Raw genomic sequence first — 57,671 nt, forward strand, 5'->3', positions numbered from 1 at the left:
TTTTCAAGGAGCCTCGTCAGTAAAATCTGTGGGCAGTTTCCGGTACCGGTAACTGCCCAAGCGCATGATATAGGGCGATTTCCAGACATCTGTAGGTCCTGAAACCGTAGGATTTTCTGGCTGTCACTTTTGCTTTGTTGTTCAGACCCTCGACAACGCCGTTGGAGATGGCCTTCTTGGCCTTGAACCAGTTCAGAATCAACTCCCGATTCTGGCGGATATTCCTGGCCACTTTCTTCATCGGCTCTATCTTCGAGCGCATGGCCCGCGTGGTCCAGCGATCCAGGAACTTGCCCGCCCATGTTGGTGACACATATTCCCACAGGCCATTGAAGTCCTCCCGCAGCAGGTAGGCGCGGATACTCCTCAAGTTGTACTTCAGCAACTCTGAGAGTTTCGCCTCCTGGTTCTCCGTTAAGTTCTCCCTGCGTTTCAACAAGCTCCAGCGGCTTTTGGTCAACACCGGTTCATAGCCGCCCTCCTTTAGCTGCCTGTGCTCTTCCGCCCGCACGCTGTCGATGGCCTTGTTGAACATCGACATGATGTGGAACCGATCCAGGATATGCAGTGCCTGCAAGGCCCGCTCCTTGATCACCTTGAGATAGGCCTGCCACATGTCAGAGCATACCTACTTCAAATGCTGGCTTCGTTCCGGGCCCAAGAGATCGAAGAACCTCTCCAGGGTCTTGCTGGTGCGCTCCTTGCCCACCCACAGCAGCCGTGTGTGGCCCTGGTCGATCTGGTACACCAGAGTGACATAGTCGTGTCCCCTGCGCCGGGCTATCTCGTCGACGCCAATGGCCGTAATACCCGATAAATCCCGGTGCTTCAGCCCCCAATCCACTATGTATTCCACGGCAGAGAACACTTTCTCCCAACTGGTGCGGAAGTGGTCGGCCACTTCTTTCCAAGACAGTTTCTCAGCCCATTGGGCCAGGTACTGCATGTAGGTAGTGGTCAGCTCTCGCTTCCCTTGTCCCCATGGCACCTGTTCGATCTTGACGCTACAGCGGCGGCAGTTGACCCGCCGCATCTGGTACACAAAGAATACGGCGAATCCCCAGATGGGGATAAACTCAAAACGCCTTACCCCTTGGTGGTCATAAACCGATCCCGGCCTCTGGCAGCCGGAGCAGACGGGCCTGGCGTTCTTGCGAGGCACGATATCAACCTCGATCTCTGCAGGTTTCGCGTCGCCTCCCATGAAGCGCACACTGCGGTATACAAAGGACTTGTGCTTGAGGCACCGATTCAAGATAGTCTTCAACTGCATCTGTTGGGTTGGTGTTTTGGCGATCTTTTTTGATGAAACAGATCTTATTCAAAACACACCAACAGATGCACCTTCCTGATTTCTGTCTGGATAGGTGGTCAAGGAAGAACGCGGACGCTTGCGTCGAGTAGTCCTTGACTGCCTATACCGGATAATACTCCCTTGCCTCCCGGTGAGGGCGGGGCAAGCCATAGGAGGCGGAGCCCCTATTCAGCGGGTTTCAGACCCACAGATTTCGCTGAGGACCCTAAAATTTATCTGGCCCGGTTACGATTTGCGCCGCACCCCATCGGACAAGCAAAGCTACGGTCTTTTACCGGAAAAATTATCCGTTCCATTCTCGAAAGCATTCTACCAGCTCCTATCACATCCCTACATTGAGAAGCTGGTTAGGTCTGTCCGCCGAGAACTACTCTGTCGTACATTCTTCTGGAATCGCTACGACCTCGAAAACAAACTTGCCGATTTTCAATAAGCATCGTACTCATGCGGGCATTAATGTTCAAATTCCATACCATTTTAATGACAACACCAAAGCAACATAGATAGCAATTCGCCACCAACAAGTGAGGGATTTTATATTTAACCAGCTCTACTCATACCATTCATTTTTCTTAGTCTAGTACACAACCATGCCGATAAAGTTTTTACATGAGGTGGCTTTAAGACGCTTACATGATTTCCTGGCCCTTTCCATACAGTAAGCTTAGGTGCCCAGCGCTGCCATTGGTTGGTATTTGCTGTAAAAAGTTCGCGATTGCTCTCTTCCGATAGCATTGGCTCGTCCACAAGAATCAAATTCATCGGCGCTATATAAGCACGACTGGGTTGATAAACCGTTCGCACAGAAGCTTCAAAAGTGAGGACCGATCCAAGAATATCCTGATACCCGGAGTTAATCGGCATAATATTAGTGCGAACCAGATGTTTGTGAATTAATCGCAACTGCCCTTCCCCATCCAGTGAGTCGAGATCCGCTTGCTTGATTTGCATCGAACAGCCTGAGTTTTGCTCATAGAGTTCGATCATTTTGAGTAAAATGCTGGTGCGCGTATATTGGTGAATGGAATCAGTATTATTACCAGGTACGTCGCTATCAATCAGTGTTAAGGAAGCCACTACTCTGCCACTGGCATTCAATCGCTGAGCCATTTGAAAGGCTACCCAGCCGCCAAAAGAATGACCCAACAAATGCACGGGACCTGTGGGGAAAAACGTTTGTAGTGTTTTACAGTAGTCTTCAGCCGCATCGTCTACATCTTTATAAGGGAGCTGTTGGCCATCGAGACCGCGGGGCTGAAAGGCATGCACTGGTCGGGCACTTCCAAGTTCAGTCGCCAGTGCTGCAAACGCGACCACGTTATCACCGGCTCCTGGAATACAAAACAGGGGAGCCATTTCTCTTGTTCCCGTTTGTATTGTAACTAGAGGACAATATGGGTCGCTTACCTGCCCAGAGATTTTTAAGCGCTCACTGATTGGGAAAAACGACGCAGGTTTATCTGAACTCTCCATATCTGAATCCCCTATGGTCATACCCGTTGACGCTTGCATCATGATAGCGAGGTCAAGCAATACAGGGTGAGTGAACACATCTGACACTGATATTTCAATCTCTAACTCATCTCGTAAACGAGAAATCAGACGAACGACTAATAAAGAATTGCCACCTAAATAAAAGAAGTTATCTTTGCGTCCAATCTGCTCTACTCCAAGTAATCCAGACCAGATTGTTGCCAAAGCGATTTCAGGGTGACTTGTGGGCGCTTCATACACTTCCTGGTAATAATCTTTTTCTTTAGGTATAGGCAATGCTCTACTGTCGGTTTTACCATTGACAGTCAGTGGTATACTCTTTAACGGTATATAGGCCGATGGTACCATTGCGTCGAGTAAAATTGAGGATAGTGCTTCACGAAGTTTGGGAATATCCAGACTCTCTACATCTATCACACAGTAAGCGACCAAATGGGTATTCCCCCCACGTTGATGGGCCACGACGACAGCATCCTGAATAGTGTCACATTGGCGAAGTGCTGTTTCAATTTCCGTCATCTCAACTCGAATGCCACGAATTTTTATCTGCTTATCATTGCGACCGATAAATTCGATATTTCCGCTCTCTGTCCAACGTGTCAAATCACCTGTTTTATAGATAAACTTATTTTCCTCACCACTAAATGGATCAGGTACAAAACGCTCCTGGTTTAATAGAGGTCTATTTAGATAACCCCGCGCAAGTCCCATGCCACCCACAACGAGTTCTCCCACAACACCTACGGGCACTGGAAGCCCCTTTTTATCGAGGATATAGCAAGGTGTATTGGCCAGGGGTTTGCCAATGGGAATTGCATCACCCTCACGACAATCACTGGCGTTGAATGTTGTCACCACATGAGTTTCTGCGGGACCGTAGTGATTGATTAATTGACAGGAGGGGTGACGATTCAAAAATTGTCGCATTTCCCCTGTCATTAACAAGGCTTCACCTGCAGAAATAATTTCCTTCATACTCGGCAAAGACAGTTGATGTTGCTCAATGGTTTTCAATAACAATGCCAGCACCGATGGCACCCCAAAGAGACGCTGAATGTTTTGCTTATTGATAATATCCACAAGCCGACGACTGTCGAGACGCAGATCATCTTGATATAAATACAATGGACTGCCTGTATACCAGGCAGTGACAATTTCCTGTGTGGCAACGTCGAAAGCAATATTGCTTAACTGCAATGTCTTTAATGGCGTATTTAAACCCTCTCTGGTTTGCTGTTGTACCAGATTCACCAGGGTTTGATGACATTGCTGAATGCCCTTGGGCTCTCCAGTCGAACCCGACGTATAAATTATATAAGCCAAATGAGCAGTATTGAGATGTCGATGATCAGGGTTATCCGTTGAGCAATCCGACCACAAAGCATTATCGCCAACAACATTAATGCTTTTCACAGAGTGACTCAAATGCTGGGATATCGCTAGCTTATCATCACGCAATAACAAAATGGGATCGCTATCCTCTAATATCAGTCGTAAGCGTTCGGGGGGATACGCCGCATCCAGGGGAACATAGGCACCACCGGCTTTTAAAATAGCTAATATACCTACCACCATCCACGGGCCGCGTTCAACACAGATAGCAACCCGACTATCGGGTTGTACACCCTGCTCGCGCAAATAATGCGCCAGTTGGTTGGCCCGCTGATTGAGTGTTTGGAAAGTCAGGGTTTCCTTGTCATTGACCAGGGCAATGGCCTCGGGGTTTTTCTCAGACTGTATTTCAAGTGTTTGGTGAATACATTTTATCCGCGGGTTAAGAGAGCCTGTGGTATTCCAAGCTTCCAGTATATGTTGTTTTTTCTGTGCATTGAGTAATTCAAATTGAGAACAGTGGGTTTGTCGCTGATTTTCCAGTGCCTCAACCAAAGTGCTTAATACCTGCACCATATAATCATTGATGTCCTCGGCACCCAGTGGCCGAACACTTTGTGTTGTCAGTAGAAAACCGTTATCTAAGTCATCAATTGACAGGGTCAAGGGGTAATTGGTGCGTTCCTCAATGCCTAACATCTCAATGCCTCCAATAGGATTTTTCCCATCAGTACCATTGGTCCCATTGGTCTTATCGCGACTGCTGTGCCGATAGTTCATTAAGGCTGTAAACAACGGCAATTGTGATCGGATTCCGCTACAGCTCTGCGCTAATACTAATGAAGCCTGTTCATGATATAACAAATCAACCAAGGAGCTGTTTACTTCCTCCACGCTGCATGCAGCTTTTTTATCGTTGACGTTTAGTCGTATAGGCAGGGTATTAATAAACATGCCAAGCGCCCGATCTATCTCTTTTCCACCTTGCAACCTGCCCAACAACACCGTCCCAAACACAACATCATCCCGCCCGGATAACACTGATAAAACACGAGCAAAGGCAACGTGAAATAGGCTGGCGACACTGACACTTACCATTTTTGCACTGGCGCGCAGCCGCTGTGCCAGGGACAACTCCAGTGTCCAGCAACATTCTTCAATCCCGCTGCCGTCACCATTGTTGTTTAGCACTCCCAAAGGTGCTGTCGGCTCATCGATATCTGCCAACATTTTTTGAAAAAAAGCCTGGTGCTCTTCGGACTTTATTTTCAGGTGAGCCCGGGCAACAAATTGGCGAAAAGGAATGGGGGGTGGCAATTGATCCTGCTTGCCTTGAAGATGCATTATCACTTCATTTGCCAGTAGTCTGACTGAGGTGTGGTCGTCAATCAGATGATGCTGTAGCAACATGAGCAGCCAACGATGCTTCATTGCATCAAACGCCACTACAGCACGCAATAGAGGTGCTTGCCCCACATTTAAACGACAGTTACCGGAAACAAAATAGGCTTGCAACTGCTCAGTGCCATCGCTGTCATTCAATAGGGCTTTTTCTTCGACCATTAACGGGGCGTCCCGACATACAACCTGCACAGGATTTGACAGACCCTGCCATAAAAATGCAGTTCGCATAATATCGTGACGGTCAATGACCTGCTGTAATGCCGACAGGAATTGATCAATATGCTCACGTGTGTCAAAGGCAAAAAAGCTCGACTTTAAATAAGCATCGCCCCTGGTGCCAGCCAAGTGATGAAATAATACACCTTCCTGCAATGACATCAGTGGGTATATATCCTGAATATTCCCCAAACCGCCTGGTATCGAATCAACGATATTATCAATCTCCATCTGATTTAAATCGATCAGTGTCAGCATCTCCGGTGTAATGGAGATAGCATCCAGTGGAATCTTATTGGGTGGAATTGTTAGCTCATCCAACGCCTCGATCGTTTGTGCCAGTTCAGCCAGAGTGGGCGAATTGAATAGTAAACGAATGTCCAGTTGCCAACCCTTTTTGTGTAGTTGCGTCATTAACTTCACAGCCAACAGAGAATGGCCGCCCAGGGCAAAAAAATTATCCCAACGACTGATAGATTCTACTGCCAGCATTTCGGTCCATAACTGGGCCAGAATACTTTCTCTTTCACCTTTCGGCGCCTCATACTGGCGACGAATAGGAGATGCCGCCCCCGGTGCAGGCAGTGCTTTTCTATCCAGTTTACCATTGGCTGTCAACGGAAATGCTGACAATGCCACATACACAGAAGGCACCATATAATCTGGTAAACACGCCAGCAGTTGTGTTCTCAATGCGTCATGGTTTTGTTCCATTTCACTGACATAATAGGCAACTAAACGGGTATCATCCGCTAATTGATTGGCAAGTACTAGAGCGTCATCGATACCTGTACATTCACGCAGTTTAGATTCAATCTCACCCAGTTCAATGCGAAAACCGCGAATCTTCACCTGAAAATCATTGCGACCTAAAAATTCAATGGCACCATCTTCACGCCAACAAGCCAAATCATCAGTTTTATACATTCGCACTTCAGTGACATGACAAAAGGGGTTCATCAAAAAGCGTTCTTCGGTTAATTGGGGTCGATTCCAATAACCACGGGCGACACCTGCACCACCAATATAAAGCTCACCCGCGATACCTGGAGGGACAGGTCGACCATGGTTATCTAAAATATAAATCTGCACATTACTAATTGGCCGACCAATAGATACTGTGTCAAAGTCGCGCTCACAATGCCACGCCGTTGCATCAATTGCCGCCTCGGTTGGGCCGTATAAATTGTTCAACTGACATTCGGGTAAACAAGCCAAGCAACGTTGCATTACGTGTAAGGGCAAAGCTTCCCCACTACAAAACATTTGCCGCAGGCTTGGACAGCTTTTAGCAGGCAATTGATCCAAAAAAACCGCCAACATGGATGGCACAAAATGCACAATGGAGACCTGTTCACTTTCAATCAAGGATTTAAGATAGAGCGGCTCCTGATGGCCCTGAGGTTTTGCTATTACCAAGCGTGCGCCCGCTATCAAAGGCCAAAAGAACTCCCAGGCCGATACGTCAAAACCAAAAGGGGTTTTTTGCAATACGGCATCTGCGGAACTCAGTGAATAAGTGTGCTGCCGCCAACGCAAATAATTGAGCACACCACGGTGTTCATTCATCACGCCTTTAGGTTGTCCGGTTGAACCCGAGGTGTAAATAACATAGACCAGGTGAGAGGGTTTTAAATTTACAATCACTGGATTACTGTCGGGATAGCTCAATAACAGAGATCGATTTAAAGTCAAATCAAATACAGGAATGGTCAGTTCATTGATATCGAATATATTTTTTGCAGCAGCATCACTGAGCAGTAACACGGGTTCACTGTCGGTCAATATAAATTGCAGGCGCGCTCTCGGGTAAGAGGGTTCCAACGGCACATAGGCGCCACCGGCTTTTAGAATTGCCAGCAGAGCAACAACCATCTCTAGACTGCGTTCGGCACATAGGGCCACCCGACTATCAGGTTTAACTCCTCGATCAATCAGATAATGTGCCAATTGATTAGCTCGACTATTCAGTTGACAATAACTCAGCGACTGGTGTTCATAAACCAAGGCTATGGCCTCAGGTGTTTGCTCAACTTGAGATTCAAAGAGCTGGTGTAGACAAACTTCTGAGCCGAAGTCTCTTTGAGTATGATTCCAGTCTGACAACTGCTGATACTCAAACTCGTTCAGCATGTGCAACTGTGAACACAGGGTCTGTGGCGCAGTGTCCAGCGCATCCACCAAAGCACCTAGCAATTGCGATAAATAGTGATTAATCGGTGTAGCCTTCGCTGCCTTCACCACTTGAGTTTTCAGCAAAAAGTCCTCGCCCATATCATCAACTGACAACGTGAGAGGATAATTAGTACGTTCCCGCGAACTCAATATGTCTCTATCTGGAGTATAGGTGTTTTCATTGCTCCGAGTGTCGGCCGCTCCGGCACTATGACGGTAGTTCATTAATGCCGTGAATAAGGGCAATGGACTTTGCACCTGGCTACAGCTCTGGGCGAGTGCCAGGGAGGCGTGTTCGTGATAAAGTAATTCAACTAATAAATCGTGAGTATCCTTTAGATTTGCTGCAACCGTTTTTTTATGGGCATCAATTAATATTGGCAGAGTGTTGATAAACAATCCCAGGCCGCGCTCAGAAGTCTGGGCGGTCCGCGTACGCCCCAATAAAACCGTACCGAAAACTACCTCATCCCGCCCCGTCAAGCGACCCAGCAACTGAGCAAAAGTCATATGAAAAAGACTCGCAACACTGACACCGAATGTACTTGCAACACGCCGAATACGCGTGGCCAGTGCGCTATCTAGCCTTGTGCGGAACTCTTCGGTATCACTACCATCACTCAATACATTTAGCAGATCAAAGGGGGCCGTTGGTTCATCCACACCACCGAGCATCTTGCGAAAGAAATCCTGATGTTCTTCACGGCTAGCACCCAACTTGGTTTGGGCAACAAATTGCCGAAACGGCACTGGGCTGGGCAATGGCATGTGTGGATTAGCCCTATAGGCCGATAACTCTGCAATCAGTGTTTCTAAACCTGTGTGATCGATAATCAAGTGATGGTTCAGAATCAGTAACATCCAGCGATTTGTCACTGTGTCAAAAGCACTGACCAACTTCAACAAAGGCGCGCAACGAATATCCATCCGGTAGTCATAGTTCTCAATATAAGATTGCAATTCGTCAACGGCCTCACTATCACCACTGAATTCCAACTCATCGACAACGAATTCTATCTTGCGACAGACCACTTGTAAGGGTTCCGGTAAGCCCTGCCAAAGAATCGCCGTGCGCAGGATATCGTAACGGTCCACCGCCCATTGCAAGGCATTGAGAAATTGATCCAGACTTTCTCTCTCGCTAAAGCTCAATAAATTGGAGAGCAAATAAGGATCCCTTTGATCATGCAGGAGATAGTGGAATAGAATACCTTCTTGTAGTGGTGCTAATGGGTAGATATCCTGGATATTAGCTGCACCACCGGGAACCCAGGGAATGATGCGTTCGATATCCTCCTGTTGCAGGTCAATCAGCGTCAGCATCTGCGGTTTGATCTGATTGCAAGCTTCTGGAATGTGGTTATCTGGAATTGAAGGTGTTTCAGCCGTTTTCACCTCTTCAGCCAAATCCGCCAAGGTTGAGTTTTTGAACAAGGTGCGGATATCCAGATCCCAACCTGCCTCGCGCAAGTTGGCCATCAATTTCACGACCAACAGTGAATGTCCGCCGAGTGTAAAGAAATTATCCCGGCGACTAATGCGTTCTATGCCCAGCAGATCCGACCAAATCTGAGCGAGAACCTGCTCTACTTCACCCAGCGGCGCTTCGTATTCGCTGTGAATGTAAGCGTCGTCATCAGGCAAGGGTAAAGCCTTGCGATTCACTTTGCCATTAGTGGTTAGGGGAAGCGATGACATTGCCACATAGGCGGAAGGCACCATGTAGTCCGGCAATTGCCGCAGCAATTGTGCTTGCAATTGCTCACCCTCTGGCGATAGTTCATCATGGGTGTAATAGGCAATCAGACGGGTCTCTGCGCTGCTTTTGTCAGCGATGACAATCACATCCTGCACGCCCACACACTCCCGCAGGCGGGCTTGGATTTCACCCAACTCGATACGAAAGCCGCGGATCTTAACTTGATCGTCATCGCGCCCGGCAAATTCAATGATGCCATCGTCATGCCAACGACCCAAGTCACCGGTTTTGTACATCCGCCCGTTGTCCTGGCTACGACTATAAGGGTCGTGTAAAAACCGCTCGGCAGTGAGTGCCGGCCGGTTGAGATAACCCAGCGCTACACCGTCGCCACCGATATAGATTTCACCCTTAACACCCACTGGGACTGGCGCACCCTGTTTATCCAATATATAGATTTGGGTATTGGAGATAGGTCTACCCAATGGGATATTCTGCGCCCCTGATTCAAGCTGTTTAACCTCGTGGGTAATGGCAAAGGTAGTGGTTTCAGTGGGGCCATAACAGTGAATCAGGTGCTTGGGTTTTCCTTGGGAAAATACTCGTTGAAAAGCCTCGGGGTCACTGTTTTCCCCGCCAGTCAACAGATAGCGCAAACCGCAAAACATAGTCGGCACTGCCCGACTGTAATGATTGAACAATGCCGTAGTAATAAACAACACGCTAATCTTTTGTTGTTGTAATAGCGCAGCAAAACTATCCGGTGACAATAGCACTTCCTGCTCAACGATCACCGTACAGCCACCCATGAGCAATGGGCCCCACACCTCCATCGTCGCGGCATCAAAGGCGGGATGAGAGGCAAAGGCTACCCGATCCCTGGGGCTAAAGTCGGCATAGCCATTATTGATGATGAGTCGAGCAATCGCCCTGTGGGGAATCACCACGCCCTTGGGTTGTCCGGTGGAACCGGAGGTGTACATCACATAGGCTGCTGTTTCGCTATTTACGACATTCTCGAGATTATGAGCTGGACACTCTCCCAGCAGCAGCACCGCACTCACATCGATACGATTAACCGAGCCTGGCTTGTCAAGCTCCTCCCTCTCTCCCCCTTCCATCTCAGTGATCAATAGACACTGACTGCCACAGTCAGCCATCATCATATCCTGGCGCCCCTGGGGATAGGACGGGTCGATGGGCACATAGGCCGCACCACATTTCATAATGGCGAGTTCAGCGACAATCAATTCCATGGAGCGCGATAGTCGTAATGCTACCCGATGCCCGGATTGCACGCCTTGTCTTTGCAGGTAGTGTGCGAGCTGATTCGCTTTACGATTGATTTCACGATAACTAAAGGTGTCCTTCCCTTGCACAATCACCGTTGCATCAGGTGTCTTATCGGCCTGACATTCAAATAAAGTGTGAATACATTGGTCACGGGGATAATCTGCGGCGGTGTCATTCCACTTTTCCAGTACTTGATGACTTTCATTCTCGTCAAGTAGTGACATCCAATGGATATTATTCTTCACACATTCTCGCTAATAGACTTTTCCAAAATCCCATATAACGGGCAATAGTTTTTTCTTCAAACAAGGCATTGGCATAAATTAGGCTGCCTGTAATTTCGTCGCCCACCTCGCCCAGTGACAAGGACAAATCATACTTCGCAATAGTGGATTGATTATCGAGTGGCGCGATCTGCAAACCGGCCAGATCGAATTCGCCTTGCGGGGCATTTTGCCAGCCAAAAATCACCTGGAATAAAGGGGTATAGGATAGACTGCGCTCAATACCCAATTGCTCGACCACCTGCTCAAAGGGCAGGTCTTGATGATGTTGTGCCGCGATACTTTGGGCCTTGACGCGATTTAACAATTCACTGATCTCTGGCGAACCGGAAACATCAATCCGCAAAGCTAGGGTATTCACAAAGAAGCCGATCAAGCCTTCAACTTCCCCCTGTTGTCGATTGGCTATCGGCGTACCAATCACCACTTCATCCTGAGCTGACAGTTGTGCCAACAACACCGCCCAGGCCGTTAGCAATACCATGTGCAGGGTGACACCCTCCCGTTCACTCAGGTGTTTGAGGCGCTGACTGAGTTCTGCATCCAGCAATACTCTGTATTGGGTGCCGCGATAATCCTGTTCAATTGGACGAGGATAGTCAGTGGGCAGGTTTAACAAGGCAGGGGCATGGGCCAAGGTCTGCTGCCAGTAATGGCGCTGCTGTTCAAATACCTCTATGGACAAGTGCTTACGCTGCCATACAGCGTAGTCGGCATACTGGATGGCTAAGGGTTTGAGAGGGGAGTCTTTTTTCTCACAATAAGCCTTATACAATACACTCAATTCATTGAGTAATACGCCCAGTGACCAGCCATCTGAAATGATGTGGTGCATAGTGATCAGGAGCACATGCCTCTCATCGCTCATCTGTAAGAGGCACCCGCGTATCAATGGCCCCCGTTCGAGACTGAAGGGAGTTTGACTATCCACATATTGGTATTGTTGCCATCTCCGGTGCTGATCCTCTTCACTGCGAAGATCCTGGAAAATCAACACATCGTGGGTTTTTGGCGGTAGAATCCGCTGTTGTGGTTCCCCGTCAAGCTCGATAAAAACGGTTCTCAGGGTCTCGTGGCGGGAAACCATCGCCTCGAAAGCCTTGCCCATCGCCTGTCTGTCCAAAGGCCCTAGCAAAGTGACTCCACCCGCGATGTGATAGGCCAAGCTTGCCCGCTCATCCAGTTGCGCCAAAAACCATAAACGCTGTTGGGCATAAGACAGGGGAATAGGCTGATTGCGATCCACCACTTCAATTTTCTGATAAGCGGTACGACTTAATGTCCCCAAACTTGCAGCAAAGTCCGCTAGCAGTGGTTTAGCGAATACATCCGCCAATGAGGGGTCAAGAGATAGCGTCTGACGAATACGAGTGATCAGTTGCACGACCAGTAAAGAGTGCCCACCCAAAGCAAAGAAATGATCCCAGCGACCCACTCGCTCTACACCCAACAACTCTGACCAGATAGCGGCCAGGCTTTCCTCTAGTTCTCCAATGGGCGCCTCGTATTCCCCTCGACTGTAGGCCTCTCCATCCGGCAGCGGTAAAGCCTTGCGGTCCAGCTTGCCATTGACCGTTAACGGAAAACTATCCAAACGAATATATACCGAGGGCACCATATATACTGGAAGACACTGCAATAAATGGCTGCGCAACAGCTCCGTATCCCAACGGGCTTTATCACTCACACAATAAGCCAATAAACGCTTTTCATCCAAAGACGAGTCAAGGATCACCACGGCACTGTCAAGAGACTCAATCTCACGCAAGCGCGCTTCAATTTCTCCGAGCTCTATCCGAAAGCCCCGCACCTTTACCTGACTGTCATTGCGACCGATAAACTCAATACTGCCATCCCTATGCCAACAGACAAGATCACCTGTTTTATACAAACGGGCATTCGGATCTTCACTAAAGGGGTCGGCAATAAAACGGGCTTTGGTCAATTCCGCTCGCTTCAAATAGCCACGAGCCACACCTGCCCCACCAATATACAGTTCCCCGATAACCCCTACGGGCACGGGTTGATGGTGCCGGTCGAGGATATAGCTTGTCAGATCGGGCAGTCGCTGGCCGATGGGACTAGCCGATTGTTCAGTGTCCTCGATGCTCAGCGGACGATAGCTGGCATGTACGGTGGTTTCCGTAACCCCATACATATTCACCAGTTGGGTCTGTTCTCCATTGTGGGCATACCAGGGTTTCAGGCTCTGGACATCTAAGGCTTCTCCACCCAGGATAATGATGCGCAGTTGATGCTTGTCGTGACTGTGTTGTTGGGCCTGTTGCAGTTGCTGAAAGGCGCTGGGGGTTTGATTCAGCACCGTCACCCTCTGCTCACACAGCAGGCGATAAAAATCCTCAGCACAACGGGCAAGGGACTGGGGAACCACCACTAGACGCCCCCCATGGAGCAAGGCCCCCCAGAGTTCCCACACGGAGAAGTCAAAGGCACAGGAATGGAACAGCGTCCACACGTCTTGATCAGTAAAGCCAAACCAGTCATTGGTGGCCGCAAACAAGCGCCCTACCTGGCGGTGTTCCACCATCACCCCTTTGGGCTCGCCAGTGGAGCCTGAGGTGTAAATCACATAGGCCAGGTGATCCGGGCGCAAATCTGCCACCACTGGATTGGCTGTGGGGTAATCTGACCAACGCTCAGCCTCGGTGATATCAATCTGTGGAATATCGCCGCTGATGGGGCGGTCACTGATTAACAAACGCGGTGTGCTATCAGCCAGCATAAATTGCAAGCGCGATTCAGGGGTGGCCGGATCGAGGGGGACATAAGCGCCTCCGGCTTTAAGAATGGCCAGTAAGGCCACCACCATCTCAATGCTGCGCTCAACACATAAGCCCACTAACACATCGGGGCCCACCCCCTGCTCTATCAGGTAGTGGCTCAGTTGGTTGGCCTGGTGATTAAGGCGCTGATAGCTGAGCCTCTGGTCTTCAAAGACCAGGGCGGTATGCCTGGGGGTCTCGGACACCTGGACTTCAAATATTTGATGGAGACAATCGCCAACCGCAAACTCTCTGGTCTCACTACAAGTCTTGAGAAGGTGATCGCGCTCGCTCTCTGGCAATACAGCCAATTGATAACAAGGGGTTTGTGGCTGGGTTTCCAAGGTAAAAACCAGTGCTTCCAATCCTTGCTCCAGGTAGGCAATCATCTGTTTGGCATCCAGTGCATCGATCACTTGGGCCGTCAGCTTAAAACCCTCACCCAGATCGTCCACCGATAAAGTCAATGGATAATTGCTGTGCTCTCTAGTGCTGAGCACTTTTATTTCGGGCAGCAGTGACTGAGTAGCACTAGCTGTGCCAGTACCACTGTAACGATAGTTAAGTAGCGCAGTAAACAAAGGTAAAGGCGCTTCAACGCTACTACAGCGTTGGGCCAATGCCAATGATGCGTGCTCGTGATAGAGCAAATCTGTCAGTAGACAATGACTTGCCTGCAGACTTGATTCAACAGCCACCTCTCCCACATCAATGCGTATTGGCAGGGTATTAATAAACATACCCAAGGTTCGCTCCGCTGCAAGCCCAGACTGCATACGGCCAAATAGCACCGTGCCAAAGACAACATCATCCCGACCCGATAAACTTCCCAGAACACGGGCAAACGCCAGATGGAACAAGCTCGCTGCACTCACACCAAACACTGTCGCACAGCAGCGCAGGCGCTGACTTAAATGATCATCAAGCCGACATTGTGCTTCTTTGATCACAGCACTTGCGCCTTGCACATTCAAAATATTCAAGGGCGCTGTGGGTTCTTCGATATCGGCCAACAAGTCCTTAAAAAAGTCCTCGTGTTGTCGCTGACTCACCGCCAAACGTGCCTGTCCGACAAATTGCCGGAATGGCACTGGCAAAGGCAGTTGACTGGTTGAATCGCACAGATAGGTGGTCAATTCTTTTGTTAAGATTTCAAGCCCAGTGTGATCCATCACCAGATGGTGATTGAGAATTAATAATAACCAGCGGTCAAACTCTGCATCGAAGGCGACAGCAAGCCTTACTAAGGGGGCTTCGCGAATATCCAGCCGGTAATGGCCTGGATCAAAACGAGATTGCAGTTCAAGCAGTGCATTGTGCTGATCATCTATCTGCACTTGTTCGACAATCAATGAGACCTGTCGACTGACGACCTGTACAGGTTGTGATAAATCTTCCCAGAGAATGGCAGTACGCAGAATATCGTGGCGATCTATTGCCCACTGCAAGCCATCAATAAATCGATCCAGAAACTTGCGCTGATCAAAGGACAACACATTAGAGAGCAGATAAGTATCCCCTCGCTTATCCAATAAGTGGTGAAATAAAATCCCCTCTTGTAATGGGGCTAGAGCATAGATATCTTGAATATTACCTGCGCCACCGTGGACCTGATCAGTGATGCGATCAATATCTTGCTGATTCAGCATAGCCAATGTGACCATATCGGCGGTAATCCTTTGACAGCCAGCGGGAATACCATTGATGGGGACCGTCACCGCCTCGCCGCGCACGGCCTGGAGGGCGACTTCCGCTAGGGTCGAGGTATTAAACAAGGCGCGAACATCCAGTTGCCAGCCCGCCTCTGCCAGACGCGACATCAATTGTACCGCCAGCAATGAGTGCCCACCCAAGGCAAAGAAATTATCCCAACGGCTGATCTTACCAACATGCAGTAAATCGGACCATATAGCCGCCAGAGTTTCTTCCGCCTCTCCTTGCGGCGCTTCGTAGTCTGTAAGCTTGTAGGCGCTATCATCAGGTATCGGCAGGGCCTGACGATCCAATTTGCCATTGACTGTCAGAGGCAGCTCCGGTAGATAAACATAAGCAGAGGGCACCATAGACTCGGGCAATTGCTCTCTCAATGCCCGGCGTAAATCAGCGCTATTCAGTGTTTTATTGTGACTGATGCAGTAGGCAATCAGGCGGGTATTTTCCCCCTGCTCGTCGGCAATCACCACGGCATCTTCAAGCCCCTGAAGCTTGCGTAAGGCATTCTCGATTTCACCCAGTTCAATACGAAAACCGCGTATCTTCACCTGCTTATCATTGCGCCCCAAAAAGCTCATTGTACCGTCGGCATTCCAGCAAGCGAGGTCGCCGGTTCTATACATTCGAGCCTTCGGTTCATCACTAAAGGGGTCTGGGAGGAAGCATTCTTCTGTCAACTGTGGACGATTCAAATAGCCCCGAGCGACGCCCTCACCGCCAATATATAATTCACCACAGACACCTTGCGGTACCAACTGGGCATGGCGATCGAGAATATAAAGGCGAGTATTGCTAATCGGCCCGCCAATGTGCAACACACTATCGGATCTATGGATGTGGCCGGCACTGGCCACCACTGTCGTTTCAGTGGGGCCATAGTAGTTCAACAGGGTAAATGAGGTAGATGGGTCTGGGTAATGCCTGAGTTTATCTCCACCCGTACACAGAGTACGCAATGTGGCAGGTATGCTGTGGCGAAAGGCCAACTCGGCCATAGGCGTCGGCAGAAAACTCACATCAAGTGACTGGTTTTGCCACCAACTCAGCACTGTATGGGGATCGCGAGCAATGGCAGGCGGCGGTATCAGCAGTGTCGCTCCCACGCTGAGAGTGGGCCATATTTCCAGCACTGAGGCATCAAAGCCCTGCCCCGCCATACAGCTGGAACGATCAGCCGGTTTCAGACCAGCCATCTCAGCGTGCCATTGCAACAGGTTCACCAGACCTTGATGTTCCACCATAACGCCTTTGGGTTGACCGGTAGATCCCGAGGTATAAACCACATAGGCTAGATGATAAGGTTTCAGATCCCCAGCCGCAGGATTATCAAATGGGTAATCTGACCACGGCAAGGGATCAGTCAGTTTAATCAGCGGTATTAGCAAAGACGCCTGATCGAACAAGCCAGCATTGTTGCTATCGGTCAACAGGGCGACAGCCCCGCTATCGGCCAGCATAAAGTGTAATCTCTCCATGGGATACAGGGGGTCCATAGGCACATAGGCGCCCCCGGCTTTTAAAATGGCCAACACAGCGATGACCATCTCTGGACTGTGAGCCACACAAACAGCCACCCGTTTATCAGGCCCAACACCACATTCACGCAAATAGTGAGCGAGTTGGTTGGCACGCCCATTCAAGGTCTGATAATCCAGCCCCTGATCGCCACATTCAAGGGCCAGAGCCCGAGGCGTTCGCTGTGTCTGCCTTTCAACTAAGTGCTGGACACATAGCTTTGGCTGGCTAACTGATTTGCCCAGACCCCACTGTTGGATGAGTTGGTGATACTCGCCCGCCGCTAACAGCTCGATTTGATCCATCCTTTGCCGATTATCCAGCACCATTGCGGACAACAAACGCTGCCAGTAATTTAGATAGCGTTGAATGGTTGACGACTCAAATAGTGCTGCCCCATAAATAAGACTTCCGGTAATTTGACCACTGAATTCACCGAGTGATAAAGACAAGTCGTACTTGGCCGTGCTCGCTAGATTATCCAGGGGCACAAATTTTAAATCGGGTAAGTCGAAATGATTCTGAGGCGCGTTTTGCCATGCCAACGTGGTTTGGAACAAGGGCGTATAAGCCAGACTGCGCTCCAGTTTGAGCAGATCCACCACTTGCTCAAAAGGCAAGTCCTGATGCTGTTGAGCGGCAATGCTTTGGGCTTTTACCCGCGCTAGTAGCGCCTCGACAGTAGGGGAACCCGATAAGTCGATGCGCAGAGCTAGGGTGTTAACAAAGAAACCAATCAGCCCCTCTGTTTCCCGACGGCGACGGTTGGCAATGGGGCTTCCGATCACTACATCATCTTGTCCCGATAAACGCGCTAACAGGCCGGCCCAGGCGGCCAGCAATACCATGTGTAAAGTAACACCGTGGCGCTCAGCCAAAACCTTTAAGCCATGGGTCAGCTCAGCATCCAAAGTGATAGGTATTTCGATACCCTGGAAATCCTGTGCAACTGGACGGGAATGATCGACGGGCAGCTTTAACAGCGCTGGAGCACCATCCAGTGCCTGTTGCCAATATTCGCGCTGCCGCTGTAACAATTCACCAGACAACCATTGACGCTGCCATAGTGCATAGTCAGCGTATTGTATGGACAATGGCGGTAGCGGTGTATGCAAATTCTGGGAGTGGGTTCCCTGAGAATAAAAAGTGTAGAGCGCACTGAACTCCTGTAAAAAAATCCCCATAGACCAGCCATCAGCAATAATGTGGTGCATACTGACAAACAGTACATGTTTCCTATCAGAAAACGGAATTAAATGCCCGCGTATCAGTGGTCCACCTTCTAAATCGAAAGGGCTTGTCCTATCGTTGGTGAGAATGCGCTGCAACGCCATGTCGCCACTGGCAGTGTCCTGCAAAGGGTAAATGGAAAGATCGAACGGAGTATCTGCTGGCAGGATCTGCTGTATTGGGCTGCCATCCTGTAAGACGAAGCGGGTTCTCAATATTTCGTGGCGAGAGACCAGTGCATTGAGTGCCCTACGCAAGCTCTGCTGGTCCATCATGCCAAGCAGTGTGGCACCACTGCTAATGTGGTAGGCCAGGCTTGCCTGTTTATCCAATTGGGTCAAAAACCACAGGCGCTGTTGTGCGTAGGACAAGGGTATGGTTTGCGCACGGTTTATCGGCTCTATACTGAAGTCGATAGTGCGACTCAGGGCCGATAGGTGCGCGGCCAAGTCCGTTAAAACAGCTTGTTCAAAGATATCGGTCAGAGCAGGCTCTAAAGAAAGGGATTGACGCAGGCGAGCAATCAATTGCACTACCAGTAGTGAATGGCCCCCTAAATGAAAGAAATTATCCCAACGGCTAATGCGCTCCACGCCGAGAAGCTCAGACCAAATCTGCGCCAAACTTTGTTCGATTTCACCAATGGGTGCTTCGTATTCACGCTGTATAGAGCGATAGCTGTCTGGCTTCGGCAGGGCTTTTCGATTGACGATACCATTGGCATCCAGCGGAAATTCATCCAGAATAATATAGGCCGAGGGCAGCATATAGTCGGGCAGAGATAGCGTCAGTGCTCGACCCAATGCCGCGCTGTCTGAAGCCCCATCTGCCTCCAATACACAATAGGCCACCAGACGGATTTCAGCTTGGTTCTGTTCGGGTTTATGAGCCACAACCAGGGCGTCTTTAAGCCCCTGACACTGACGCAATTGACTCTCGATTTCGGCCAGTTCGATGCGAAAGCCACGAATTTTAACCTGAAAATCATTGCGCCCCATAAACTCGATACTGCCGTCCTCATTCCAGCGCCCCAAATCGCCCGTTCTGTACATTTTTGCAGGTTCAGGTCTAAATGGATTGTCAATAAAGCGTTCCGCCGTTAACTCAGGCAGATTCAAATAGCCCAGAGCAAGCCCATCCCCCCCCACATAAATTTCACCGCTGACACCGACTGGCACAGGCTCACCCTGAGGGTCGAGAATATAGACTTGCTTATTCGACATGGGCATACCTACCGCAATGGTGATGGCATCTTCAGCGACTTCTATCACATCATACGTTGTACCCACAGTTGTGGTCTCGGTCTGACCATAGACGTGTAGCAGGTGCTGGGGTTTGCCGTGGCTTAACACACGTCTAAAAGCTTCAGGGTCGCTGTTGTCGCCCCCAGTCATTAAATAGCGCAAACGTCCAAAGGCATTGGGGACTACGCGACTGTAGTGGTTGAATAAAGCGGGGGTCAGAAACAGAACCGTTACCCCAAATTGTTGTAACAGTAGCGAAAATCGCTCTGGGGTAAACAAAGTAGCCTGGTCAACGACAAGGGTACGGGCACCGTGCAGCAAGGCTCCCCACACTTCCAGCGTGGAGGCATCAAAGGCTGGGTTAGAGGCAAAAGCCGTACAGTCCTCGACGTTAAACTCGGCATAAGCACAGTTGAGTACCAGGCTGGTAATCGCCCTTACCGGTGTCACAATCCCCTTGGGCCGCCCTGTTGAACCCGAGGTGTACATGACATAGGCCGCCGCTTCAGTATCAATGGCACTGTTCAAATTGTGCCTTGTCGCAGTGTTGTGTAATAGAGCCTCTGTGATCTCAAGTTGCTTCACAGGCAGTGCTTGCGGTAACGCCATACCTGGAACAATCAAAGCCCACTGGGCTGCACAGTCGTCCAGTATGAAGGCTTGCCGCTCTTCTGGAAAGCTAGGATCAATGGGCACATAGGCTGCGCCACATTTGAGAATAGCCAGTTCGGCCACCACCAACACAATGGAGCGCTCAATGGATAAGGCGACAAAGTCGCCAGCAGCAACACCCAAATCCCGTAAGTAGTGGGCCAGACAGTTGGCCTGAGCATTTAAGTCTCGATAGTTGATCGCATTATCGCCATGTACCACTGCGGTGTTTTCTGGTGTGCGCTCAACTTGATCCTCAAATAATGCATGAACTGTTTTGTCCTGGGGATAGTCGGCGTCGGTGGCATTCCACTGTTCCACTATCTGTTGCCGTTGCGCTGTATTTAACAAGGGCAGTTGATAATAAAAGAGATCCGTTTCTTCACCCACCGCCATCTCTAAAGCCGCTACTAAAGCTGTTAGTACTTGCTGAATATAGGCGCTGATCACTGCGGGCTTGATTAAGCCGACCCCCTGCACTTTCAGACCAAAATCCTCACCGTAATCATCCACTGACACCACCAGAGGATAATTGCTGCGCTGTTCACCGGATAGCAGTGACACACCATCCCAATTCAGCCCTTGCTGTTGTTCACCCAGGTTCATATGGCGGTAATTCAGCAACGAGGTAAACAGGGGTAGCGGTTCCGCTACACCACTACAGCGTTGTGCTAAGACGAGAGAGGCATGTTCATGGCGAAGCAAATCGGCCAGTGAATCATAGGTATTGCGCAGAACGTCTACCAGGGGATTTTCAGCCAGTTTAATGCGTATGGGTAAGGTATTGATAAACATGCCCAAAGCGCGATCTGCTGATTCCCCCGCCTGCATACGACCAAATAATACCGTTCCGAAGACCACATCATCACGACCAGACAGAGATCCCAGCACTCTAGCAAAGGCCAGATGAAACAGGCTTGCTGTACTCACTTGTAAGGCCAGCGCTGCCGCACGCAATGCTTTTGACAGATCGCGCTCCAATACCGCGTACTCCATATCGATCTGTGAACCATCGCGATAAACATCCAACACACCCAGAGCCATCGTGGGTTCGTCCACATCAGCCAGCATATTGCGGAAAAAGCTTTCGTGCTCCTGCCGACTAACACCCAGACGAGTTCTAGCCACCAGTTGGCGAAAGGGAACGGGCTCAGGTAGTTGTGCCGCACGTCCCTGCATATAGCTCAGCACTTCATTGAGTAACAATAGGGTGGAGGTATGATCGTCTATTAAATGATGGCGCAATATGAGGGCGAGCCAGCGATTTTCGTTGACATCAAATCCAATCCCTATACGTAATAGGGGCGCCTGACTCACATCCAATTGATAATGTTCGGGATCAAAATATTGAGATAAAGATATCGTTGCATCGGCGGAGCCCGATAAGTCGACCTCCTCAACCACCAAAGGTACTTCACGCCACACCACTTGTACTGGCTCACTCAGTGTTTCCCACAACACTGAAGTACGAAAAATATCGTGACGTTTGATGGCCCATTGCAAGGCTTCAACAAATAGATCCAGTCGTTCACGACGATCAAAAGTCAAAAGATTGGACTGCAAATAAACGCCGCGTTTACTACGCAGCAGGTGATGAAATAAAACCCCCTCCTGTAGCGGTGCCAGGGGATAAATATCCTGTACATTAGCCGCACCACCGGAGACAGAATTGACAATGCTATCAATTTCCTGCTGATTCAAAGCCACCAAGGTCACCATCTCTGGAGTAATGGCATCACAGTGATCGGGGATTGCGTTAACAGGAATAGCGATCTGCTCTGCCACTTTGAGCTGTTTGGCGAGATCGGCCAGTACGGGAAATTTAAATAAGCTATGCACCTCCATTATCCAACCCGCTTTACGCACGCGAGTCAGCAACTTGATTGCCACCAGGGAATTCCCCCCCAGGTTGAAAAAGTTATCCCGCCGTCCAATGGATGTTATGCCCAATAAATCGGACCATATCTGCGCCAGCATTTGTTCAAGCTCACCCACTGGCTCTTCGTAAACTAGGCGAATATAGGATTCACCGGCTGGGTCTGGCAAGGCTTTGCGGTTGAGCTTACCACTGAGAGTCAAAGGCCAGCTATCCAGTTGCAGATAGGCTGAAGGCAGCATATAGCTCGGTAATTTTTGAGCCAGTGACGCTCTTAGGACTTCGCCATCCAAAGCCTGTTGACCACCAATACAATAAGCCACCAACTGAATATCATCGCCGGTCTTATGAGCGATCACCAAGGCTTCTCTCACCCCTTCACACTCACACAGAGCCGCTTCAATCTCACTAAGTTCAATGCGAAAACCGCGCACTTTAAGCTGAAAATCCTGACGCCCGAGATATTGCAGTTGACCATTTGCCAGGCGGCGGACACGATCACCGGTTTTATAAACTCGACCTTTATCGGCTGTGGTAACAAATCGACTGGCCGTTAGCTCCGCTTGATTTAAATATCCCTGAGAAACGCCAGCGCCGCCTATCCAGAGTTCCCCAGGCACTCCTGGTGGCAGCAGTTCGCCAAAATCATCTACCACATAAAATTGGGTATTGGCAATCGGTGTGCCCAGATACACCGGCTTGCCTTCCACTCGGGCAATGCTCGACCAGATGGTGGTTTCTGTCGGGCCGTACATATTGAACACTTGCCCCTGCACCTGAGCCGTGAGGGATTCAGCCAGATCGGCAGACAGGGCTTCACCGCCCACCAATAATTGCTGTAAACCCTGCATGGCCTTGGCGAGTTCTGAATCCTGTAAGTATTGTTGCAGTAGTGAAGGGGTTGACTGTAAATGGGTAACGGCGTGGGTTTTTAACAAATTCTGCATTGACCAGGATTTTTGCTGGCGCCTGGCTAACAGTTTTTGCTGGCAAAGCAAACGCTTTGCATTGCTTTGCAATGTTTGCAATTGCGATAAATGATCCATCACAATCGCAGGTTCAATACCAAAATGAATAAGACAGGCAATTTCATCCACACCGATAGCCTGTAGGGATTGAATCTGTTTTAGGCAACTGGTGGGCGTCCCCATTAAACTACTGGTTTGATAGTAACGCTTAAATGCCATATCCAGAATCCGCTCTTTTTCTCGCTCCAAATCGAGCATGGCTTCATCGGCTATGGGCTTGAGCAAATCGATGGAGTGACTCAAATAGTGCTTGAAGGGTTGTTCAACCAGGGCTTTAACCTCAGCTTCATCATCGCCGACAAAGGTGTGCAGCATCAAAGCGACTCTCCCCTGCTGTGGCGCAAAGCCCGCTGCGGCTAAAGCCTCATGGTAAACGGCAATTTTTTCGGCTAATTCTTCCTTTGTTTGCCCTAATAAGTGAGTGATAAGTTTTGCACCAATGGAACCGGCATAGCGAAACGTCTCTGGGTTTCCAGCGGCGGTAATCCATAGGGGCAAATGCCTTTGGACGGGTTGTGGGTGTAGACTGATAGACACTTCATCGCCCAGACCGTTTTCTCGGGTCAAATGACCGCCAGACCATAAGGTATTGACAGTATCGATACCCTCCCTGAGTATTTGCTGGCGTTGATTAAAATTTTCAGGCGCTAATACGAAGTCATTGGGGTGCCAGCCCGAGGCCATGGACAGCTCCACCCGACCACTGGACAGGTTATCCACCATGGACCACTCTTCAGCCACCCGAATCGGGTCATGCAGGGGTAGCACCACACTGCCCGCCCGAATGGTGAGTTTTTGGGTGACGGCTGCAATAGCGGCCGCAGCGACCGAGGGATTGGGGAAGGGGTTGCCAAAACTGGCGAAGTGGCGTTCAGGTGCCCACACACCCGCCAAGCCTTGCTGGTCTGCAAATCGGGCGCCTTCCAGCAGTAAGTCATAGGTATTGGCACCACTGTGTCCATCCTCTGCGGCAAAGTAAAACAAACTGAAATCCATCGCCTTGTCAGCGATAGCTGGGACCGATACCAGTGGATCGGGCTGAATAACAACACAATCCCCCTGTTGCAAACTCCACAGCAGTTCGAGTACTGAAATATCGAAACTGATACTGGTGGTCGCCAGCCATGTGCGCGGCGCTCTTGATTCACCCAATCGCTGGCTCATACCGGCAAAAAAATTACCGACAGATTGGTGACTAATCATCACCGCTTTTGACTTTCCAGTCGAACCGGAGGTATAGATAACATAGGCCAGTTGGGTGGACTTGAGTCCAATCTCCCCTGGCACAAGTTTATCCTGGGGAAATGTCTGCCAGCTCTTATCCGAATCTACAGAGATAAATTGTTGGGGCCTGCCTGCAAAAATCCCCATCACAGAGCTTTGAGTGACGACGATAGAGGCACCGGAGTCGGTGAGCATATGTTGCAAACGGGCCAGAGGATAACTGGGATCTAAGGGAACATAGGCACCGCCGGCTTTCAGTATGGCCAACATGCCCACCAGCATGTCAAATCCACGTTCAAGACAGAGTCCTACCCGATTGTCTGGAACCACCCCTTGTTCTCTTAGGTAGTGGGCCAGGCGATTGGCGCGTGTATCCAAATCCCGATAGCTAAGTGATTGACCCTCATAGACCAGGGCAGTAGCATCCGGCGTTTTTTCTACCTGCCGTTCAAACAGTTCATGAATACATAGGTCATCAGCATAGGGCAGGCAGGTATCGTTATACTGAGTCAATAATTGTTGCTTCTGCGAATCAGCCAGTATATTTAAACAATAACAAGGGCTTGCAGGTTCACTATCCAGAACCGATACCAGGGATGTCAACGCTTCAACTAAATATTGTTCAATCTGCGCAGCGTTCAATTCAGTAACCGCCTGGACATTAATGATAAAGTCTTCATCCAAGTCATCCACTGCCAACATAAGGGGATAGTTGCTGCGTTCTCTTGAACTTAACAGCTCAAAATCAAGCAGTGGAGATGAGTGACTCTCTGAATCAAGCGGTGTACTGTGGCGATAATTCAATAGGGCCGTGAATAGTGGTAAGGGGGCCGCGATACCACTGCAACGTTGTGCTAACGCCAGAGAGCCATGTTCGTGGTACAAAAGATCTGCCAGTAAACCCTGCACATTCTGAAGGCTATGGCCAACACCGATATCACCTACCTGGATACGTATTGGCAAGGTATTCATAAACATGCCCATGGCGTGATCAATTGAGTCTCTACCTTGCATACGACCCAATAACACAGTGCCAAAGACCACATCATCGCGCCCCGATAAACACCCCAATACGCGGGCAAAGGCCAGGTGAAACAGGCTGGCCACACTCACTTGCTGAGAGAGTGCTAAAGTGCGCAGTCGAGTAGATAATTGCGGCGCCAGACAGACCCTTGCCTCCTCTATAGCACTGCCGTCACCGTGGGTATTGAGCAGTCCCAAAGGCGCGGTGGGTTCATCGATATCAGCCAACAGGTTTTCAAAAAAGGACTGATGTTGTGCTTGGGTGACACCTAATCGCCCCTGTGCCACAAACTGTCGAAAAGCCGGGGGGGGAGCTAATGCTATCTGTGGATCAACTAAATAGGCCGATAATTCTTTAATCAATATATCCAGTCCCGCATGATCCATAATCAAATGGTGATAGAGGGTTAATAACAGCCAACGATTCTCCAGAGAGTCAAAAATAATCACCACGCGAAACAGGGGCGCCTGACTAATATCCATGTGCTGCCCCTGCAAAAAGTCTGTCAGAAGATAGTTGGCAATCTCTTTTTTATCAGACAGATCGAGTGCTTCGACGACCAGAGGTGCTTCTCGCCACACCGCTTGTACGGGTTCCGACAAACCTTCCCAACACACCGAGGTACGCAAAATATCGTGGCGCTTAACAAGCCACTGCAATGCGTCCACAAAGCCATCCAAATGGTCTTTGTTAGCAAAAGCTAACAGCTTAGAGAGCAAATAAGCATCACCACTGTGTTCATTGAGCAAGTGATGAAACAAAATACCTTCCTGCAAAGCCGCTAGTGGATAAATATCCTGAATGTTAGCGGCTCCGTCTGTAACGGTACCACAGACGTGATCAATCTCCCGCTGAGACATATCGACCAGTGTCACCATTTCCGGTGTAATACTATCGGCGCCTGGGGGAATGCCATTATCGGGTATCACCCATGCTGGTCTGGCGGTTTGAACGGCTTTTGCCAGGTCTGACAGTACTGGCTGCTTGAAAAGTGCACGTATATTCAGCGAGTAACCCGCTTCACTCATACGCGATAGCAACTGCATGGCCAGCAGCGAGTGTCCGCCCAGGGCAAAGAAATTATCCCAGCGACTGATATTTTGAATATTGAGCAGGTCTGACCAAATTTGAGCCAAGGTTTGTTCAACCTCACCTATGGCTGCGACGTAATGACGACGACTATAATCATCGCCATCGGGTGCTGTCAGGGCTTTGCGGTCCAGTTTTCCGTTACTGCTCAAAGGCAGTGACTCCAGTCGTACATAGACTGAAGGCACCATATAATCCGGCAAATATTGTTGTAAAGTGGCGCGCAGGGAATCGCTATCTAAAATTTCATTATCACTGACACAATAGGCGAGCAAACGCTTCTGTTCGCTATCGCCATCTGCGATGACCACAGCGTCTTTTATGCCACCGCAATGACGCAAACGCGCTTCTATTTCACTTAATTCAATGCGAAAACCGCGAATCTTCACCTGAAAATCATTGCGACCTAAAAACTCGATGGTGCCATCTGCCCGCCAGCGGGCCAGATCGCCGGTTTTGTATACCCGTGCGTCCAAGTCCTTACAACCGTTGTCGTCGTAAAAGGGATCACTGATAAACCGTTCCTCTGTCAATTCAGGTCGGTTGATATAACCGCGAGCCACACAGACACCACCGATCAGTAGTTCACCCGCAACCCCTACGGGAACAGGTTGACCACTGTGATCGACAATATAAATACGACAGTTGGCAATCGGTGTCCCAATAGCTACCCTCCTCGATTCCGCTTCGCAAAGCCATGCTGTCACATCGATTGATGCCTCGGTTGGGCCATAGAGATTGTGCAATGCACTGTTGGGTAGGCGTGTAAGGCAACGTTTAGCCACGCAAGCCGATAGCGCTTCGCCGCTACAGAAAATCTGTCGTACACTGTGACAGGACTGTGGCGGCAAGTGTTCGAGAAACACGGATAACATCGATGGCACAAAGTGCAGTGCAGTCACCTGTTCTGATTCGATCAAGGCATGGAGATAAGTCAGGTCTTGATGTCCCTGTGGTCGGGCGATCACCAGACGCGCACCGGACATCAGCGGCCAGAAAAATTCCCATACCGATACATCAAAGCTATAGGGTGTTTTTTGCAATACTGCATCTGCATCCGTCAAGGTGTAATTGCGCTGACGCCAGTGTAGATAGTTGACCACGCCACGGTGTTCATTCATCACGCCCTTGGGTTGGCCGGTAGAACCGGAGGTGTAAATCACGTAGGCCAAATGCCTCGGCCCAAGCGCTTCCACCTCAGGATTACAGGTCGATGCGCACGACCATAAGTGCTGATCGGTTTCGATATTAACTAATTTGCAAGGGCTTTGTTTAAAGCACACCTGTACATTGTCATCAATTAATAACAGCTGCGGTTCACTATCGGCCAGCATAAAATGCAGGCGTTCTTCGGGATGATCGGGGTCTAGTGGCACATAGGCACCACCGGATTTCAAAATAGCCAGTAAGGCAATCACCCTATCCAGACTGCGTTCAACACATAAGGCAACCCGACGATCGGGTTTAACCCCCTGCTCGCACAGATAATGGGCTAACTGATTGGCCTGGGCATTGAGTTCGTGGTAGCTCAGTATTTTATCTTCGTAAATCAACGCGGGCGCCCGAGGTGTACGCTCAACCTGGGCTTCAAATAAGTGATGAATACATTGTTCCACAGGGTAGGCGACTTGAGTTCCACTCCACTCATGTAATATTTGCTTGCGTTCAACACCATCGAGCAAGTTAAACTGGCCGATGGGCTTTTGATCATCACTGATCAATTCCCTGAGTAATGATTGCCAATAGTGTAGATAGCGTTGCAAAGTTTCAGGTGTGTAGAGTGAGCATGCATAAGCCAGATGGCCGCTTATTTTTCCATGGCTTTCACCTAGGGACAGCAATACATCAAATTGTGTTGTGGTAACCTCACGTGATAGTGGAACAATGTCTAAACCAGCCAGGCTTAGTGTGGCTTGCGATGTGTTCTTCCAATCAAACATCATTTGAAATAAAGGTGAATGAGACAAGTTGCGCTCGCTAGTCACCAACTGAACCACCTGTTCAAAGTCGATGTCCTGGTAGCTTTGGGCTTCGATGCTGCGCGCTTTAGCTCGTGCCAAAAATTCACCACCGCTGAGCGTGGGTGAGGCGTCAATTCGCAAAACCAGTGTATTGGCAAAAAACCCCATCAAGCCTTCAAGCTCCTGTCGGCTTCGATTGGCCATCGGGGTGCCGATCACAATATCGTCCTGAACCGACAGCCGCGACAGCAATAGTGCCCAGGTGGATAGCAACAGCATATGCAGGGTTAAATCCTGCTGTTCACAAAAAACCTTGATCTGCTGACTCAGAGTTTTATCCAGAGACACTGGCAGAGAACTTCCCCGATAACTCTGTTCCAGAGGTCGCTCAAAATCACTGGGTAAAGTCGATAACAAAGGCGCATTAGCCAGTGTTTGTTGCCAGTAGTGGCTTTGCTTTTTTAATAATTCTCCTGAACTCAATTGAGTGTGTTGCCAAACGGCATAGTCTGCGTATTGAAAGGGCAAAGGGGCTAAGGGTGAAGCGATGCCCTGAATACAGGCCGAGTAGAGAACACTGAGCTCGCGCAGGAAAATACTCAAAGACCAACCATCCGAGATAATGTGGTGCATGCTGACAAACAGCACGTGTTCACGATCAGCAAGCTGGAACAATTGTCCGCGAATCAAAGGACCTTGTTCCAAATTAAAGGGAGTCTTTTCATCTAACGCAATGTGTTGTTTTACCTTTGCTTCCCGCTCTACAGGATTGACACGACGAAAATCCTGCCGTTTGATGGCGAAACCCGTTTCCGGTGCCAACACTCGCTGTTGGGGTTTACCGTCAGCACTAACAAACACGGTCCTCAAGGTCTCGTGGCGTGATATCAGTTGATCCAATGCCGTTTGCAGTGACACTTCATCCAAAGCACCCTGTAAACGCACACCTCCAGCAATGTGATAAGCGAGACTGGCTTTTTCATCCAATTGACATAAAAACCATAGGCGTTGCTGCACGCGAGACAAGGGTAAGGGTTGATCTCGGCTAATCACCTCAATTGATTTTTCGGGGTGCATTTTTTTTCGTTTTAATGTGCGCTGCTTTGCTATCTTCAACAATTTTTCGCGTTCCGCAACGCTTAGTTTTTCTATAGCTGATTCACTCATTGTGCTATTTCTGTGTAAAGTGCTGTGGGTGATTTCAGCTGGGATGAATAACTGTCTCCCATTATTACGACAATACTTCTATCCCCGGAAAAGGTATTTCTACCATGAGCAATGGCCATGTTATCCAATAACAAAACATCGCCTTTCTGCCAGGACAAAAGCGCTTTGTGTTGATCATATACCGTGCGTATCTGATCTAAGTATTCTTCATCCAAAAAAGATCCATCCCCGTGTAAAACATTCCTCGGCAATGCTTCCTGAGAGTAAAGTTTGAGCAGCACTTCTCTGATTTTCTTATCCAGATTACTAATATGAAAAAGATGGGCCTGATTAAACCACAAAGATTTACGGTTGCCAGGATGCTTAGCCATTACCTGACAGATTTGCTCCGTTCTCAGAGTATTATTATCCAACCACTTAGTCACAATACCGTGCCTTTCACAATAATCGTTTACTTCATTCTTGTTCTCTGTTTGAAAAACCGTTTGCCAGGGCAAATCCAGACCTCTGTGATAATTGCGCACATACATTATTTTTTTGTCAGTGTATGACTGAATAATTTCCTGGGGAATGTTATGGGTAATATGCGCAATATTGGCCAACAATGTTTCACCACCCTCTTTCGCCACCCGCTCACAATAGAAAAACAACCGCATCGGCCAATCCCTTTGGTAAGCATTTTCACAGTGCAAGGGAATGACCTGATCAGGAGGGTATTCCGTCGAGGTATACAGGTTTTTTCCCAAATGTTTACGAGGCGTTGAGCGATAGCGATATTCCAGTGGTTCAGAAATATCACCAACAAAATTGATAAAACCCTGACGGCCATCAAGTGCAAAGCCACGAAAAACAATGCCGCCATATTGTTCGATTAAAGTATCAACACCGTCTTTATTATCCTGCACCCATTCATAAAGATGTTCGGATTGTTTGTTTGCTTCTACAACAATAGGCAAATGACCATTAGACGCTAAGGGAGTGAGTGTGACATTCGAAAAATTCATATTCCCTCCAGTAATTCTTTCTTTTCTTCAATAGAATTTTCTTCCAGCTCAAAGAGAATATTTTCCAGGTCACTTTCGTCAAACTGCTGTAACTGTAAATTCAATACACGCTCAGCCAGTGAATTAAGTGTGGGGTGTTCGAAAATATCGGCGAGGGTAATATCAACATCAATTTCATTTTTGACTTCTCTCACCAGAGCAATTGACAATAGAGAATGCCCGCCCAAGCTAAAAAAACTATCCCAGCGCCCAATCTTTTCAACCTCTAATAATTTTTCCCAGATAGTCGCTATTTCGATTTCAATATCGCTGCTAGGGGCTTCATATTGCTGGCGGACATAAGTCTCTCCCTCGGGTGCAGGCAGGGCTTTTCTATCTAATTTACCATTGGCATTCAAAGGGAATGATTCTAATCTCACATAAGCTGAGGGCACCATATAGTCAGGTAGATTCGCTGACAGTGTTGACTGTAAATCTTCGATATCCAAGATCGCATCATAGCTAAGACAGTAGGCGATTAAACGGGAGCCCTCTTGATCGGCAAGCACTAGTGCATCGCGAATCCCATTACAGTCACGCAATACCGCTTCAACTTCACCCAGTTCAACACGAAAGCCACGGAGTTTTACTTGAAAGTCACTGCGCCCCAGAAATTCGACCATACCATCCACAGTCCACCGCCCTAAATCCCCGGTCTTGTACAAACGTGCTTGAGGACAATCACTAAATGAATCTTCTATAAAATGTGTTTGGGTTAATTCCGGGCGGTTTAGATAGCCTTCGGCAACACCAACACCACCAATATAAATTTCCCCGGTCACGCCCACTGGCACAGGTTCACCCCATTGATCCAAAATATAGAGCTGCGTATTGGCAATGGGTCGCCCGATAGGAATGACCTGATCGGAAAAGTCTGTCGGACAGCTCCAACAAGTGGTATCGATACAGGTCTCTGTGGGGCCATAGACCTGATGTATCTGACATTCGGGCAAACGTTCCCGGCAACGGGACAGTAGAGATGGGGTCAGCGCTTCACCACCACAGTAAATATGGCGTAAGCGACTACAATCTGAGACATCGCCTTCCTCCAGTAAAACCGTTAGCATGGAAGGGACAAATTGCACCACACTGACACCTGCCGCCGCCATTAACTGACACAGATACGGTGGATCTTTTTCGCCTTGACCACGAGGCAGCACCAGACCTGCACCCGTCGTCAGCGGCCAGAAAAATTCGAGCACAGAAATATCGAAACCAAAAGTCGTCTTCTGTAGTACACGATCGTCAACACCGAGTGGTGTGTGATGCTGACGCCACAAGATATGGTTGACAATATTCTCATGGCGAACCATGACACCTTTGGGCCTTTCGGTGGAACCTGAGGTATAAATCACATAGCACAGATCGGATGCTGTTAAGTCTGCATGTAGTGGATTATCGATAGACTCGTGTTGCCAGTTCATCCAATCGGCAAGCAAATCAATAACAGGAATATCCCCGGGCATAGGCTGTTGAATATCGTCAATACAGCCATCACTTAACAGGAGTCTAGGTTTACAGTCACTGAGTATAAACTGTAGACGCGCTTTGGGGTATGAAGGGTCCAGAGGCACATAGGCTGCCCCTGCTTTTAATACCGCCAGCAGACCCACCACCATGGCAAAAGAGCGTTGAACACAAAGAGCAACAATATCGCCTGGGCTAACGCCCTGTTGACTCAAGTAGTGGGATAATTGATTAGCCTGACAGTTTAAGTCTTGATAGCTTAACGTTTGATTTTTATATACCAATGCAACGACATCCGGAGTCGATTCAACCTGCGTCTCAAACAGGGAATGAATGCAATGCTGCCATGAATATTCACAGGCCGCTGTATTCCAGTCCTCTAATATACGCTGGCGTTGTGGCCTCGTCAGTACTGATAGGCTTTGGCAAAGGGTTTCTGGAGCGGTTTCTAATGCCGCAGCGATCTCTCCCATAACCTGTTGCATATAAGCAACAATATCTGCACAGTCCAGTGTATCCATTACTCTCAGAGTCAAATTAAAATCGTCTTGAAGGTCATCCACAGCCAGGCTCAGTGGATAATTATTGCCTTCTTCACTGGACAGTAGCTTAACTGCTGACTGTGGCTGACTACTGTGCTCGATATGACTGTGACGGTAGTTCAATAAGGCAGTAAACAGCGGCGCTGGCAATTGAACACCACTACACTGTTGAGCCAGAGACAGAGGAACATGTTCGTAGTCGAGTAAATCCACCAGGCGCTGATGAGTGTCGTTGACACTGAGGCAAGTGGCGATATCGCCGACATTAATGCGTATCGGTAAAGTATTCATAAAGATACCCAATGCGCGATCTACCGACCTACCACCATCCATACGACCAGATAGTACTGTGCCAAATACCACTTCATCACGACCGGATAAAATACCCAGCAAGCGGGCAAACCCGAAATGAAACAGACTGGCCGGGCTAACCCCATATTGCTTGGCACAGACGCGTAGGCGTCGGGCGAGTTTACTATCCAGCAACTGTTGAGATTCCAGAGTGCGACTGCTATTTCCCAGCACATCGACAATACCAAAAGGGGCTGTGGGTTCATTCATATCACCGAGCATCTGTGTGAAAAAGGTCTTCTCTGCATCTGTGTTTGTTCTCCGACGCATGTTGCTCACATAATCGCGAAAGGGTACGGCGGGTGCTAAGGTCTGACCCGAAATATAAGCATTTATTTCTTCTATTAGGACTTCCAGGCCGGTGTGGTCAATAATGATATGGTGGTTGACAATCATCATCAGCCAACGGTCCTGACGGGTATCAAACCCGACCAGAACACGTATCAGAGGAGCCTGTTCGATATCTATTGGATAATCGCCGATCCGGTGTCGCCATTGAGGGGGCACTAATGGCCTGAATTTATTCGACAGATGATCCTTTTCAAGCCCTGCCAGCTCTCCCGCAATATCCAGCGTTTCAATAGTGAGCGGCGCTTGCCTCAACACAACCTGTAGAGGCTCGGATAGCCCTTTCCACAAGATGGCGGTGCGCAGAATATCGTGACGGGCAACAAGCCACTGCAACGCACTTAAAAATTTGTCAAGATCGGCACGATGATCAAAGGCCAATACATTGGCACGCAAGTAGGGATCGTTTTTAGCGTCCAGTAAATGATGGTATAAAATGCCTTCCTGCAAGGGCGCTAAGGGATAAATATCCTGAATATTCGCAGCACCACCTCTGACCGTCGCCGCAATAGAATCAATCTCCATGTGTGTTAAATCCACCAGGCCAAGCATATCCGGCGTAATCGTCTGAGTACCAGCGGGTATTGCATTCGGCGGGATGGGCAGATCATCAACCAAGCTGAGCTGTTGCGCCAGATCAGCCAGAATGGGGGTATTAAACAGGGTGCGGATATCGAGTTGCAAACCCGCTTCACACAAGCGCGCCATCAGTTGCACCGCTAATAAGGAATGTCCTCCTAAGTCAAAGAAATTATCCCAGCGGCCCACTTGGTCAATGGGTAATAGATCGGCCCAGACCTTTGCCAGCAAACTCTCCCTCTCGTCAATAGGTGCTTCATAGTGGGCTTGTCGATAATCCCCCCTATCCGGTGACGGCAGTGCGTTGCGATCCAGTTTGCCATTGGCTGTCATCGGTAAGGCGTCTAACCTTATGTAGGCCGAAGGCAGCATATGGCTGGCTAAACGATCCTTCAATTGAGCGCTCAAGCGTTCAGGATCAACTGATTCATCACCGATAAAATAAGCCACAAGCTGCCTATCATCCGTCGCACTGTATGAATTTACGACGGCATCACTCACGCCTTCACAGGCCAGTAACGCGGCTTCTATTTCACTCGGCTCAACACGGTGACCCTGTATTTTAAGCTGGAAATCGTTGCGGCCCAGAAATTCAATGCTGCCATCATCCAAACGCCGTGCCAGGTCACCGGTTCTATAGAGCCGTGAACCCTGCTCATGAAAGGGGTTATCTATAAAGCGTTCTTGGGTCAGTTCAGACCGATTCAGGTAACCCCGCGCCACGCCAGCACCACCAATAATGAGTTCACCAGTCACACCCACAGGCACTGGGTACTGGTGGCTGTCCAATAGATAAATCTGGGTATTAGCAATCGGATCACCCAGGACAATAGGTTTATCCCCATCGATAATCTGGCCTGCCATTGACCAGACCGTGGTTTCGGTGGGGCCGTAAACGTTCCATAGTTCACGGAGCGAAGGCAGTAATTGCTGTACCAAATGACAGGAAAATGCCTCGCCGCCTATCAGTGCTTTCAAGGATTGAAATTGATCCCTGCACTCATGCCATCCCGCTGCTAATAACAGTTTCCAGGTTGACGGGGTCGCTTGAAAAACAGAAATATTCTGCGCCAGCAGATAATCGCGCAAACCGTGGCCATCACGAGTAAGTTCACGACTGGCAATATGCACTGAAGCACCACTGATCAGGGGGAGATACAGCTCCAGTGCATGAATATCAAAGGCAATACTGGTGATAGCTAACAGTCGGTCACTGGGCGCTATGCCTGGTTGTTGTTGACAGGCCCTTAGCAGATTCACCAGATTGCGGTGTTCCACCATCACGCCTTTGGGTTTTCCGGTGGAACCGGAGGTGTAAATCACATAGGCCAGATGAGCGGATGACAATCCTTCGATACAGGGTATGCTGTTGGAACAGCTTTGCCACAGATATTGATCTGTTTGTATATTCAACAGTGGCAATACGAATTTGTCACGGTCAAACAAACCCTGACTATGATTGTCGATCAGTAGCAATTGCGGTTCACTGTCGGCCAGCATCGTTTGTAAACGTTCAACTGGGTAGGCCGGATCCAGAGGTACATAGGCTGCCCCTGCTTTTAAGATGGCCAACAGACTGATGAGCATATCCAGACCGCGCTCAACACACAGGGCAATCCGTTGATCAGGCTGTACGCCTTGCGCCCGTAAATAGTGGGCTAATTGATTGGCACGCTTATTTAAATCCGCATAGGTCAGAGTGTGGTCTTTACAGACTGCTGCGATTGCATTGGGCGCGTTGGTAACCTGAGTTTCAAACAGACTGTGGACGTACTCGCGTTCAGAGAATACCTCCTTCTTCGCGTTTCCGATGTCAACAAGCTGCTGGTATTGTGCGGCGGACAATAGATCCAAACGACAACAGGGGGTCTGTGGAAAGTCTTCCAGCAATTTCACCAACGATTTTAAGACCTGCTGCATATAAGCCGAGATAAGATCGGCATCCAGCAAGTCAACGACTTGAACGTTCAAAATAAAATCATCATCCAGGTCGTCTACTGCGAGCATCAGGGGATAATTGGAGCGCTCCTCGACAAATAATGCCTCCATACCCTGCCAGCCCCTCTGCCTGGCCTCCTGATTCACGCCATGTCGATAGTTGAGCAAGGCGGTAAACAACGGTGATGGCGCGGAGACCCGGCTACAGCGTTGTGCCATTGCCAGTGAAGCGTGTTCATGGTGCAAAAGATCAGCGAGTAATGTCTGAGTCAAATGCAGACTTCTGTCCACAGCAATATCGCCAACATTAATCCGCACTGGCAGGGTATTCATAAACATGCCAAGAGCGCGATCTGTTTCATACCCTTGCATGCGACCAAATAACACTGTGCCGAATACCACATCATCGCGACCAGACAAATACCCCAGCACACGGGCAAAGGCCAGATGAAAAAGGCTGGCTGGACTCACTCTCTGAAGATTTGCACAGTGTCGCAAACGCCTGCTTAAAGACAACTCTAATTCGTGGCGCAGCTCAGTAATCCCGGTGCCATCACCCAGTGCATCGACAATACCTAATGGTGCCGTAGGTTCATCAACATCATTGAGCAAATCCGTAAAAAATCTTTCGTGTTCCTGTTTGCTTACGCCCAGTAAGGTCTGCCCGACAAATTGACGAAAAGGTATGGGGGCAGCCAGCGCTTCGGAGCGCCCCTCAAGTTGAGCCAGTACTTCAGTGACTAATAGTTCCAGGGTCTCGTGGTCCATCACTAGGTGATGAAACAATGCTAACAAAAGCCAGCGATCATGTTCGGCATCAAAGGTGATAAGGCATTTAATCATCGGTGCCTGACCAATATCCATCCGATAGTGGCGCGGGTTAAAGCGCCATAAAAGTTCTTTGACACTGTCGCTTTCTACCTCTAGACTTACTTCCTCAATTGACAGCAACGCCTCTCGACAAACCACTTGTACAGGTTCGGTCAGCCCTTCCCAGAAGACGGCTGTACGTAAAATATCGTGGCGATTAACCGCCCATTGCAGAGCACATAAAAATTTATCAAGCTGTTGTCGATGATCAAAGGCAAGCAGATTAGAGAGTAGATAAGCATCTCCCTGTTGGTGCAACACATGGTGAAATAGAATCCCCTCCTGCAAGGGTGCCAGGGGATAAATATCCTGAATATTTGCCGCGCCACCCGATATCCTATGACAAATATGATCGATTTCCTTATCACTGAGATCGATCAGAGTCAGCATCTCCGGTTCAATGGATTCACAGTCAGCGGAAATTTTATTGGCGGGGATGCTGTTGGCAGGGATGTCAAGCTCACCCAACGCCCCAATAGCCCGCGCCAGATCTGCCAACACGGGAGTATTGAACAGGCTTTTAACATCCATTTGCCAACCGGCTTCATGCACTTTGCCCAGCAACTTGATAGCAATCAACGAGTGACCACCAAGGCTAAAAAAATTGTCCCAGCGACTGATCTGCTCAACACCTAATAATGTTGACCAAATGTCTGCCAGGGCTTGCTCGACTTCACCCACAGGCGCTTCGTAACTGCGCGCCCTGTAGTCATTATTGTCAGGATCGGGCAGAGCCCTGGGGTCGACTTTGCCATTCGCTGTGCGTGGCAGTGAAGGCAACTGCACATAGGCCGAGGGAAGCATATAGTCGGGCAAATATTTAGCGAGTCTATAGCGTAAATCTTCGATATCCAATGCGGTATCAGTGGCGATATAGGCCACCAGTACCGACTCCGCTGATGACTGCCAGATAGTCACTGCAACATCCTTGATTGCCTCGCAAGATCGTAACTGGGATTCAATTTCCCCCAGCTCAATACGATAGCCTCGGAATTTCACCTGGTGGTCACCGCGCCCCATAAAATCGATAGTGCCATCGGCATTCCAACGAGCCAGATCACCCGTTTTATACATTCGGGCACCAGAGTGTTGACTGAAAGGGTCTTTGACAAAACATTCGCGACTGAGTACGGGCTGGTTTAAATAGCCCCGCGACACACCCGCACCGCCAATAGCAAGTTCACCCACAACACCCACCGGCACCAACTGGCCGTGTTGATCGAGAATATACAAACGCGCCGGCGCCACAGGCCGACCGATAGTGTTATCGCGAATACCCAGTTTCAATCTTGCAGTAGATGCCCAAATCGTGCCTTCAGTAGGGCCATACTCGTTGTACAACTGAACGTGTTTAGCGCATTCATCATGCTGCTTGAGCAAAGTCGAAGGCAGCAACTGACCGCCGCAAATCACCTGGCGCAAGGTATCGGTGTTGATTCCCTCTTGCAGTAAAGCTGCGTAATAAGATTGGGGACAGACCAGCACCTCAATGGCCTGGCACTGCATCAATGCCGCCATTTCGGCCGTGTTCTGAATACAGGACAAGGATGGAATGACCAGGCGAGCACCTGATAACAGAGCACTCCAGATAACCGCAACCGAAGCATCAAATGAAAACGGTGGAATCATCACCGTGGAGTTGACGTCACCGTAATAGTTCAGACGCGCCTGACTCATGCTCACCAGCTGCCGATGCTCCACCATCACCCCCTTGGGTTGCCCAGTGGAGCCGGAGGTATACATCACATAGGCCAGATGGGATGATAGCTGCGCCTCAACAGTGGGGTTGTGATAAGGGCGGTCCAACCATTGTTGCCTATCGTTGATCAAATCAATAAGCGGACATGGCAGTGATACCTGCTGCAACTGAGCACTTCCACCGGCATCGGCCAACAATAGCACGGGTGCGCTGTCGTCCAGCATATACTGTAAACGCTCTGTCGGATAAGAAGGGTCCAGCGGCACATAGGCACCACCGGCTTTAAGAACCGCCAGTATCGCCACCACCATCTCTACGCGGCGCTCAACGCAGAGTGCCACAAGTTTATCGGGCTTAACTCCCCGCTCGATGAAATAATGGGCTAGACGGTTGGCCTCAGCGTTCAGGGCCGAGTAGTTCAGCGTATCCCTTTCGCAGACAACGGCGATAACATTGGGTACGCGCTCAACCTGGGCTTCAAAAAGTTGCTGAATACAAGGAGTCTCAGTGAGTGGCCTGTCTATACCACTCCACTCATTCAGTACTTGTTGCTGATCAATATGGCCGAGTACATTTAACTCTGCACATAAACGTTGCGGTGACTGCTCCAGTGCCCTTACCAAGTCCTGTAAAACCTCCTGTAGATAAGCAATCAAGCGCTGGGGACCGAGTGTGTCGACGACCTGCGCGGTCAACAAGAAGCCATCGCCCAAATCGTCAATGGATAATCCCACCGGATAATGAGTACGCTCATGAGAATGCAGAATTTCCATGCCCGGAATGGGTGCTGTTTCATCCAGATTATCGGTACTTTGACGATAGTTGAGTGAAGCCGTAAACAGAGGCAGTGGCGCTTCAACCCCAGTGCATCGCTGCACCAGCGCCAGTGAAGCGTGCTCGTAGCGCATCAATTGCACCAGTTGTTGGTGGGTCTGACTAACAGCGGTCGCAACCCCTCTATGGCCAAGGTCAATACGTACAGGCAGTGTGTTGATAAACATGCCCACAGCGCGATCAGCAAATGCTGGACCCTGCATACGACCGTATAACACCGTACCAAAAACCACATCATCGCGCCCAGACAAGCAAGCCAGCACGCGGGCAAAGGCCAGATGAAACAAGCTCGCCGCCCCTACACCCAAGGTTTGTGCGCAACGCCTTATATTCCGAGCCAATAAAGAGTCCAGGTGCAATTGCGATTCCGCGATAGCGTCACCGCCGCCTTGGGTATTGAGAGGTCCCGGAGCTGCTGTAGGTTCATCCACACCCCTTAACAACTCAGTAAAGAATTTTTCCTGTTCATCATGGCCAACCCCTAGACGAGTCTGGGCAACAAAATTCCGAAATGGCACAGGCTTGGGTAAGTCCCCTATATCCTCTTGCAAATAGTGGGATATTTCACGAATCAGTGTTGTCAACGATGTGTTGTCATCCACCAGATGGTGGTGCAGCAATAGCAATAGCCAACGCTGTTTGTGTGCATCAAAGGCTTTAGCGACCGTCAACAGGGGTGCCCTGGTGATATCCAATGAGTAATGCAGAGGGTTGTAATGTTTCAATAATTGTTCTGCGGCATCGCCATCTGCACTAATAACAATCTCTTCAACTACAATGGAGGCTTTTCGCCACACCACTTGCAGCGGTTCAGGCAAGCCCTCCCAGACTATAGCGGTGCGCAAAATATCGTGGCGATCCAGCGACCATTGCAAGGCTTCGAGAAAATTATCCAGGTGCTGGCGCTCCTTAAACGCCATCAGATTTGTCAGCAGATAGTCATTACCCTGTTCCTGCAACAGGTGGTGAAACAAAATGCCTTCCTGCAATGGGGCCAGTGGATAAATATCCTGAATATTGGCTGCCGCTCCATCCACTGAGTCTGCGATAAGGTCGACATGGGCCTGATTGAGATCCACCAAATTTAACATGTCTGGTGTGATTTTTTCTCCCTCGGCAAGACCATCAGCAGGAATGCCATTGGCGGGAATCGTCAATCGATTATCCACCTCAAGCTTTTGCGCCAAATCCGCGAGCACAGGCGTATTAAAGACATCGCTGACCGCCAGCTGCCAGCCGGCTTCTCGAAGGCGCGACATCAGTTGCACCACCAGTAAAGAGTGCCCACCCAAAGCAAAGAAATGATCCCAGCGACCCACTCGCTCTACACCCAACAACTCTGACCAGATAGCGGCCAGGCTTTCCTCTAGTTCTCCAATGGGCGCCTCGTATTCCCCTCGACTGTAGGCCTCTCCATCCGGCAGCGGTAAAGCCTTGCGGTCCAGCTTGCCATTGACCGTTAACGGAAAACTATCCAAACGAATATATACCGAGGGCACCATATATACTGGAAGACACTGCAATAAATGGCTGCGCAACAGCTCCGTATCCCAACGGGCTTTATCACTCACACAATAAGCCAATAAACGCTTTTCATCCAAAGACGAGTCAAGGATCACCACGGCACTGTCAAGAGACTCAATCTCACGCAAGCGCGCTTCAATTTCTCCGAGCTCTATCCGAAAGCCCCGCACCTTTACCTGACTGTCATTGCGACCGATAAACTCAATACTGCCATCCCTATGCCAACAGACAAGATCACCTGTTTTATACAAACGGGCATTCGGATCTTCACTAAAGGGGTCGGCAATAAAACGGGCTTTGGTCAATTCCGCTCGCTTCAAATAGCCACGAGCCACACCTGCCCCACCAATATACAGTTCCCCGATAACCCCTACGGGCACGGGTTGATGGTGCCGGTCGAGGATATAGCTTGTCAGATCGGGCAGTCGCTGGCCGATGGGACTAGCCGATTGTTCAGTGTCCTCGATGCTCAGCGGACGATAGCTGGCATGTACGGTGGTTTCCGTAACCCCATACATATTCACCAGTTGGGTCTGTTCTCCATTGTGGGCATACCAGGGTTTCAGGCTCTGGACATCTAAGGCTTCTCCACCCAGGATAATGATGCGCAGTTGATGCTTGTCGTGACTGTGTTGTTGGGCCTGTTGCAGTTGCTGAAAGGCGCTGGGGGTTTGATTCAGCACCGTCACCCTCTGCTCACACAGCAGGCGATAAAAATCCTCAGCACAACGGGCAAGGGACTGGGGAACCACCACTAGACGCCCCCCATGGAGCAAGGCCCCCCAGAGTTCCCACACGGAGAAGTCAAAGGCACAGGAATGGAACAGCGTCCACACGTCTTGATCAGTAAAGCCAAACCAGTCATTGGTGGCCGCAAACAAGCGCCCTACCTGGCGGTGTTCCACCATCACCCCTTTGGGCTCGCCAGTGGAGCCTGAGGTGTAAATCACATAGGCCAGGTGATCCGGGCGCAAATCTGCCACCACTGGATTGGCTGTGGGGTAATCTGACCAACGCTCAGCCTCGGTGATATCAATCTGTGGAATATCGCCGCTGATGGGGCGGTCACTGATTAACAAACGCGGTGTGCTATCAGCCAGCATAAATTGCAAGCGCGATTCAGGGGTGGCCGAATCGAGGGGGACATAAGCGCCTCCGGCTTTAAGAATGGCCAGTAAGGCCACCACCATCTCAATGCTGCGCTCAACACATAAGCCCACTAACACATCGGGGCCCACCCCCTGCTCTATCAGGTAGTGGCTCAGTTGGTTGGCCTGGTGATTAAGGCGCTGATAGCTGAGCCTCTGGTCTTCAAAGACCAGGGCGGTATGCCTGGGGGTCTCGGACACCTGGACTTCGAATATTTGATGGAGACAATCGCCAACCGCAAACTCTCTGGTTTTATTGCTAGTCTTTAGCAGATAATCGCGTTCACTCTCCGGTAACATGGCTAGGCCATGAATACTGCGCTCGTCTTCCAACATAGCTTGCAATAGCAGCTTCCAGTATGTCAGAAAATGCTCCACGCTTACGGCATCGAAGAGTGCCGTTGAATAGATCAGGTAACCTGCAATCTGCTCACCGTTTTCTCCCAGGGACAGAGACAGATCGAACTGGGTGGTCGAGGTCTTTAAGTCGAGCAATTCCATATCCAAACCGGGGAAATCAAGTACGCCTTTGGGTGCATTTTGCCAGGCGAACATCACTTGAAATAAGGGTGAATGAGATAAACTGCGTTCGGGTTGCAGGGCTTCGACCACCAGCTCAAAGGGTATGTCCTGGTGGTTCTGAGTACTTGCATTGACCTCCTTAACCCGAGCCAGCAAGCCAGCCACATTCAGCTCTCCTGACAGGTCGATGCGCAGCGCCAGGGTATTCACAAAAAAACCAATGAGTCCTTCAATTTCGGGGCTGGCTCGATTGGCCACCGGCGTGCCAATCACAATGTCTTCCTGTGCCGATAATCTGGATAACACTAGCGCCCAGGCCGCCAGCAGAGTCGTATAGAGACTTATCCCATGGCGCTGGCTCAACAATTTCAAATGCTGGCTCAGTTCAGGGTTTAACAGAACCGCTACTGAGGCTCCCCGGTAGTTTTGTTGAGAGGGGCGTGGGCCATTGGTGGGCAATTTCAGCAATCTGGGGGCATCAGCTAAGGTGGTTTTCCAATACTGTCTCTGCTTTGCTAATAATGCGGGAGATAGGTACTGTTGTTGCCAAACAGAATAGTCGGCATATTGCAGTGTCAAGGGTGGCAGCGGATCACCATCTCCGCGGCAATAAGCAGCATAAAGCTCACTGACTTCCCGTAAAAAAACAGCCAGCGACCAAGCATCGGAGACTATGTGATGCATATTGACGAACAGTCTATGCTCCTCGTCTTGCAAGCGATAAAGTTGAGCGCGAATCAGTTTAGCGCTGTCTAAAGCAAAGTCCTGGCGCAAATCTTTAGCGATGAGTTCATCCATGGTTTGTTCAGGGTTAAGGCTTTCACGTAAATCCTCAAACACGAATTCAAAGCGACTGTCAGCAGGCAAAATTACTTGCTCGGGATCACCATCGAGGACAACAAATGCTGTTCGCAGAATTTCGTGTCTAAAGACAATGCGATTCAGTGCTTTAATCAGTGCCTGCTGATCCAAGTGTCCCCGTAGACACACACCGCCGGAAATGTGATAAGCCTGATTAAGCTGTGGGTGCATTTGATCTAAAAACCACAAACGCTGTTGGGCATGAGACAAAGGTAGTGGCTTGGTGCGGTCGCAAACTGGAATAGGTGCCTCTTCCATCTGAGCTGTACGCTGCACACCTTTTTGCTGCAATGAGGCCAATAATTGTTTGCGCTGCGTTGCTGTCAGTTTATCTAACCGTGCTGAACTCATAGGGCCTTCTCAAAGTTTGTATCAACCTTATCCAGGGACAATATCAAGCGGTCTACGTCATCGGGATCGAATTGTTGAAGTTGCAGCTCGATTATTTTCTCTGTCAGAGCAGCCAGATGCTGTGCCTGAAAAATATCGAACACCTCAAGATTGACACCCATTGCATCTTTGATTTCTCGAATCATGGCAATCACTAACAAAGAGTGTCCACCTAAAGTAAAGAAATTATCCCAACGCCCCACTTGTTCGACCTCAAGCAAACTCGACCAAATGTCGGCCAATGCTATTTCTATCTCATCTACTGGTGCCTCGTACTCTCGGCGTTCATAGGACTCTCCAGCGGGCATCGGCAGAGCCTTGCGATCCAACTTGCCATTGTGGTTTAAGGGCAGTAGTTCCAGGCGAACATAGGCTGAGGGCACCATATAATCCGGTAAGTAAGCCAACAAGGTAGAACGTAAATACTCGATATCCAGTATCAGGTCGTAGCTGACACAATAGGCCACCAATTGGGTATCCCCTGATAGTTCATTGCCAGTCACTACGGCGTCCCGAATCCCCTCACAAAGGCATAGGGCGGCTTCAATCTCACCCAGTTCAATACGTTTACCTCGCACTTTTACCTGAAAATCGTTGCGCCCTAAAAACTCAAGCGCACCGTCTTCACGCCAGCGACCCAGGTCGCCGGTTTTGTAAAAACGAGCATTGGGGACATCGCTGAAAGGATTGGGTAAAAACCGTTCTTCCGTCAACGCTGAACGATTCAGATAACCCCTCGACAAGCCTGCACCTGCGATATATAACTCGGCCTCAACACCAATGGGTGCGGGCTGTCCGTAGGTATCGAGCAAATACACCTGCATATTGGGAATGGGGCGACCAATGGGCACTGAGCCACTGTCTTCGCCCTGTTGACACTGCCATCTGATAGCGTTGACCGTGACCTCCGTAGGCCCATAAACATTGTGCAACTCGCTATTGGGTATCTGCTCTAGGCACTGCTTTTGCAATGTTATTGGCAGAGCCTCTCCACCACAAAAAATTAACCGCACCTGCGGGTAACTTTCATGGGGGTCTACATCCAAAAATACCTGCAACAAAGAGGGCACAAAATCGAGAATGCTGACCTCTTGTGCCTTAACGACTTGATGGAGATAGGCTGGGTCGCGGTTGCCGTTGGGTTTAATCATCACCAATCGTCCACCAGCCATCAGTGGCCAGAAAAATTCGCCCACGGATATATCAAAGCTAAAAGGAGCCGTTTGCAAAACGGCGTCATTGGGAGTCAGCTTGTATTCGTGCTGACGCCAGTTGAGGAAGTTAACTGCATTGCGGTGTTCAGTCATCACTCCTTTGGGGTGACCGGTCGAACCAGAGGTGTAAATGATATAGGCCAGGTGATCGGGACGCAGACCCAACACCGACGGATTGCTGTCGGGTTGACCTAAGCAGCACCCACTATTCAGATGTATTGCAGGTATCGTCAACGCTTCTTGGTCAAAGTGATCTTGCCCATTATTATCATGTAATAACAACAATGGCTCACTATCGGCCAGCATAAAGTGCAGTCGTTCTCGCGGGTAATCAGGGTCTAAGGGTACATAAGCACCACCGGCTTTCAGAATCGCCAATATCGCCACCACCATTTTGATGCCACGTTCCACACACAATCCCACTCGGGTATCGGGCTGTACACCTTGCGCTATCAGATAGTGGGCCAGTTGATTGGCCTGCCGATTTAATTGGCAATAACTTAAGGTATCGCCTGCAAATACCAGGGCAATGGCCTCTGGCGTTTTCTCCACTTGCAGCTCAAATAATTGATGGATACAAGGGTTGTGTGAATAGGGTAGTGTGGTGTTATTCCATCCATAGAGCATCCTCTGCTGTTCCTCTACATCCAGTAGGGACAACTCAGTGCAGGGGCTTTGTGGTGATAGTGTCACCAACTGCGACAACAGCGTACACCAGTATTTAACAAAACGGGTGATAGTTTGCGGCTTAAACAATGCGCGGGCATACATCAAGCTACCGCTAATGGTTCCATCCTCTTCGCTTAAATTCAGTGAGAGATCAACTTGCAGCGTCAAAGACTCTCGTGGCAGCATTGTCCAGGTCAAACCGGGTAGATCCAATTGCTTGTTCGGCGTATTGTCCCAATTAAACAACACTTGAAACACGGGGGCATGAGCCAAGCTAGGTTCCAGTTTCAGCAACTCAACCACTTGCTCGAAAGGGAGATTCTGATGGCTTAGCGCTTGCAGACTATGGCTTTTAATCCTTTGCAGTAATTCGGCAATAGAGGGGGTGCCAGACAGGTCAATACGCAAGGCTAGGGTATTAATAAAAAAGCCAATCAGACTTTCGGTTTCACGCCGAGCGCGGTTGGCAACTGGTGTCCCCACCACTACATCGTCTTGCCCCGACAGACGCGATAACAATAGTGCCCAGGTCGATAATAAGGTGACGTGTAAAGTCACACCCAAGCGCTGGCTTAAGGCCTTAAGTGATTGGGTGAGCGCAGGCTCCAACACAAGCGGACACTCTGCGCCCTGGTAATTCTGACGAGAGGGTCGAGGGTAATCTCTCGGTATTTCTAACAAAAGGGGCGCATCCCGCAGGGTTTCCCGCCAATATTCAATTTCCTGCCCCATTTTTTCATCCGCTAAATAAGCCCTTTGCCATACCGCATAATCCGCATACTGAATGCTTAAAGCGGGTAATGGGCTCTCTTGGCCTGCTGCAAAAGCGCTATACAATCGGCAGACTTCCTGTATAAAAATATCCAGGGACCAACCGTCAGCAATAATGTGGTGCATACACAGGAAGAACTGATGTTGTTCGCGTTTTAATTGAATAAGACACCCTCTAAGCAAGGGTCCCTGCTCAAAGTCAAAGGGCGCACTTTTGATTTTATCAAGTAAATGTTGCAGGTACTCATCGGCGCATTCACACCCGCGCAGATCTTCAATAACTAAAGCAAAGCGCTGATCGCGTTCATTGATGTATTGCTCAATGTGTCCACTATGCTCGACAAAGCAGGTATGCAATATCTCGTGGCGCTCTACCACGTGATTTAATGCACGAATGAGCAAGTCTCTGTCAAGGTGGCCATTTAAGTGAATGCCACCGGCGATATGGTAGGCCACGCTAATTTGTTCGCCCAATTGCGCCAAAAACCATAAGCGTTCTTGATTAAGTGACAGAGGTATAGGGCCACTCCGGTCTGCTTTCAGTATCTCAGTGATTGCCACGGGTTCAATCCGTGATATCTTGTTGGCAAAATCAGCCAGGACTGGCTGTGTAAACAAATCGCTCAACGCCACCTCAATACCCAGCTTGGTGCGCGAGTGGGCGATAAGCCGCATAGCCGACAGCGAATGACCGCCCAGGGCAAAAAAATTGTCCCATCGCCCAACCTTATCCAGGGCCAAGACATCTGCCCAGATAGCCGCCAAAGCCTGCTCCAATTTATTGTGTGGCGCCTCATATTCGAGTCGGCTATAGGTATCCTCTGTCGGTGCCGGCAAAGCTTTACGATCCAACTTGCCATTTGGGGTCAACGGCAGTGCATCCAGACGAATGTAGGCCACCGGTACAGCATATTCAGGCAATTGTTCCAATAAGTGTGAGCGCAGCTTATCAATATCCAGGCTTTGTGCCTCACTCACGTAATAGGCGAGCAAGCGGGTTTCACCGTTGCTTTGATCCGCTGTGACAAGTGCCTCACTGAACCCTTCCCAGCGACGCAATGCCGCTTCGACCTCTCCCAGTTCGATGCGAAAACCACGCATTTTGACTTGATTGTCCTTACGGCCTAAAAACGCAATACTGCCGTTACTATTCCAACGAACCAAGTCGCCGGTTTTATACATACGGGCATCCTTGTTAGCGCTGAAGGGATCTGGCAAAAAGCACTTATGGGTCAAGTCAGGGTGGTTCCAGTAACCCCGCGATACACCGGCTCCAGCAATATAGAGTTCACCTGTCACACCCACAGGTACCGGATTGGCGCGCTCATCCAAAATATAAATGTGGGTATGGGGAATGGCTTTGCCAATAGAATCCCATAGTTCGGGAGAGTCCGGCTCTGGTTCATGCACTGTCGCATTAACCGTTGTTTCAGTGGGGCCGTAGATATTCACTAACCGTGGAAGATAGCCGGAGCGGGAAAACCAGCGGGACAAGGCATCTCTCGCTACCTGGTCACCTCCGATGGCGAGGTGGCGAACACAATCGGGAATGTCAACCTGGCTATCTTTGGTCAACTGTTCCCAAAAAAAGGTCGGTAAATTTAGGCAACTAATGCGGTATTCCCTGCATAAAGCCCAGAATCGATCTGCGTTGATTAACCAGTCGTCCGTGCGCAATACCAGGCTGGCCCCTGACAACAAACTAAAAAAGATCTCTTCAACACACATGTCAAAGCTAATGGCAGAAAACTGCAGCATGCGGTCGTCGCTGTTAAATCCATAAGACTGCTGGAAGGTCTTCACCAAGGTTCGCAAATGGCCGTGCTCAACCATCACCCCTTTGGGCTGTCCGCTGGAACCCGAGGTGTACATCAGGTAGGCAAGATGCACTGACTGTAAGTTTTCGACAGCAGGATCAGCCACTGGGTAGGATAACCAACGGTTTTGATCGCTATGTAAATTAATGTAGGGAAAATCCGGCTGTACTGTATCAAACAGACGATCAATTTCACCATCGCCGAGTAATAACAGTGGAGCGCTGTCAGTCAGAATAAAACGCAGTCGCTCATCTGGGTATTCAGGATCTAGGGGAACATAAGCACCACCCGCTTTAAGAATGGCGAATAAACCCACCAGCAAAGCTGGGCTGCGCTTTACACACAGCGCCACTCGACTGTCGGGGACAACACCACACTCAATTAAGTAGTGGGCCAACTGATTGGAACGGGTGTTAAGCTCGTTATAAGTGAGATATTGACCATCCTGAATAATGGCGACCTGCTCTGGATTGGCACAAACCTGTTGCTCAAACAAGGTGTGTACACATTTATCCTCGACATCTTCCAGATCAACAAGCTCTGGGCGCTCTACTAACTGCTGGCGCTCCTCCTGACTGAGTATGTCCAACTGATAACAAGGCCTATCAGGGGCATGTTGCAATGCTTCAAGCAAGGCGTGAAGGGCTTGCTCCATATAGGTACATATTCTGTCTGCCGGCAAGGGGTGTACGACCTGTAGCGTCAACCCGAATACATCACCAAAGTCATCAATACTAAGGTCTAAGGGATAATTGCTTTTATCTTCAACGTGTAATAATCGAATGCCCTCTCTCAACTCAATACCTGAGTCATTGATCTTGCCAAACTCGTTGTAACGATAATTCAACAAGGAGGTAAACAAAGGTAGAGGGGCATCTACCCCGCTACAGCCCAGCGCCAACTCCAGGGGTGCCAGCTCATGTTGCATCAGCTTAACCAATAGATCATTGGTTTGTTCAAGGCTGACTACCACTGAGTGGTCACCCAAATAAATGCGTATAGGCAAGGTGTTGAGAAACATGCCCAAAGCCCGGTCTGCGCCTTCGCCACTGTGCAGCCGACCGGATAACACGGTGCCAAATACCACATCATCCCGCCCGGTCAAGCACGCCAAAACTTGCGCCCAAGCCAAATGAAACAGGCTTGATGGACTGACCCCCAGATCCAGGGCACACAGTCGCAGCGATTGTGAGCACTGCTCAGTCAACATGCGATGAGATTCACTAAGCGATGCACAGATGCCTTGCACATCCAGTACATCAAAAGGTGCTGTCGGTTCATGGACATCGCCTAACATATCCTGAAAAAAGTCTTCGTGTGTGTTCTGTTTAAAGGCAAAACGACTATGAGCGACAATAGTTCTATAAGGTACAGGTGGTGGCAGTTGATCGCCGCGCCCGTCTACGTGCATCCCTATTTCATCAAGCATTACTTTTGAAGCGATATGATCCGTCAGTAGGTGATGACAAAATAAAGCCAAGAGGTAGCGATTTTGTTGTCGATCAAAAACCAGCACTGCCCGTATTAGTGGTGCTTTACTGATATTCAGGCGATAGCTCCGGGGGTCATATTGTGCTTGCAGTTGTTGTAAGGCATCCTCTTCTCCATCGACGCTTATTTCCTCAACCACCAGGGATGCCTCGCGTTGCACAAGCTGTACGGGTTCCGGTAAACCCTCCCAGTAGATCGCTGTACGCAGGATATCGTGGCGATCAATCATGGTTTGTGTCGCTTTTAAAAACGCATCAAGATTGCTGTAGGTGTCAAATGCCATTTGCGTGGATAACAGGTACATATCCCCTGCTCCATCCAGTAAATGGTGGAACACAATCCCTTTTTGCAAAGGTGTCAGTGGGTAAATATCCTGAATATTGGCAGCTCCCCCGGGTACTGAACCGGTAATGTGCTGAATCTGTTCAGGCGTTAAATCTATCAACGTCAGCATCTCCGGTTCGATCACTGTTGCTCCTGTGGGTATGCCATTAGTGGGGACATCCATTGTTTGCAGTGGTTTTATCTGCCGAGCCAGGTCAAACAACACTGGCGTATTAAACAGGCATTGAATATCCAACTGCCAAGCCATCGACCGCAGGCGTGACAACAGTTGTATGGCCATTAAGGAGTGTCCCCCCAGTGCAAAGAAATTGTCCCAGCGACTAAGGCGCTCAATACCGAATAACTCAGACCAGATTCGGACTAGCAGCATTTCCTTTTCACCCTTCGGCGCTTCGTAAGTGGCGCGGGTATGGTGTTCATCATCAGGCTTGGGCAATGCATTGCGATCCAGCTTGCCGCTGGGGGTAAGGGGCAGTGATGCCAACTTTATAAAGACGGTAGGAACCATGTAGTCCGGTAACTGTGCCTGCAACTGTGTGCGTATAGCCTTTATATCCAGTGCCTCTGCATCACTGACACAATAAGCCAATAAACGGGTGTGATCTGAATTGGTATCCGCAATAACCACCGCATTGTCAATGTTCTCACAGGCACACAGTTGGGCTGCGATCTCATCGGGTTCAATGCGAAAACCGCGAATTTTGATTTGAAAATCATTGCGGCCTACAAAGTCGATAGTGCCATCGCTATTCCAACGGGCAAGATCACCCGTCCTATACATTCGCGCCTCAGAGTGAGGGCTAAAGGGGTCGGATAAAAAGCGCGCCTCAGTCAATTCAGGCTGGTTAATATAACCTCGCGCTACTCCGACACCACCAATAGTCAGCTCGCCAACAGCTCCCAGGGGGACTGGGAAACCGCGAGCATCGAGAATATAGATTGTTGTGTTGCTCACTGGGCGACCGATGGATAGCATCTTTTCACTGGGACGATAAGACCCTGCCGTGGCATCAATTGAAGCTTCGGTGGGTCCGTAAAGATTATGCAGCTCAACATGGGGCAAATGATCAGCACAGCGCTGCGCCAGATCTACAGACAAGGATTCTCCACCACAGGAGATCAGCCGCAAACTCGCGGCCTGCTGCGCATCAATATGGTCGAGGAAAACAGCCAGCACAGTGGGCACCGTATGCAATACAGTGACGTGATATTCTGCGATTGTGCGACACAACTCAGCTAAATCCTGATGACCGCGAGGGCCTGGCAAAATCAAGCGCGCCCCACTCAATAAGCTAAGCAGTATTTCACTCACCGACACATCAAAACCAAGGGGCGTACGCTGCAGGATGCGGTCATCGGCGTTGATGGAAAACGCCTCTTGCTTCCACACAAGATGATTCACCAAGCCGCGGTGTTCATTCATCACGCCTTTGGGTTTACCGGTGGAACCTGAGGTATAAATAATATAAGCGAGATGTTCGACATTCAGTGATTCAATCACCGGGTTTTGTGTTGAGCACGCCGCCCATTGGGCATGGTCAGATAAGAGGTCGATGACTGGGGGATGGGAATCTTGCTGATATAAAAGTGTTGGCACACTGCCATCGGTCAGCAGTAACACCGGTGCACTATCCGCCAGCATAAAGCGCAAACGCTCTATAGGATAAGCTGGGTCAAGGGGAAAATAAGCCCCGCCGGCTTTGAGAATAGCCAGCAGGCCCACCACCATCTCCACACAGCGGTCAGCACACAAGCCGACAGGACTATTAGGCCGTACACCTCTCCCTATCAGATAGTGAGCCAGTTGGTTAGCTCGCTGATTCAAAACCTGATAACTCAGTGTCTGCTGTTGAAAACGTTTTTCTTGAAAAACCAAGGCAATAGCATCGGGGCTGTGTCGGACTTGCTGTTCAAAGAGTGACGGCACACAATGAGTTAAGGGATCGCCTCTATCATTTGCATTCCAGTGGTAAACCGTTTGTTGATACTCTGACTCGGGTAGCACCTGCAACTGGTAACAAGGTGTTTCGGCTGCACCCTCTAAATTGTCCAGCAGTTGTACCAGCACTTGCTGAAGGTAGTAGCCAATGCGCCCAGCATCAATGGGCTCAGCAGCCTTAACACTCAGTAGAAAATCATCGCCTCGATCATCCACTGATACTGTCAGAGGGTAATGGGTGCGCTCTTCATACTGAAGAATGTTGATGCCCTGCCAATCGCGTTCAATGGATTTAAAATCGGGGTTATGGCGATAGTTTAATAAAGCGCAGAACAGTGGCTGTGGCGTTTCCACTGCGCTACAACGGTGCACGAGGGGAAGTGAAGCGTGTTCGTACTGAAGCAGTTTAACTAATCTTTGATGGGTTTGTTTTAGGCTCGCTTGGATGCTAACATCGCCAATAGGAATTCGTATCGGCAAAGTATTGATAAACATACCCAAGGCTCGCTCAGCCGCTGCTCCCCCATTCATACGACCGAATAATACCGTTCCAAATACGACATCTTCACTCCCTGAGATAGCACCTAAGACCTTTGCAAAAGCCAAATGAAATAAACCGGCAGTATTGACTTCCAATTGGGTCGCTGATCGCAAGCGCGATGTCAGAGATTTATCGAGACGCAAGCGCGATTCCTTGATAAGGCGGGTATCATTATCCTGTAATTTTAATAAGCCGAATGGTGCGGTAGTCTCATTGAAATCTGCCAACATATCGCTAAAAAAAGTGCGATACACTTCGGTATCATCACGGGACTGCAATTGTGCAATAAATTGACGAAAGGGCACGGGTGTTGGCAATGACTCTCCCCGCAAATATCTTTGCACTTCGTCCAGCAGATGTTTTAGCGAAGTATTGTCATCAATTAAATGATGTTGTAACAACGACAATAACCAACGATTTTCTCTCTGATCAAAAGCAATAGCTAGCTGTAATAAAGGAGCTTGTTTAATATCTAACTGGAAACAATGGGTATTAAAACGAGAACGCAATTCATTGACAGCACTCATGGTGCTATCAGTGAGTTCTATCTCATGAACCACCAGAGGCGCCTGTCGCCAGACCACCTGAACGGGTGCTTTCAATTGCTCCCATAGCACCGATGTGCGTAAGATATCGTGTCGATCAATCAGCTTTTGCAAGGCTTTTACAAAATCATCAATCAGTACTCGCGAATCAAAGGCCGCGAGGCTGGCTTGCAAATAAGTATCGCTATCGCCGTCTAACAGGTAGTGAAACAGTATGCCTTCCTGCAAGGGTGCCAGTGGGTAGATATCCTGAATATTGGCAGCGCCACCTGGGACGGTATCAACAATCCGATCAATATCCCCTTGGCTGAGGTCGATCAGCGTTAACATCTCTGGTGTAATGCCATCTGCACCTGTTGGAATACCGTTAGCTGGCACGGCCCATTCTTTCACTGGCCTTATTTCAATGGCCAGATCAGCCAAAGTGGTTCGGCTAAACAACGAGAGAATATCCAGTTGCCAGCCTGCCTCCCGTAAACGTGATATCAATTGCATGGCAATTAAGGAGTGTCCGCCTAAGGCAAAAAAATTATCCCAACGACTCACTCTCTCAACACCCAGCAACTCCGCCCAAAGACGCGCTAAGGTTTCCTCCAACGCATTCCCTGGCACTTCATACTCCCTGCGAACATAAGCCTCACCATCCGGCAGCGGCAAGGCAGCGCGATCCAACTTACCATTAGTCGTCAGCGGCCACGACTCCACTCTCACATAAGCCGCGGGCACCATATAATCCGGGAACGCTCGCAATAGCGTGCTGCGCAGTCTTTCCGTATCCAAGTTTGTATCATCACTCAGACAGTAGGCAATCAAACAACTCTCAGCATCACGCTCGTGCGCAACAACCACCACCCCTTTAATCGTCGCAATAGCTTCTAGCTGGGCTTCGATTTCGCCCAACTCAACACGCAAGCCATGCACCTTAACTTGAAAGTCTTTGCGACCTAAAAACTCAATCGTGCCATCGGTTTTCCAGCGCCCCCAATCACCGGTTTTGTACATCCGTGATTGGCTTTCAGTATCAAAGGGGTCTGCTAAAAAACATTCTGCTGTCAACTCAGGGCGATTCCAGTAACCTCGCGCCACACCCTCACCGGCGATATAGAGTTCACCCGCTAAACCAATGGGCACGGGTTGGTGGTGGGAATCCAGTATGTAGATACGGTCATTGGCAATGGGACGACCTATCAACATCTCATCCGCATCAGCCTCACAATGCCACGCCGTTGCATCAATGGCCGCTTCAGTGGGACCGTAGAGATTATAAAGTTTAGTGTTCGGCAATTGCGCCAAACAATGCTTTGCCGCCGCCATCGGCAAGGCTTCACCACTGCAGAAAATTTGGCGCACACTGGGACAAGAGGCTTCAGACAATTGTGTTAAGAAAGCGGATAACATTGAGGGTACAAAGTGGACTGTGGTCACACCTTCCGATTCTATAAGTTGATGTAAATAACTCGGATCTCGATGCCCCTGGGGTCGAGCTATCACTAAACGCGCAGCCGCCATTAATGGCCAGAAAAACTCCCACACGGACACATCAAAGCTATAGGGCGTTTTTTGCAGTACGGTATCCGCAGCCGTTAATGCATAATCCCGTTGTCGCCATTGCAGGTAGTTAACTACACCACGGTGTTCATTCATCACACCCTTGGGTTGTCCGGTGGAACCGGAGGTGTAAATCACATAGGCCAGATGATTTGGCTTAAGTCCCTCAACGATAGGATTGTCCCTTGAATTATCGGACCAGTGTTGCCGATCGCTTTGTAAGTGAATCAAGCCTTGTTGAGTAAGGTGTTTAGTAAAGTTACCGAGGCATTCTTGTCCACGGTGATCCACCAACACACACAGTGGTTGGCTGTCATTCAATATCTGTTGTAGCCGTTGCTCGGGGTAGTCCGGGTCCAGTGGCACATAGGCGCAACCGGCTTTAAGTATGGCCAGCAAAGCGACGACCATATCGATACTGCGCTCCATACAGACAGCGACTAACATATCGAGGCCAACACCTTGGGCAATCAGGTAATGGGCCAGTTGATTCGCCTGTGCATTGAGATCTTGGTAACTGACGGTTTGTGTTTCAAAAATCAGAGCGGGTAAATCGGGCGCTTTGACTACCTGCTCTTCAAATAAGTGATGAATGCAAGTATTCAGGGAATAGTCAGCCTCGGTGGCATTCCAGGTCTGTAACACTAACTGGCGATCAACGGCATCCATCATTGGCAACTCACCGATACGCTGATCACTATTATTCAGAAAAGACTCTAGCATGACCTTGAGATGAGATTGCATGACTTCAACGTCTGTGCGCTCAAATACACTGGTCAGAAAATTAAAGCTGATCGCCACATCGTCGGATTTATGGTAGTCGCGAATGGAAATATTTAAAGGCACTTGTTGGAACTGCTCATTAACACGCTGGGCTTTATACTTGAGATTGCCAAAGGCGTAATCTGCGGCGAAGTCTTCATAGCTGAGCATGACATCAAACAGCTGTTTACGCCCCTGCCTGGCAAGTTTAAGCGCACGATTAATTTCGACAATTGGAAACTTCTGGTGTCGATAACAAGTGTGTAATTCGGTGCGAACCAGATTAACCAGATCGCCAAACGATCGATTGACATCCACCTTAATTTTAATGGGAATAATGGAGGCAAACATACCAACAGTCAGCCGCTGTTCGGCAGTGTTGCGATTGAGCACCGGTATGCCAACCACCACTTCATCGACAACCTGAACACGGGCAAAATAGGCGCTGATCAAGGCCAGAAAAATATGAAATGCTGTACCACCACAGGTATCGGCATAAGCAGTAATCTCCTGGTAAAAACCTCGCTCTAACAGCCAGTGAACAATATCACTCGAAGACTGTTGATAATCCCATGCTCGCGCCTCGACAAATAACGGCGGCGGACTATCGACAAACTTTTCACACCAGAATAGTCGGTCCTGTTCATACTGATCGGAGGATAGATAAGCCTGGTCATATTTCAGAAAATGGCGATAGGTTGCTGCGGTTCGCGGCAGGCTTTGGCCGATGGACATCACTGACGAATCATCGCTCTCTGCCATCAATTTATCCACGGTATTAAACAGTGACTCTGCAAACACTGAAATGCCAAAACCGTCGATAATGAGGTGATGAAAGCGAAACACCCAATAGTAGTGTGCACCGTCGATACGAAGTATTTCGCTATCCCACAACAAACCATCATATAAATCACGGGCTGTATTGAATCGTTGGCGTATGTACTTCCAGATTTCCTGCTCTGGGTTGTTCTGGCTGGAAAAGTCCTGAATAATCGGTGTCAGTGATACCGTCGGCAATATCTTCTGAGTAGGCATCGCCTCTTCTTGTTCGGACAGAACAATTCTCAATGCATCGTGCTTTCGGATCAGGCGGTTGATAGCTTCAATAAAGATCGCGGTATCGACTTCTGCTTCAATCTCGATGACATAACCCAGGTTATAAACCGGCGACTCATAATTAAGTGCCTGATCCAGCCAAACTGCTTGTTGAACTGAAGCCAGTGGCTGATACCGACCTGGTTTAGACTGTGAAGAGGCTTGTTTTTCAGCTTTCATTGCTTCGGTCCAGTATCAAAACACGCTCTGTATCTCGATCTACAACACTGGACATCAGTTCAATGTTTCTCTGATCACCCTGTGTTTGCAATGCTGCGTCAAGATTTAGATCAAGGAGTAAGCGCGTCGCCAGTCCCACCACACTGGCTGATTGGGTTAATTCCATTGATGGAAGCTTAAGTCCCAGCTTTTCCTTGATTACGGCAGCCATTTCTACAGAAATTAATGAATCCATACCAACTTCTGCCAAGGGTCGATTGGGATCGAAGTCTGCCAGGTTATACGACAGCAACTCTGCTAAGCGATGGCTCAACCAACGCTCCACCAAAGCCTGTCGCTCTGCTGGAGCACAGAGGCTGAGTTCATTGAGAATACCCGCACTTTCTTCACTGTGGGCACCGTTATTGGCATCACGGACGACAAAATGCTGAAAGCGGCTGGTTTCAATCATATCCGGTGCATAGTTGGCATACAGGGACCAGTCCACATGGAGAGCACAAACGGATGTAAGCGCTTCATGCAGACTCGTAGCTAATGCCTGAATGGCTTCATTGACGCTAAACGGCCTGGTGCCCTGGCGTTCAAAATGGCGTTGGATATCCTCGTGTTGCGCCACGTAGCCAACATCGGCAATGGGCCCCCAAGCTATGGTGAGAGCAGGTAAACCACAAGCGCGGCGATAGGTGGCCAGCGCGTCGAGAAACTGATTACCCGCTACATAATTCGATTGACCAGGATTGCCCACTACGGCGGCAAAAGAAGAGAACATGACAAAGAAATCCAGATCGCTATCGGCGGTGGCGTGATGCAGATTCCACGCTCCCCGAGCCTTGGGGGCAAACACCTTGTTAAAACTGTGTTCAGTCTGATCCCGGATAAACCTATCGTCCAGTACCATCGCCATATGCATCACGCCTTTTA

General features: G+C 49.3%; 6 protein-coding genes and 1 pseudogene (1 of these 7 running past the window's edge). All 7 read right to left on the bottom strand.

Going from position 1 to position 57,671, the window contains the following annotated elements; translation table 11 throughout:
• Positions 1-16: 16 nt before the first annotated feature.
• Positions 17-1,273: pseudogene (locus Q5Y71_RS08745) on the bottom strand (ISL3 family transposase).
• A gap of 582 nt (positions 1,274-1,855) precedes the next feature.
• A complete protein-coding gene (locus Q5Y71_RS08750; RefSeq protein ID WP_306041696.1) occupies positions 1,856-11,173 on the bottom strand; it encodes a non-ribosomal peptide synthetase in 9,318 nt (3,105 codons plus the stop codon).
• Positions 11,163-29,717: a non-ribosomal peptide synthetase gene (locus tag Q5Y71_RS08755; RefSeq protein WP_306041698.1), complete on the bottom strand. Its 18,555-nt coding sequence runs from the start codon at positions 29,715-29,717 to the stop codon at positions 11,163-11,165. Before Q5Y71_RS08755 ends, Q5Y71_RS08750 begins: the two co-directional genes overlap by 11 nt.
• Positions 29,714-30,721, bottom strand: coding sequence for a TauD/TfdA family dioxygenase (locus tag Q5Y71_RS08760; RefSeq protein WP_306041700.1), 1,008 nt, complete (start codon positions 30,719-30,721; stop codon positions 29,714-29,716). The genes Q5Y71_RS08755 and Q5Y71_RS08760 overlap by 4 nt, the downstream gene beginning before the upstream one ends.
• Positions 30,718-43,719 (bottom strand): non-ribosomal peptide synthetase, encoded by a 13,002-nt coding sequence (locus Q5Y71_RS08765; RefSeq protein ID WP_306041702.1) that lies wholly within the window; start codon positions 43,717-43,719, stop codon positions 30,718-30,720. The genes Q5Y71_RS08760 and Q5Y71_RS08765 overlap by 4 nt, the downstream gene beginning before the upstream one ends.
• Positions 43,720-43,790: 71 nt before the next feature.
• Positions 43,791-56,750, bottom strand: coding sequence for a non-ribosomal peptide synthetase (locus Q5Y71_RS08770; RefSeq protein ID WP_306041703.1), 12,960 nt, complete (start codon positions 56,748-56,750; stop codon positions 43,791-43,793).
• Positions 56,740-57,671, bottom strand: partial view of an SDR family NAD(P)-dependent oxidoreductase gene (locus tag Q5Y71_RS08775; RefSeq protein WP_306041704.1) — the 3' end only. 6,835 nt of this gene lie beyond the right edge of the window; the window shows 932 of its 7,767 coding nt (coding positions 6,836-7,767); its start codon lies beyond the right edge, outside the window; it ends in the stop codon at positions 56,740-56,742. The genes Q5Y71_RS08770 and Q5Y71_RS08775 overlap by 11 nt, the downstream gene beginning before the upstream one ends.

Source organism: Microbulbifer sp. 2205BS26-8 (assembly GCF_030731025.1).
Lineage (GTDB): Bacteria > Pseudomonadota > Gammaproteobacteria > Pseudomonadales > Cellvibrionaceae > Microbulbifer > Microbulbifer spongiae.

Excerpts from the sequence above, each read along its gene's own strand:
- Q5Y71_RS08755 (WP_306041698.1), bottom strand. The coding sequence starts at position 29,717 with ATGAGTGAATCAGCTATAGAAAAACTAAGCGTTGCGGAACGCGAAAAA.
- Q5Y71_RS08760 (WP_306041700.1), bottom strand. The coding sequence starts at position 30,721 with ATGAATTTTTCGAATGTCACACTCACTCCCTTAGCGTCTAATGGTCAT.
- Q5Y71_RS08770 (WP_306041703.1), bottom strand. The coding sequence starts at position 56,750 with ATGAAAGCTGAAAAACAAGCCTCTTCACAGTCTAAACCAGGTCGGTAT.